General features: G+C 58.2%; 54 protein-coding genes and 4 pseudogenes (2 of these 58 running past the window's edge). 34 read left to right on the top strand and 24 right to left on the bottom strand.

From position 1 onward, the window contains the following. The 7 genes from CRP02_RS02000 to CRP02_RS01970 all read right to left on the bottom strand — a co-directional run. Window positions 1–533, bottom strand: the 5' portion of a protein-coding gene (locus tag CRP02_RS02000) for a CMD domain protein (RefSeq protein ID WP_097099025.1). 64 nt of this gene lie to the left of the window's left edge; 533 of the gene's 597 nt are visible here — the first part of the coding sequence; it begins with the start codon at window positions 531–533; the stop codon falls past the left edge of the window. A 25-nt stretch (window positions 534–558) separates the two neighbouring features. Further along, window positions 559–1,596, bottom strand: a complete 1,038-nt coding sequence (locus CRP02_RS01995; protein WP_097170047.1) for a putative FMN-dependent luciferase-like monooxygenase — start codon at window positions 1,594–1,596, stop codon at window positions 559–561. Beyond that, on the bottom strand, window positions 1,593–3,245 hold the full coding sequence (locus CRP02_RS01990; RefSeq protein WP_097170046.1) for a dipeptide ABC transporter ATP-binding protein: 1,653 nt from the start codon (window positions 3,243–3,245) through the stop codon (window positions 1,593–1,595). The genes CRP02_RS01995 and CRP02_RS01990 overlap by 4 nt, the downstream gene beginning before the upstream one ends. Beyond that, window positions 3,242–4,126, bottom strand: a complete 885-nt coding sequence (locus CRP02_RS01985; RefSeq protein WP_097170045.1) for an ABC transporter permease — start codon at window positions 4,124–4,126, stop codon at window positions 3,242–3,244. Before CRP02_RS01985 ends, CRP02_RS01990 begins: the two co-directional genes overlap by 4 nt. Next, a complete protein-coding gene (locus CRP02_RS01980) occupies window positions 4,123–5,067 on the bottom strand; it encodes an ABC transporter permease (RefSeq protein WP_097099021.1) in 945 nt (314 codons plus the stop codon). Before CRP02_RS01980 ends, CRP02_RS01985 begins: the two co-directional genes overlap by 4 nt. A 63-nt stretch (window positions 5,068–5,130) precedes the next feature. Beyond that, window positions 5,131–6,759 (bottom strand): TIGR04028 family ABC transporter substrate-binding protein, encoded by a 1,629-nt coding sequence (locus CRP02_RS01975; protein WP_097170044.1) that lies wholly within the window; start codon window positions 6,757–6,759, stop codon window positions 5,131–5,133. A 453-nt stretch (window positions 6,760–7,212) separates the two neighbouring features. Next, on the bottom strand, window positions 7,213–8,208 hold the full coding sequence (locus CRP02_RS01970) for a LacI family DNA-binding transcriptional regulator (RefSeq protein ID WP_097170043.1): 996 nt from the start codon (window positions 8,206–8,208) through the stop codon (window positions 7,213–7,215). Window positions 8,209–8,384: 176 nt separating this feature from the next. Here CRP02_RS01970 and CRP02_RS01965 point away from each other — a divergent pair, with 176 nt between their 5' ends. The 7 genes and pseudogenes from CRP02_RS01965 to CRP02_RS01935 form a co-directional block, all read left to right on the top strand. Continuing rightward, complete coding sequence (locus CRP02_RS01965) at window positions 8,385–9,338, top strand: sugar ABC transporter substrate-binding protein (protein ID WP_097170042.1); 954 nt, start codon at window positions 8,385–8,387, stop codon at window positions 9,336–9,338. A gap of 126 nt (window positions 9,339–9,464) precedes the next feature. Beyond that, window positions 9,465–10,586, top strand: coding sequence for an ABC transporter permease (locus tag CRP02_RS01960; RefSeq protein WP_097170041.1), 1,122 nt, complete (start codon window positions 9,465–9,467; stop codon window positions 10,584–10,586). After that, on the top strand, window positions 10,586–11,374 hold the full coding sequence (locus CRP02_RS01955; RefSeq protein WP_097170040.1) for an ATP-binding cassette domain-containing protein: 789 nt from the start codon (window positions 10,586–10,588) through the stop codon (window positions 11,372–11,374). The genes CRP02_RS01960 and CRP02_RS01955 overlap by 1 nt, the downstream gene beginning before the upstream one ends. Window positions 11,375–11,458: 84 nt before the next feature. After that, window positions 11,459–12,253, top strand: coding sequence for a TIM barrel protein (locus CRP02_RS01950; RefSeq protein WP_097170039.1), 795 nt, complete (start codon window positions 11,459–11,461; stop codon window positions 12,251–12,253). Window positions 12,254–12,276: 23 nt separating this feature from the next. Next, window positions 12,277–13,296, top strand: a complete 1,020-nt coding sequence (locus CRP02_RS01945) for a Gfo/Idh/MocA family oxidoreductase (protein WP_097170038.1) — start codon at window positions 12,277–12,279, stop codon at window positions 13,294–13,296. 108 nt (window positions 13,297–13,404) lie between these two features. Then, on the top strand, window positions 13,405–13,695 hold the full coding sequence (locus CRP02_RS28045) for a MurR/RpiR family transcriptional regulator (RefSeq protein WP_097170037.1): 291 nt from the start codon (window positions 13,405–13,407) through the stop codon (window positions 13,693–13,695). Between the two features lie 147 nt (window positions 13,696–13,842). Continuing rightward, window positions 13,843–13,980 (top strand): annotated as a pseudogene (locus CRP02_RS01935) (IS3 family transposase); the annotation flags it as partial. A 215-nt stretch (window positions 13,981–14,195) separates the two neighbouring features. Here CRP02_RS01935 and CRP02_RS01930 read toward each other — a convergent pair. Then, the gene (locus CRP02_RS01930) at window positions 14,196–14,336 is read right to left on the bottom strand and encodes a DUF1127 domain-containing protein (protein ID WP_102024263.1); all 141 of its coding nucleotides are present in this window, start codon (window positions 14,334–14,336) and stop codon (window positions 14,196–14,198) included. A gap of 299 nt (window positions 14,337–14,635) precedes the next feature. Between CRP02_RS01930 and CRP02_RS01925 the strand changes: the two genes are divergently transcribed. The 12 genes from CRP02_RS01925 (at window position 14,636) to CRP02_RS27435 (ending at window position 27,371) form a co-directional block, all read left to right on the top strand. Next, entirely contained in the window at window positions 14,636–15,826 is a 1,191-nt protein-coding gene (locus CRP02_RS01925) for an ABC transporter substrate-binding protein (protein WP_097099275.1), read from the top strand. Window positions 15,827–15,847: 21 nt separating this feature from the next. Then, complete coding sequence (locus CRP02_RS01920; RefSeq protein WP_097099013.1) at window positions 15,848–16,720, top strand: branched-chain amino acid ABC transporter permease; 873 nt, start codon at window positions 15,848–15,850, stop codon at window positions 16,718–16,720. Between the two features lie 42 nt (window positions 16,721–16,762). Further along, window positions 16,763–17,749, top strand: a complete 987-nt coding sequence (locus tag CRP02_RS01915; protein ID WP_097170036.1) for a branched-chain amino acid ABC transporter permease — start codon at window positions 16,763–16,765, stop codon at window positions 17,747–17,749. Beyond that, window positions 17,746–18,519, top strand: a complete 774-nt coding sequence (locus CRP02_RS01910) for an ABC transporter ATP-binding protein (RefSeq protein ID WP_097170035.1) — start codon at window positions 17,746–17,748, stop codon at window positions 18,517–18,519. The genes CRP02_RS01915 and CRP02_RS01910 overlap by 4 nt, the downstream gene beginning before the upstream one ends. Further along, window positions 18,509–19,252: an ABC transporter ATP-binding protein gene (locus CRP02_RS01905; RefSeq protein WP_097170034.1), complete on the top strand. Its 744-nt coding sequence runs from the start codon at window positions 18,509–18,511 to the stop codon at window positions 19,250–19,252. Before CRP02_RS01910 ends, CRP02_RS01905 begins: the two co-directional genes overlap by 11 nt. Window positions 19,253–19,288: 36 nt before the next feature. Continuing rightward, the gene (locus CRP02_RS01900) at window positions 19,289–20,497 is read left to right on the top strand and encodes an aspartate transaminase (protein ID WP_097170033.1); all 1,209 of its coding nucleotides are present in this window, start codon (window positions 19,289–19,291) and stop codon (window positions 20,495–20,497) included. 165 nt (window positions 20,498–20,662) lie between these two features. Further along, a complete protein-coding gene (gene nac, locus CRP02_RS01895) occupies window positions 20,663–21,601 on the top strand; it encodes a nitrogen assimilation transcriptional regulator NAC (RefSeq protein ID WP_097099008.1) in 939 nt (312 codons plus the stop codon). A 146-nt stretch (window positions 21,602–21,747) separates the two neighbouring features. Next, window positions 21,748–23,811 (top strand): hydantoinase/oxoprolinase family protein, encoded by a 2,064-nt coding sequence (locus CRP02_RS01890; RefSeq protein WP_097170032.1) that lies wholly within the window; start codon window positions 21,748–21,750, stop codon window positions 23,809–23,811. Between the two features lie 11 nt (window positions 23,812–23,822). Continuing rightward, window positions 23,823–25,499, top strand: coding sequence for a hydantoinase B/oxoprolinase family protein (locus CRP02_RS01885; protein WP_097099006.1), 1,677 nt, complete (start codon window positions 23,823–23,825; stop codon window positions 25,497–25,499). Between the two features lie 9 nt (window positions 25,500–25,508). After that, window positions 25,509–26,315, top strand: a complete 807-nt coding sequence (locus CRP02_RS01880) for an SDR family oxidoreductase (protein ID WP_097099005.1) — start codon at window positions 25,509–25,511, stop codon at window positions 26,313–26,315. A 13-nt stretch (window positions 26,316–26,328) separates the two neighbouring features. Then, window positions 26,329–27,027, top strand: a complete 699-nt coding sequence (locus CRP02_RS01875; RefSeq protein WP_097099004.1) for an HpcH/HpaI aldolase family protein — start codon at window positions 26,329–26,331, stop codon at window positions 27,025–27,027. Window positions 27,028–27,125: 98 nt separating this feature from the next. Continuing rightward, entirely contained in the window at window positions 27,126–27,371 is a 246-nt protein-coding gene (locus CRP02_RS27435; protein WP_179783908.1) for a hypothetical protein, read from the top strand. Here the strand turns inward: CRP02_RS27435 and CRP02_RS01860 are convergent. The 4 genes from CRP02_RS01860 to CRP02_RS01845 form a co-directional block, all read right to left on the bottom strand. After that, complete coding sequence (locus CRP02_RS01860) at window positions 27,368–28,279, bottom strand: zinc-binding dehydrogenase (RefSeq protein ID WP_323455302.1); 912 nt, start codon at window positions 28,277–28,279, stop codon at window positions 27,368–27,370. The two genes, CRP02_RS27435 and CRP02_RS01860, sit on opposite strands and share 4 nt — an antisense overlap. A 160-nt stretch (window positions 28,280–28,439) precedes the next feature. Further along, window positions 28,440–29,195, bottom strand: a complete 756-nt coding sequence (locus CRP02_RS01855) for an SDR family NAD(P)-dependent oxidoreductase (RefSeq protein WP_097170031.1) — start codon at window positions 29,193–29,195, stop codon at window positions 28,440–28,442. Between the two features lie 167 nt (window positions 29,196–29,362). Next, a complete protein-coding gene (locus CRP02_RS01850; RefSeq protein ID WP_097170030.1) occupies window positions 29,363–30,304 on the bottom strand; it encodes a LysR family transcriptional regulator in 942 nt (313 codons plus the stop codon). A 255-nt stretch (window positions 30,305–30,559) separates the two neighbouring features. Continuing rightward, window positions 30,560–31,540, bottom strand: coding sequence for a LysR family transcriptional regulator (locus tag CRP02_RS01845; protein ID WP_097098999.1), 981 nt, complete (start codon window positions 31,538–31,540; stop codon window positions 30,560–30,562). 232 nt (window positions 31,541–31,772) lie between these two features. Here CRP02_RS01845 and CRP02_RS01840 point away from each other — a divergent pair, with 232 nt between their 5' ends. The 8 genes from CRP02_RS01840 to CRP02_RS01805 all read left to right on the top strand — a co-directional run bounded on the left by CRP02_RS01840 (window position 31,773) and on the right by CRP02_RS01805 (window position 40,885). Beyond that, window positions 31,773–32,864: an ABC transporter ATP-binding protein gene (locus tag CRP02_RS01840; RefSeq protein ID WP_097170029.1), complete on the top strand. Its 1,092-nt coding sequence runs from the start codon at window positions 31,773–31,775 to the stop codon at window positions 32,862–32,864. A gap of 32 nt (window positions 32,865–32,896) precedes the next feature. Then, on the top strand, window positions 32,897–33,628 hold the full coding sequence (locus tag CRP02_RS01835; protein ID WP_097170028.1) for an HAD-IA family hydrolase: 732 nt from the start codon (window positions 32,897–32,899) through the stop codon (window positions 33,626–33,628). Window positions 33,629–33,647: 19 nt separating this feature from the next. Next, on the top strand, window positions 33,648–34,952 hold the full coding sequence (locus tag CRP02_RS01830) for an NAD(P)/FAD-dependent oxidoreductase (protein ID WP_097170027.1): 1,305 nt from the start codon (window positions 33,648–33,650) through the stop codon (window positions 34,950–34,952). A 61-nt stretch (window positions 34,953–35,013) separates the two neighbouring features. After that, window positions 35,014–36,054 carry an ABC transporter substrate-binding protein gene (locus CRP02_RS01825; RefSeq protein WP_097170026.1) on the top strand — a complete coding sequence of 347 codons (1,041 nt, stop codon included), beginning with the start codon at window positions 35,014–35,016 and terminating at the stop codon, window positions 36,052–36,054. A gap of 24 nt (window positions 36,055–36,078) precedes the next feature. Beyond that, the gene (locus tag CRP02_RS01820; protein WP_038496560.1) at window positions 36,079–36,951 is read left to right on the top strand and encodes an ABC transporter permease; all 873 of its coding nucleotides are present in this window, start codon (window positions 36,079–36,081) and stop codon (window positions 36,949–36,951) included. Window positions 36,952–36,954: 3 nt separating this feature from the next. Then, window positions 36,955–37,752 carry an ABC transporter permease gene (locus CRP02_RS01815; RefSeq protein ID WP_097098995.1) on the top strand — a complete coding sequence of 266 codons (798 nt, stop codon included), beginning with the start codon at window positions 36,955–36,957 and terminating at the stop codon, window positions 37,750–37,752. Then, window positions 37,749–39,443 carry a GMC family oxidoreductase gene (locus tag CRP02_RS01810; RefSeq protein ID WP_097170025.1) on the top strand — a complete coding sequence of 565 codons (1,695 nt, stop codon included), beginning with the start codon at window positions 37,749–37,751 and terminating at the stop codon, window positions 39,441–39,443. Before CRP02_RS01815 ends, CRP02_RS01810 begins: the two co-directional genes overlap by 4 nt. 17 nt (window positions 39,444–39,460) lie before the next feature. Further along, a complete protein-coding gene (locus CRP02_RS01805; protein ID WP_097170024.1) occupies window positions 39,461–40,885 on the top strand; it encodes an aldehyde dehydrogenase family protein in 1,425 nt (474 codons plus the stop codon). Between the two features lie 103 nt (window positions 40,886–40,988). Here the strand turns inward: CRP02_RS01805 and CRP02_RS01800 are convergent, their stop codons facing one another. Next, the gene (locus tag CRP02_RS01800; RefSeq protein WP_097170264.1) at window positions 40,989–41,735 is read right to left on the bottom strand and encodes an SDR family oxidoreductase; all 747 of its coding nucleotides are present in this window, start codon (window positions 41,733–41,735) and stop codon (window positions 40,989–40,991) included. 96 nt (window positions 41,736–41,831) lie between these two features. Here CRP02_RS01800 and CRP02_RS01795 point away from each other — a divergent pair, with 96 nt between their 5' ends. From CRP02_RS01795 to CRP02_RS27785, 3 genes and pseudogenes are all read left to right on the top strand, one after another. Next, window positions 41,832–42,764 carry an AraC family transcriptional regulator gene (locus tag CRP02_RS01795; protein WP_097170023.1) on the top strand — a complete coding sequence of 311 codons (933 nt, stop codon included), beginning with the start codon at window positions 41,832–41,834 and terminating at the stop codon, window positions 42,762–42,764. Window positions 42,765–43,466: 702 nt separating this feature from the next. Beyond that, window positions 43,467–43,721: pseudogene (locus CRP02_RS01790) on the top strand (OsmC family protein); the annotation flags it as partial. Between the two features lie 28 nt (window positions 43,722–43,749). Then, on the top strand, window positions 43,750–43,875 hold the full coding sequence (locus CRP02_RS27785; protein ID WP_323455301.1) for a hypothetical protein: 126 nt from the start codon (window positions 43,750–43,752) through the stop codon (window positions 43,873–43,875). A gap of 55 nt (window positions 43,876–43,930) precedes the next feature. On the opposite strand, the gene CRP02_RS01785 is transcribed toward CRP02_RS27785, so the two are convergent. The 4 genes and pseudogenes from CRP02_RS01785 to CRP02_RS01770 form a co-directional block, all read right to left on the bottom strand. Then, window positions 43,931–44,290, bottom strand: a complete 360-nt coding sequence (locus CRP02_RS01785; RefSeq protein ID WP_097170021.1) for an EF-hand domain-containing protein — start codon at window positions 44,288–44,290, stop codon at window positions 43,931–43,933. A gap of 89 nt (window positions 44,291–44,379) precedes the next feature. After that, on the bottom strand, window positions 44,380–45,363 hold the full coding sequence (locus tag CRP02_RS01780) for a quinone oxidoreductase family protein (protein WP_097170020.1): 984 nt from the start codon (window positions 45,361–45,363) through the stop codon (window positions 44,380–44,382). A gap of 52 nt (window positions 45,364–45,415) precedes the next feature. Beyond that, window positions 45,416–45,982 (bottom strand): TetR/AcrR family transcriptional regulator, encoded by a 567-nt coding sequence (locus CRP02_RS01775; protein ID WP_097170263.1) that lies wholly within the window; start codon window positions 45,980–45,982, stop codon window positions 45,416–45,418. A gap of 277 nt (window positions 45,983–46,259) precedes the next feature. Next, window positions 46,260–46,577, bottom strand: a pseudogene (locus CRP02_RS01770) (aldo/keto reductase); the annotation flags it as partial. On the opposite strand from CRP02_RS01770, the pseudogene CRP02_RS01765 reads away from it, so the two are divergent. After that, window positions 46,576–46,968, top strand: a pseudogene (locus tag CRP02_RS01765) (DDE-type integrase/transposase/recombinase); the annotation flags it as partial. The pseudogenes CRP02_RS01770 and CRP02_RS01765 sit on opposite strands and share 2 nt — an antisense overlap. Here CRP02_RS01765 and CRP02_RS01760 read toward each other — a convergent pair. Then, window positions 46,965–47,657 (bottom strand): aspartate/glutamate racemase family protein, encoded by a 693-nt coding sequence (locus CRP02_RS01760; protein ID WP_097170019.1) that lies wholly within the window; start codon window positions 47,655–47,657, stop codon window positions 46,965–46,967. The pseudogene CRP02_RS01765 and the gene CRP02_RS01760 overlap by 4 nt on opposite strands. Before the next feature lie 113 nt (window positions 47,658–47,770). Next, entirely contained in the window at window positions 47,771–48,508 is a 738-nt protein-coding gene (locus CRP02_RS01755; protein WP_097170018.1) for an SDR family oxidoreductase, read from the bottom strand. Between the two features lie 89 nt (window positions 48,509–48,597). Here CRP02_RS01755 and CRP02_RS01750 point away from each other — a divergent pair, with 89 nt between their 5' ends. Continuing rightward, window positions 48,598–49,416 carry a helix-turn-helix transcriptional regulator gene (locus CRP02_RS01750; protein ID WP_097170017.1) on the top strand — a complete coding sequence of 273 codons (819 nt, stop codon included), beginning with the start codon at window positions 48,598–48,600 and terminating at the stop codon, window positions 49,414–49,416. Window positions 49,417–49,695: 279 nt separating this feature from the next. Next, window positions 49,696–50,007 carry a hypothetical protein gene (locus CRP02_RS01745; RefSeq protein ID WP_414896227.1) on the top strand — a complete coding sequence of 104 codons (312 nt, stop codon included), beginning with the start codon at window positions 49,696–49,698 and terminating at the stop codon, window positions 50,005–50,007. Window positions 50,008–50,353: 346 nt separating this feature from the next. On the opposite strand, the gene CRP02_RS01740 is transcribed toward CRP02_RS01745, so the two are convergent. The 5 genes from CRP02_RS01740 to CRP02_RS01715 all read right to left on the bottom strand — a co-directional run bounded on the left by CRP02_RS01740 (window position 50,354) and on the right by CRP02_RS01715 (window position 55,991). After that, window positions 50,354–51,514, bottom strand: coding sequence for an IS110 family transposase (locus tag CRP02_RS01740; protein WP_143539308.1), 1,161 nt, complete (start codon window positions 51,512–51,514; stop codon window positions 50,354–50,356). Next, complete coding sequence (locus CRP02_RS27780) at window positions 51,399–52,136, bottom strand: HAD hydrolase-like protein (protein ID WP_323455300.1); 738 nt, start codon at window positions 52,134–52,136, stop codon at window positions 51,399–51,401. Before CRP02_RS27780 ends, CRP02_RS01740 begins: the two co-directional genes overlap by 116 nt. A gap of 322 nt (window positions 52,137–52,458) precedes the next feature. Continuing rightward, window positions 52,459–53,265, bottom strand: a complete 807-nt coding sequence (locus CRP02_RS01730; RefSeq protein ID WP_097170262.1) for a transglutaminase-like domain-containing protein — start codon at window positions 53,263–53,265, stop codon at window positions 52,459–52,461. 78 nt (window positions 53,266–53,343) lie between these two features. After that, window positions 53,344–54,240 carry a transglutaminase family protein gene (locus CRP02_RS01725; RefSeq protein WP_097170015.1) on the bottom strand — a complete coding sequence of 299 codons (897 nt, stop codon included), beginning with the start codon at window positions 54,238–54,240 and terminating at the stop codon, window positions 53,344–53,346. 629 nt (window positions 54,241–54,869) lie between these two features. Then, on the bottom strand, window positions 54,870–55,991 hold the full coding sequence (locus CRP02_RS01715) for an NADH:flavin oxidoreductase (RefSeq protein ID WP_097170013.1): 1,122 nt from the start codon (window positions 55,989–55,991) through the stop codon (window positions 54,870–54,872). Between the two features lie 100 nt (window positions 55,992–56,091). Here CRP02_RS01715 and CRP02_RS01710 point away from each other — a divergent pair, with 100 nt between their 5' ends. Continuing rightward, window positions 56,092–56,208 carry the 5' portion of a winged helix-turn-helix transcriptional regulator gene (locus tag CRP02_RS01710; RefSeq protein ID WP_097170012.1) on the top strand. It continues 300 nt past the right edge of the window, so only the first 117 of its 417 coding nucleotides appear in the window; the start codon lies at window positions 56,092–56,094; its stop codon lies beyond the right edge, outside the window.

Here is a 56,208-nt window from a genome sequence, read left to right as displayed (position 1 = left end):
AGCTGGGAGAGGGTTACGACGCCGGTCGTGCTCCAGCCCGCAGTCAGAAGTCTTTGAAGGGATGCCGGGTTGGCATCTCTCGGACGGAAGGTCAGAAGATGCGCATGTTCGAGAGCCGCCGAGAGCCGTTCGCCAAGAACTGTTCTGTCTGCCTCACCAATGGTCAGGATCGGCCCCTCAGTATTTTCTTTGCTCAAAGGTCCTTCAGGATAATGGCCATAAGGACCTTTCGAAGCATTCAGTTCAGCCAGAGACTTCACAGTGGACAGAAGTGCTGAACCATTTCCCAACGCGGCCAGTTTCTCTCCATAGAAGGCGGCGATCGTCTGTTCGCCATGTAGCGCCGCAACGAAGGCGGCAACTGCAAAGCGTTCGGCAAGCGAAGAATCTTTTGTATCCGCTGGCTCGAAAAGCGCACTCCAGCTCTTCTGGGCGTGTTCTTTCGTAACGGGTCGCCTGTTGCGCAAGGCTTCAATGGTCGAGCCGGATGCAGTGCCAATGAGATGGTCGATAATGTCGATTGTATCAGTCATGGATGTCTCTTTTTAATGGAAAAGGTTACTGCGCTGCGACGAGCCGTTGTGCAGTGGGTTGGCTCCAGCCCAGCGCTGGGGCCACGTCCGAGGCAATCAGTTCTATCGAGCGAAGGATTTCTGCATGCGGCGGATCGATCGAGTGAACCTGAAAGGTGATGTCGGTGGCACGTGCAAGTGCACTGTCCTGTTCGAGCGAAGCGATCACGTCGTCGGGTGTGCCGACATGGCTGTCTAGGGCCTTGATCAAATCCTCGAGACTGTTGCCCGGGATGCGATGACCGGCCGCGGCAAAACGGTCGGCAACGCGGCGCAAACCGATCTCGGCAAATGCAAGCGCGCGTTTTCGGTCATCAGCGACGAACAGGCTGCGGGAACCCAGAATGCGGGGTGTTCGGCCTTTGGGTAGGCCTGAAAGATAGGCATCGATAATCGGGTTCTGTATCTCATTCAGCGTCGCAGCAGGATTGTCGGCGGGGCGGGGCTGCGTTCTGGACAACATCAGCCCGTCACCACTCAGACCTGCCAGACGCGCACCATTTGCGGAAAAGGTGGCAAGCCAGACCCGATCGAGAAGTTGCGGGGCATTTGGGTAAAGAAGGTTGCCACCATGCAAGGACTTCCCAGCCCATGCATCGCGGATGGTCGAGAGGTTTTCGGCGTAGATTTCGCCACGCCGATCGGATTCGATCCCAAAGGCTTCGAAAGACTCCCGCGTTCCACCGGTGCCGAAGCCAACCTCCAGTCGTCCTCCTGAAAGGAGATCGAGAACGGCAGTGTCTTCGGCCACACGCAGCGCATTTTCCATCGGCAGCGTGATCACGCCGGTGCCCAGACGTATCCTCGATGTCCGGGCTGCCACATGAGAGAGGAAGACGGCGGGCGATGGAAGGCCGCCTTCATCCGCATGAAAATGGTGCTGGGCGATCCAGGCGCTGTCGAAACCATTTTCCTCGGCGTGGATGATCTGCTCTGCCGCAAGGCGATAACGTTCACCGGCAGGTACATCATCGAGAAGACGGGTGAAAAAACCCAGGCGTTTCCGGGTGATGGTTTTGGTCATGATAGAGGTCCTGCTGGCAGCGGCTGCCGAGACGGCTCGGCACGTGGGAACTTGGTTCCCGGTATGGCTTCGATCAGTTCGCGGGTATAGGTGCTGGATGTCGACGAGAAGACGTCTGTCACCGTGCCATAGTCGACCTGTCGGCCGCTATGGAGAACCGAGACGGTATCGGCGATCTGTCGGACGACGGCGAGATCGTGAGACACGAACACGTAGGTCAGGCCAAGATCGCGCTGCAATTGCGCAAGCAGTTCGAGGATTTGCGCCTGCACCGTGACATCGAGTGCGGATACCGCTTCATCCAACACAACTATTTCAGGGTCTAGCACGAGCGCGCGTGCTATAGCGACACGCTGACGCTGGCCGCCCGACAATGCGTGGGGCAGGCGCAAAAGGACCGCAGCGGGCAACCCAACCCGTTCTATGATGGCGCGCACGCGCGTCTCGCGCTGGTCGCGAGGAAGAGCATCGAAGTTGAGTAGCGGTTCCTCAACAATGGCCTGAACCGTCTGTCGCGGATCAAGCGATGCCCAAGGGTTCTGATAGACGAGCTGTACTTTGCGGCGGAACTGGCGAAGACCTTCCGAGCGAAGGCTTCCGACATCAATATCCCCGATGCGGATATTTCCGCCCGTTGGCTTTTGAAATCCGGCAATCGAACGGATGGTCGTCGTCTTGCCTGAGCCGGATTCGCCGACGATTGCATGGGTGGTGCCGCGCGCAACGGTAAACGAGATGTCGTCCACGGCCCGGAATTGGCTGCCGGTTGGAAGTTCGAAATCCTGTACCAGATTGGATATTGTGAGGGCGACGGGTCTGTCCGGCTCCACTGCCGGTCGTGGCTTGGCAACGGAAAGCGACGGGGCATCGGAAAGCAGCTTGCGCGTGTAGGCACTTTGCGGTGCCGCCAGCACGTCTGCGGTTTTGCCCTGTTCCTGGATATGCCCGCCTTGAAGCACAATAATCTTGTCGGAACGGTCGGCAGCGACGCCAAGGTCGTGGGTGACCAATAGCACCGCAGTTCCGTATCCCCGGCGCAGATCATCGATCAGGTCGAGAATGCGGCGCTGCACCGTGACGTCGAGGGCGGACGTCGGCTCGTCTGCAATGATGAGTGCTGGTCGCAAGGCGATAGCGATGGCGATCAGCACGCGTTGCTTCATGCCGCCCGAAAGTTCATGCGGATATTGGCGAACACGAAGTTCCGGTTCCGACAGGCCGACATTGGTGAGAAGTTCGATGACTTTACGATCGGCTTCACGACGGTTGAGGCGACCGTGAATTTCAAGGATTTCGCGCACCTGCGCGCCGATGGTCAGGACCGGATTGAGTGAACTTCCTGGGTCCTGCGGCACGAGACTGACCACGGCACCGCGAATGGCACGCAGACGTTTTGCGTTCCAGCAGCTGATATCCTCGCCGTTGAGCAGGATGGCACCACTGTCGATCCGGCCGTTTTCGGCCAGCAAGCCGATCACCGCTTGCGCGGTTGATGTCTTGCCGGAACCGCTTTCACCGACCAGTGCCACGACTTCACCCGGCTGTACGGTAAAGGAGGCGCCATGCACGATGACGGTGCGGCTGTCCCCTTGGCTATAGGAGACGTGAAGATCGCGGACGTCAAGAACAGGCCTATCGGATGTGCTCATCGTGTGCTCTTTCCGATCGATTGACTGACGCGATTGGCTGATAGCACCACGGCCACAACCACCAGACCGGGCGCTGCCGTCAGCCACCAAGCGGTGGCAAGATAGTTGCGACCTTCCGCAATCAGAAGGCCCCATTCTGGGGTTGGCGGTGGCGCGCCGTAGCCGAGAAAGCCGAGCGTTGAAATCTGTAGGATCGCCCAGCCGAACTGCACGGCAGTATAGGCAACGACCGAGATAAGTGAATTGGGCAGGATATGGCGCCAGAGCACTTTGCCGAATGTGCCGCCGCTACCGAACGCAGCCTCTACGAATTCCGCGTTCCTGACGCGCACCACTTCCGACCGCATCAGGCGCGCAAAACCTGCAATAGCCGTTGCGCCAACGGCAATCGCCGCATTGAACGTTCCGAAGCCGAGAAGGATAATGATGCTGAGGGACAAAAGCAGTGTTGGGATTGAGAGCAGCACATCGACGAGCCGCATCAGTGCTTCATCGATGCGTCCACGCACCGAACCGGCGACGAGGCCAAGCGCGCTACCGACGACAAGGCCGACACCAACAGCGGCGATGGCACCTGTCAGTGAATGGACTGCACCGTAAACGATGCGGGCAAAAAGATCGCGGCCAAGCGAATCCGTACCAAGCAGATGGACGGCAGATGGTGCCTTTAATTGCCCGCCCGGTATGCCTTGCAGCGGATCGTATGCAGTGAACAGCCAGGGCAGAAAGGCCCACGCCAGAACTGTTGCCAGCACCAGCCAGGCGAGTGCGAGGCCATAAGGGAAGCTTCGCACAGTTGCCCCGAAGCCACGGCGTTTGCTCACCCGTTTGTCAGGCTTGGAGGTGGTGGTGATTTGAACGAATGTGTCGATGCTGGTCATGCTGCGGCACCACTCCTGTGTCTGAGACGTGGATCGAGAAGAGGATACGCAAGGTCCACCGCCAGATTGATGGTGACGAAGGCTGCAGCCGAAATGACGACGACGGCTTGGAGGACAGAAATATCCTGATTGCTGACGGCTTTTTCAGTCAGCCCGCCAATTCCGTTCAGGCCAAAAACCGTTTCGGTGACGACAGCACCTGCGATCAGCTCACCGAACAACACGCCAGCAATCGTAAGTGTCGGAAGGATTGCGTTTCTAGCGACGTGCCGCCACAGAAGTCTTGTTTCGCTTGCCCCTTTGGCACGGGCCACGGCGACGAACGGACGGATGCGGATTTCGTCGATGTTACGAATAAGGATTTGCGCCAGCGGCGCGGCAATCGGCACCGCAAGCGTTGCCACCGGCAGAATAAGACTTTCCCATGGGCCGGGATTGATGACCGAGACCAGCCTGAGCCGGAAAGAGAAAATCTGGATTAGCATGATGGCCAGCCAGAAGACCGGGACCGAAATGAACAGAGAGGGCAGAGACTGTATGGCGTTTCGCAACCAGGCGAACGGTGCCATTGAGGACAGAAAGGCGATCAGCACCGCAAGCAACACGGCCGCAGCGAAACCGAGCCCCGCCAACCTCAGCGTCGGGGGAAGATTGGTGGCAAGCTGTGCCGAGACCGGAACGCCAGCCTGCAACGAATACCCGAAATCGCCTCGGAGGAAGTTGGCAAGCGTTTGTCCATACTGCACCACGATATTGGAATCGACGGCATAGGATTGCCGGATCTCTGCGACCTGATCGGCGCTCAAGCCAAATTCCGGATTGAGGAATTTGATCAGGACAGCATCGCCCGGCAAGGCCTGTAGCAATATGAAGGACAAGGTAAATGCCGCCCAGAGAACGAGCAGTGCCTGGCCGATGCGTCCGACAACATAGCGTTTCATATGATTGCTCCAAAAGGAGGACGGCAGTTTTGGGCTGCCGCCCTTTTCGGCTTGGGAGGCCTGTTATTTCTCGACCCATGTGCTGTAAAAGGATGGACGTCCGACCGCCTCAAACGCTACACCCTTGACATAGGGTGCTCCGGCAAAGGCCTGTGGCTCTTCGAAGATCGGCACTGCGTAAGCCTGATCGAGCAGATAGGCCTGCGCATCGGCAACCGCCTTCAAACGCTTTTCCCGATCCGGCTGAGACGCGATGTCATCGAGGATCGCATTGAGCTTGTCATCGGAGAAGTTTTTCACTTTGTCGCTGACGCCGCCCTTCTGCACCAGGGCATTGCGGTTTGTCGGGTAATACTGGCTCTTGATGACGTCAGGATCGGCGCGTCCGACCATGGCCACGGCCACAGGTGTCTTCAGCGGATCGAGTTCATCTACCACCTTGCTACCCGCGTCTCCTGCGAGCACGTTGAGCTTGACGCCAAGCTTAGACCATTGCTGGGCGATCAGTTGCAGCACCGCGCGGCTTTGTGGCTGCGGCAAGGATTCGTAGGAGGTGAGAACGAGCTTCTGGCCATCCTTCTCTCGAATGCCGTCCGCTCCCCGCTTGAAGCCTGCCTCATCGAGCAGCGATGCGGCCTTTTCCAGATCATACGTCAGTTTGTCGATCTGCGGGACGTAGCCGATTGCTGTCGAAGCGATAACGGATGTGGCCTTCGGATAGTTCTTGGAAAAGATCGTAGAAATGATCTCGTCGCGATTGACGGCAAGTGACAGCGCCTTTCGGACATTGATATCCGAGATCAGAGGATTGTCCGGGCGGAAGACGATGGAGTTGTTCACGCCGCGGGTGCTGGGTGCGTAGATGGTGAAGTTTTGCGCTTCCACCTGACCCTCGTCGTAGGCCTGAATCTGTCGGATGAAATCCGCCTGACCGGCCAGAAGCGCGCCAATGCGAACGCTATCTTCTGCGGCGATGATGTAGTTGATACCATCAAGATAAGCGCGGCCCTGATGCGCGAGCTTGGCTGGACCCCAATTGTAGTCCTCGCGGGCCTTCAGATCGAGCGACTTGCCAAGCGTTTCCGCCTCCACGACAAACGGCCCGGAACCAATGATCTTAGTCGCGTCACCGAGTTGCTCGAAAGGCAGCGCCAGCGTCGATAGGGAAACGATGCCCGAACCGATGACCGATGTGCCTTGCAGGAAGCCTGGGGAGGGTTTCTTGAAGTAGAATTTGACTGTCAGCGGATCAACGACCTCGCTGCGATCATAGTTGTTGACCACTTCCGAGACCGGTTGCTTAAGCGCCTTGTTGCCAAGGCCGAATGTATCGAAGTTCTTGGCAACGGCAGCTGCGTCGACTGGCGTGCCGTCGGAGAACGTCACGCCAGGACGAAGTTTGAAGGTGTATTCCGTCGCGTTGTCGTTGACGGTCCAAGATTGTGCCAGCCAAGGCTCTATGTCGAGCGTCTTCGGATTTTGGTAGGTCAGCTTGTCGGTGATCTGGTTGAGAATCCCGCCATTCGGATAAAAGCCGCCCGCCGGAGGATAGAGATTGGTATGTGCCTGCTGCTCGAGATAAACGAGCGTGCCACCCTTGACGGGTTCATCGGCGGAGAGGCCGACGGTTGCGAAAGTGGTGGTTGCCAACAGCCCTAGGCTGAGAGCGATGAGTTTCCGATAGGGCATCATGAAGAGGTCTCGTGTTTGATTGGTGACACGAGCCTATCCAGTTGTCTAAGAAATCTATGGATTTACTATTCTATTTTTACCGCGAATCCAAAATTTTATTTTCTGATGATGGGTCTGCTCAACAATTGCATTCCGCGACACTCTATATGTGGCTGACGCCGCCATTCTCAGACTGAGTTTCCCAAATCGCTACTCTATCAGGTGTGCTTCGTACCAAGTCAGTCGCTTCAGCATCTCGCGCCTCGCCCCGGCGACAATCAAGAAAATCAATGATGCGGACCTGTCCGACCGATTGCCGTCGGTTCTATTCCTCTCAAGGCGGTTGGTATGCACACTGCATGCCTGCCTCGTCGATGAAATCCAGTTCGGATGACACCCAAGCTTCCCCGCGACTTTCTGACGTTCCGATCGGATGGTCCTAAAGAATAGTCAACTCTGATCGGTGGACAGCGCTTATGTTGAGCTTCGAACGACAAGCTCTCCCTTGAGAGTTACTGTCTTCAAAGCCGAACTCCCCTTGATCATGCTCAGAATTGCATCAATCATTTCGTCGCGCGGTTGCTCATATGTGGTAATGCCGTATCCGAACGAACCGGATATCTCGTAGTTATCGAAACCCACTATCGCAATATCTTCGGGTACCTGAAGGCGAAAGTTTGCCCGGATCTCATCCATTGCGCCCATCGCCAGAATGTCGTTTTCGCACATTAGCACATCGACGCGATCTTGCGGTGAAGTCTCGCTTAAGTACTTCCTCACCGAGGCCGCACCAGCGTCCAGACTGTATTTTTCCGCGCACATCTGGACGATGTTTTGGATGCCTTTTTCCGCCCAGAACTCCGTGAAGTAATGGCTTCTTTTTAAAGCCGTGGACAAAGCGGCAGCACCGCTCATGAAGCCCGGGCGTTTGTATCCCTGCGCATGAAGGTGGTCGACGATCTCCCTGAGAGCAAGTTCCGCGTCGCAGACAACCGCTGGCACGCCGTCGATCTGACTGTCACGTGCAAGCACGAACATAGGCGGCATGCCGCGTCCGTGCTGCAGGTCTGTCAGGGTTTCGTCGCGAAACGCTGTACCAAACAGAATGATGGCATCGACCTGACGCTGGTCCGCATGGAGAAGTGCGTTCACATGGTTAAAGTGGCTGTTGATATTGATCAGCATCACGACCAGGCCTGCGGCCTGGAGCTTCTCGGTAAGCGCCTCAAGGAAAGGGAGTTTTTGCGGGTTGGAAAAGTCATCCACGAAGACAGCGATCTGCCCCGTCGAGTTGGTGGCAAGGCTTCGTGCAAGAAGGTTCGGCGTGTAGTTCAAAGCTGCAGCGGTCTCCAGTACCTTCCGCTTGCTTTCGTCGGTAATCGATGCCCCCGGTGTGAAAGCGCGTATCACGGTCCACTTGGAGACTCCCGCCGCATCTGCCACCTGTTTAGCCGTTGCTCTCTTCCGCATGAACTCTCCTGTAATGGAACATAAATTCCATTTTTTTGATACAGTGAAATGAATGCTTGCTTTTAACGCATTCTGACATAACATGCACCTGCTTGCACCCGGTAGCAAGCATGTTTGCACCCGGTAGCATTCGAATTCGTCACTCAGAGGAGTGGGTGACATTGAGGAGGAAAAAAATGAAATCCATTTGGAAGAATTTCGCTTCCGCGGCTATTGCCGTGTCCCTGATTGGCGCTTGGTCGGTTGGCGTCAAAGCCGATGAGCAGCCCAGCATCATCGCCGTCACTCATGGACAAGCTTCTGACCCCTTCTGGTCGATCGTGAAAAACGGAATGATGCAGGCCGGCAAGGACATCAATGCCAAGGTTGACTACCGGGCACCCGAGACCTTCGATATGGTCGCAATGGCTCAGCTCATTGAGGCCGCCGTCAATCAAAACCCGGCAGGCATTGTAATTTCCAATCCCGATCCGGATGCGCTGGGCCCGGCGATTGCCAAGGCCATCGCGGCCGGTATTCCCGTCATTTCCATGAACTCCGGCATTGCCGCAACGGAAAAGCTTGGCATCAAGCTTCATGTTGGCCAGGACGAACTTACCGCAGGGGTCAAGGTCGGCGAAAAACTCAAGTCTCTCGGCATGAAGCATGTGCTGTGCATAAACCAGGAGGTGGGAAATGCCGCCCTTGACCAGCGCTGCGCGGGTACCGCCAAGGGCTTCGAAGGTGGAAAGGTAACGGTTCTGCCGACTTCCGCCGACCCGGCGGAAATTGAATCAAAGATCCAGGCTGCTTTAACCTCGGATTCTTCTGTCGATGTCGTACTTGGCCTGTCGGCACCGCTCGTCGGTGAGCGAGCGGTTGCTGTTGTCGAGAAGATGGGCAATGGCGACAAGGTCAAGGTCGCTTCTTTCGATCTCTCGGCCAATTTCCTGAAGGCTGTTTCGGAAGGCAAGGCACTTTTTGCCGTGGATCAGCAACCCTATCTCCAGGGATATCTGCCAGTCACATTCCTCGCGCTGAATGCAAGATATGGCACGATTCCTGCTGGAAACGTTGCCTCGGGTCCGAGCTTTGTCGAGAAGGATACCGCCGCTTCGGTGATTGAGAAATCCTCCCAGGGTATCCGCTGAGCGGGACCCATCCGGCAGCTCCCGCACCTCCAGCGGGGGCTGCCCTCATCGCCCGACATCCGATCCGCGTGAAGCGTGAACGGCAGCCGACGGCGCACGTAAACAACTGACATCTGAGGTACGACCATGACGCTGGCCAACGAACAGAACGGGTCCCCGACTCGATCCGACGAGCGCCTGAAAAAGGTTTCGACTTTGACCGCGCTCGCGCGACGTCCGGAACTCGGCGCAGTCGCAGGACTGGTGCTCGTCACAACATTCTTCATGCTGACCGCAAACCCCGCCATGTTCACACTTGCAGGCGTTGTAAACTTCATGGCGCCAGCTGCTCAACTGGGGATTCTTGCGGTTGGCGCGGCACTCTTGATGATCGGCGGCGAGTTCGATCTGTCGATCGGCTCGATGGTCGCGTTCGCAGGGCTAGTTTTTGGCGCGGCCCTTGTGGTCCTTAACCTGCCGCTCAGCGTCGCGATCCTGATCGCGCTTGCTTTCGCCGTGGTTATCGGTGTCACCAACGCCCAGCTCACCATGCGCACCGGACTTCCATCGTTCATAGTAACGCTTGCGTTTCTCTTCATTCTTCGTGGCCTCACGCTCGTCGGACTGAAGTGGGCGAGCGGCGGTTCAACACAGCTTCGCGGCATGAGGGAAGCTGTGGCGGACAGTCCCCTTGCGCCGCTGTTCTCAGGCGATGCCTTCCCGGGTCTCTTCACATGGCTTGGCAGTGCAGGCGTCATCGAGACCTTCCCCAATGGAACGCCGAAAGTCCCCGGTATCCCCGTAGAAATCCTCTGGTTTGTGCTGATTGCACTCGTCGCGACCTGGGTTCTGCTGCGCACGAGGTTTGGAAACTGGATCTTTGCATCCGGAGGCGACCCGAAGGCTGCTCGCAAGTCGGGTGTTCCCGTCGCACGCGTAAAGACCACCCTTTTCATTGTTACCGCCATGTGCGCCACTCTTGTCGCGATCCTCACCGTGCTTGATGCGGGTTCAACGGACGCACGACGGGGATTTCAGAAGGAGTTCGAAGCCATCATTGCGGCCGTTATCGGCGGATGTCTCCTGACTGGAGGATATGGTTCGGCCATCGGTGCGTTCTTCGGGTCGATCGTCTTCGGCATGGTTTTGATCGGTCTCACCTACACGTCAATCGACCAGGATTGGTACCTCGTCTTCCTCGGCGGGATGCTGCTGATTGCGGTTATTTTCAACAACATCATTCGCAAGCGTGTGACGGGAGAACGCTGATGAGCACGAGCCAGACACCACTCGTCGAGGTCAAGAACCTCGTAAAGCACTTCGGCTCGATTATCGCACTCAACGGCGTTTCGCTGAGTGTTCACGCAGGAGAGGTTCTGTGCCTCCTCGGAGATAACGGAGCCGGAAAATCAACTCTGATCAATACTCTTTCCGGCGTTCACAGACCGACATCCGGCGACTTCCTTGTCGAGGGGAAACAACATCTCTTTACCGGGCCAAGAGATGCGCTCGATGCGGGGATTGCTACCGTCTACCAGGATCTGGCGATGATCCCGCTGATGTCTGTCACAAGAAACTTCTTCATGGGTCGCGAGCCGTTGAAGGGCTTCGGTCCGTTCAAATACATGGACATGGAATTCGCGGATCGCGTGACCAGCGAAGAAATGAAGAGAATCTGCATCGATGTTCGTGAACCCGGGCAGGCCGTCGGCACGCTCTCCGGTGGCGAACGTCAATGCGTAGCGATTGCACGCGCCGTGTATTTCGGGGCGAAAGTCCTCATTCTCGATGAACCGACATCTGCACTCGGTGTTGCGCAAACCTCGATGGTCCTGAAGTACATCGATCAGGTTCGTCGCAAAGGTCTGGGCGTGATTTTCATTACCCACAACGTCAGACACGCTTTTGCCGTCGGCAACCGTTTTACAGCTTTGAACAGGGGGAAGACGCTTGGCACATTTGCCAAACATGAAATCGACCTCGATGGCCTGCAGAACCTGATGGCCGGCGGCAAAGAACTCCAGTCGATCTCCGCGGAGCTGGGCGGCACCATCTGAAGACACTTGGAAACATGAATTTTGGCCCGGTGCATTCGCCGGGCCTTGGGACAGCCATATCCAAAATCCAGGGAACCACCCCAAATGAGCAATACGAATAACACCCCGTTTCCGTTAGCCGCCTGCGCGGAGATGCTGTGGCGGGACAGGCCGATCGAATGGCGCGCTTCCCGATTGAAGGAGCAGGGATTTGGCGTTGGCCTCTGGAATTGGCCAGACCACGACATCGCCAAGCTCGAAGCCACCGGTGCAACCTTCACAATTATGAACGGTTACCTGACCGGCCGCCTCACCGATGATGCGGGCGCCGCCGAACTTTTGAGAACCGCGCGCGAAACGGTTCAGATCGGCAAACGTCTTGGCGTGCAGCGGCTCAACCTTCACGGCACAGGCCTCGGGGATCGTGGACTACCGGTTCAGCCTGTCGAGGTCGTCATGGGAGCCATGTGGCTGAAGGCTCAGGATACGCTACGCCGAATCGTCGACCTCGCGGAAGAAGAAAACGTGGTTTTCACGCTGGAAAACCTCAACCTTCCCGTGGATCACCCCGGCGTGCCGTTCGGGCGCGCCGAAGACACGTGGGCACTCGTATCGAGCATCGACCACCCGCGCCTGCGTTTGAACCTGGACCTCTACCACGCGCAGATCGGTGAAGGGAACCTGATCGAACTTTGCCGCAGGAGCCTGCCGTGGATCGGTGAGATTCAGGTGGCCGATGTACCTGGGCGATTTGAGCCGGGCACCGGCGAAGTGAACTGGAAGGGGATCGCAAGAGCCCTGAGCCACATGGGCTACTCCGGCCCGATCGGAATGGAAGCATGGGCATCCGGAGATGCCGACACCGCGCTTGCTGCCTTCCGCGAAGCCTTCACTCTCTGATTTCAAGAACAGGACTAAAAATCATGACCAAGATCAAAACAGTCAACGTCGGACTTATTGGGGCAGGGCGCATCGGTTCGTTTCATGGTGAGAGTGTCGCAAAAAGGCTTGTGGACGCGGAGCTGATAGCCATCGCCGACCCCGCCCCCGGAGCCGCTGCAAAGCTTGCGGAGAGGCTGGGCGCCGACGCTTCTTACACCGACGTCGCAGAAATGCTTTCTCACCCCGGTCTGGATGCGGTCATCATTGCGACACCCGCACGCTTTCACACCAATATCCTCGTGCAGGCTGCAGAGGCCGGCAAAGCGATCTTCTGCGAGAAGCCAATGGCACTCACGCTTGAAGATGCGGACCGCGGTATTGCGGCCGCCAAGGCCGCAGGCGTTCCGCTGCAGGTCGGTTTTAATCGTCGCTGGGACCAGGCATTTGCCGAAGGCCGCGAAGCGATCGATGCCGGAAAGGTCGGCGCGGTTCAACTCATCCGGTCGCTAACGCGTGATCCTGGTCCGTTCGGCGGCGACCCAGACAGGATTCCTTTGTGGACCATCTTTTATGAAACGTTGATCCACGACTTCGACACCCTGCTTTGGTTGAACCCCGGCGCAAAGCCTGTCGAAGTGTTTGCAATGGCAGATGCGCTGGTTCGCTCGGACGCACGCGATAAAGGCTTCCTCGATACCGCCGTCGTCAATATTCGTTTTGACAACGGCTCGATCGCGGTTGCGGAAGCAAACTTCTCTGCAATGTACGGCTACGATATTCGCGGCGAAGTATTCGGTTCGGGCGGAATGGTCACGATGGGCGATGTGAGACGTTCAAGCATGACACTGTTCGATGCAACTGGTGTATCCAACGACACATGGCGGCGCGATACGGACCACTTCATCCAGGGCTATACGGCGCAGCTTGCCTCGTTTGTCGCAGCAGCCCGAAACGGCATCGTGGAGGGTGCGCCAACCGGAACTGACGCTCGTAACGCCCTGGCGATCGCGCTTGCTGCCATTCAATCCGTGTCGAAAAAACAGCCGGTTCCGGTGAGCTGAAAGCGTTACAGACAGGGGCGGATGCGGCCGTGTCCTCATCTTCCCCGTCCTCTCCAGCTTCGGCACCAACGCGTCGCTATGTGAAACTTTGATTGAGGGGAACTGGCAATGTGCAGAATTCTTGTCATCGAGGAACCGACGACATTTGACGAACTTGTCGACATCGTTTGTGCGTCTGACCAAAAGCTATCCAGCGATCAGGCATTGGTTGCCAAGACAATTATTTCTACTCCAGAAATCATGGCGTTTGGCACGGCGAGGTCCGTGGCAGATCGTTGCGGCACCTCGCCGTCCACCGTTATGAGGCTGGCGACCTCGCTAGGATTTGCAAGTTTCAGAGAGCTCCGGAAACTTTTTCGTCAGCACGTTCGGATGACCTCGTCTCGTTCTTCAAAGTGAAATCAGCGAACAACACTGTTCGATTATCTCAATCCATATGCACGGCATCCGAGAACCGAACTCAGCTTGCCGGAATCCCTGAGTGGTTGCGGAACGACAGGAACGGACTCGGCATATTCTCCCGGCTCGGTCCAAGTTCCTGAACTTCGTAGGGTCTACCGTTCGCGCGATGAAGCAAGTCGGGCTGTATTCGATTACATCGAGATGTTCTACAACCCGAAACGGAAACATGCCAGGAACGGAATGCTGTCGCCCGTCGAGTTCGAGAAGCAGCGGAAAATCTAACCCCAGGGTGTCTACGAAACTCGGGGCTATTCAACCGCCCGGTCCATGAAGTCGACTTTTACATCACCACTCCGGCTTCTGAACCGTAACGTGCAATGCCGGGAACCGGCATCACCCCTTAAACGCGCAGTTCAGGCAGAGAACTGGCAGACGTCAGGCACGCCGTTACGTCATGGGCGAAGACCGACTGGGGACTAGAGTTACCATCCTGTTTTTTAGCGGCGGCCTTCAACGGCAGAACGGATATGCGAGCGGCTAACGCCGATGTCGGAAAGGCTTCTGTCGTCGAGTGCGCTAAGTTCGGCCATGGCGCGGCGATTGCGGAAGTAGTTGCGAACGGTGTCGTGGAGTTTCATTTTCATATGTTCCTTCAATGGTGTTGCACAAGATATGTCCATTCGGACGCAAAAAATACAGGCATTTGCCTGCATGGAAGCCATGCAAAAAACGAAGCACCGCGTCTGGAATGAGAGAAACGCCCCCCGGCATAAGGAAACGCTATAGCGGCAGAAAGGACTTGTGTTGGCAAAACGTCCGGAGATGAACCTACTCTGCCTTGAAGATTAGCGTGACGTTGATCGACAAGAACCGCAAAAGCGGCAAAAGCTCGCCCGGTATAGCGCCGGAACAGATAAATCCGAAAAGGAGTGGGAACATGAAACACGGCATTACTCGCAGACTTCTACTGGTTTCCGCAGCAGTCGCTCCGATCCTGAGCCTGTCGCCGGCCATGTCCGTATCCGCTTATGCGGCCGACACGATCAGGCTTGGCCTCGTGGCGCCGATGAGCGGCCCGAATGCGCGCTATGGCGCCTTCTCGATGCATGGCGCTGAACTGGCGGTGAAGGACATCAATGCGGCTGGCGGCATCAACGGCCAGCAGATCGAACTCTTCAACGCCGACAGCCAGGGAACGCCGGTCGAAGGTGTTTCGGCGACCCGCCGCCTGATCGATCAGGACGAGGTCGATTTCGTCATTGGCGATGTCTCCAGTTCCGTCACACTAGCTATGCAGCCCGTCGCTGAAGATGCGGAGGTTCTGCTTCTGAACGCCGCTTCTTCCAACCCGAAGATCACCTATCAGGCGGGTGTCGGCGGTTTCAAATGGACCTTCCGCAATTATCCGACGGACGAGAATCGCGCGCTTGTGGTGGCGAAATACGCCGCCGAACAGCGTGGTTTTACCAAGTTCGCGGTGCTGTCGGTCGACAGCGATTATGGCCGTTCCGCCATCACCTTCACCAAGAAGTACCTACCCGACTTCAAGGGCGAGATCCTCAGCGAGGACTACTACAAGGAAGGCGAGGTCGACTTCCGCAGCGTGCTGGCGAAGATCCGCGACAACGGCGCGCAGGCGATCATCATGTATGGGCTGGCCGACACCACCCCCATCGTTGCCCGTCAGATGCTGGAACTCGGACTTGCCGGCAAGGTCGTGCTGATCGGTAATGGCGAATTCAACACGCAAAAGACGATCACCGCCGCGCCGAAGGCCATGGAAGGCGCCGTGGAGGCTGCAGCCTGGCTGCCGCAATTCGACTCTGCCGCCAGTAAGGCTTTCGTCGAGAAATTCACAGCCACGTACAAGGAAGCGCCCAACAATCACGCCTATGTGCATTGGGATACCGTCAACCTGCTCGCACAGGCGATCAAGGAGGCCGGAAGCGCCGACCGCAATGCGGTCCGCGAGGCTCTCTCCAAGATCAAGTACAAGAGCCCGGTCGGCGAGGTCACCTTCGATGACCACAACCAGGCGCGCCTTCCGATGATCCTGCTTCAGATCGAGAACGGTAAGCCCAGCATCAAGGGCGCCTACACGGCGGAAATCCAGTACCCTGCGAACTGACAGACCGGAAGGGGTACAGCCATGTTCTCGACAATTCTCGAGCAAGTCGTAAACGGGATCGTCACGGGTTCCGTCTACGCGATCGTCGCCGTCGGCATGACCATGATTTTCGGAGTGCTGAGAGCCATCAATTTCGCTCACGGCGAATATTACATGCTCGGAACCTTCGGCGCGTGGTTCGCCATCGATTATCTCGGCCTTTCTTATGAGGCGTCCATCGTCGTCGGTGTTCTTTCCACCGTGGTGGTGGCCTATGTGGTCGGCCAGCTTGTGATGCGCAGGATGGTGGGGGCGCCGGCGGAGTCCGGCGTGCTCGCCACCCTTGGCATCGCGCTGATCCTCCAGAACACGGTGATTTTCGTCTTCGGCGGCGGCTACAAGTTTTTCGCCGGCGGCTATATCGAGCCGATTTCCATCTTCGGTTTCACGCTGGCACAGCAGCGCATCATCATTCTCGCCGTGTGTCTCATCGTGTTTGTGGGACTTGAACTAATGGTGACCTACAGCCGCCTCGGCATGGCCATGCGGGCGGTCTCGCAGAACGTCGAATGCTGTGGCGTTGTCGGCATCGATGTCTCCCAGGTCGTGTTGCGGACCTTCGTTCTCGGAGCCGCGCTCGCTGCACTTTCGGGCGTTCTGACCGCTCCGGTCAATGTCAGCGTCTATGGCGGCATGGGGGAACTCATCACCTTCAAGACCCTGCCGATCATCATCATGGGCGGTCTCGGGAACGTTCGCGGAACCTTCTTCGCGGCCATGATCCTCGGCATCGCCGAAAGTCTCGTGGCCACCTATGTCGGGTTGCAGTTCCGCGACACTGTGGGGTTCGCGACGCTGATCCTGATGCTGATGTGGCGCCCACACGGCCTGTTTTCGACGCAGGCGCGCTTTTAGAAGTCGCGCCAGCCGAGTTTTCTCGAATTTTGAGGACTAGACATGTCTCTCACAGACACCGTTCCCCAGGCACGCCGCCGCGATCTGCGCATTCCGCTTGCCACCGCCCTGATCGTCGTCGCACTTGCCGCGCCCTTCATCGGCACGCGCTACGTCACACACTCGCTCATCATTGCGCTTATCTTCATGTTGCCAGCGCACGGGCTCAACCTGCTCGTCGGTTACACCGGTCTGCTGTCGCTGGCGCAGGCGGCGTTCTTTGGCATAGGAGCCTATACGGCAGGCCTTCTGGCGGTCCATTACGATACGCCGTTTTACGTGAACCTCATCGCTTCCGGCCTCGTTACCGGTGCAATCGCCCTGCCGCTCGGCATTCCGGCGCTGCGTCTTCGTTCAACGTCCTTCGTCATGTGTACACTTGGTTTCGTCATCATCGGCCAGGCGATTGCCAAGAATTGGATTTCGCTGACCCGTGGCGACATGGGCCTTTCCGGCATCCCCAAACCCTATTTCGAACTTGGCCCGCTTTCCTTCACCGTCAGCGGAACCACCAATTTCTATTATCTTGCGCTTGCCATCTGCGTACTCGGAACGCTTGCAGCATGGGCAATCGTCCGCTCGCCGGCGGGCCGCAACATGGTCGCCATCCGTGAAAACGAGACACTGGCGGAATCCCTCGGCGTCCCGACCTGGCGCTACAAGCTGATCGTCTTCATGCTGAGCGCCGTTTTTGCCGGAGTAGGGGGCTGCCTTTACGCCCACTATCTGACGGTGGTCAGCCCGCTGACCTTCCAGATGTATTATTCGACGACGATGCTGATCATCGTGCTCGGCGGCGGTGCAGGCATGATTTCGGGAACCGTCTTCGGCAGCCTGCTCTTCGTGGGACTGACCGAGGCCCTTCGCGTCGCTCCTGAAGTGCGGATGATTGCCTACGGGTTCTGCCTTCTTGTTCTCGTCTTCTGGTTCAGACAAGGTTTCGCGCCCTTGATCAATCGCTTCTGGAACGCGATCGGAGGTTCGAAATGACGGCGCATCTTCCCATTCTCGAGATCAAGAACCTCAGCAAGTCCTATGGCGCAGTCAAGGCTGTCAATGATGTCAGCATGCACATCAATCGCGGCGAGATTGCGGGGCTGATCGGCCCCAACGGTTCCGGCAAGTCGACCTTCTTCGATTGCAGCACCGGGCTTGCGCGGCCGGACACCGGCAAAGTCATACTGGACGGGCAGGACATCACCGGCTGGTCACTCAACCGCATTGCCCGCGAAGGCCGAATGCTGCGCTCATTCCAAAAAACGGTAACTTTCAAGGCGCTCGATGTGGAGGAAAACCTCATCATCGCTGGCCAGATGTTCACCTTTCCCTCGCTTCTGTCGACATTCGGTCTCGGCGGAATGTCGCGCCGTCGCGTGGCAGGGCTCAGGGAGCGGGCACGCGAACTGATCAAGATGGCGGGGCTGTGGGACGTTCGCCATCAGCCGGCCGGCAATCTTTCCGGTGGCCAGCAGAAACTCATTCAGTTCGCATCGATGCTGATGCCGGAACCGAAAATTATCCTCTTGGACGAGCCGATGGCGGGCATCAATCCGAAGATCATCGAGCGCGTGGTGGAGACGATCCAGTATGCGAACAAATCGCTGGGCGTCAGCTTCCTCGTCATCGAACACAATATCGATGTCGTCACCAGCATCTGCCAGCGTGTGGTCGTGCTCGATCAGGGAACGAAACTGGTCGAGGGGCTGCCGCATGACATCATCAAGGACCAGCGTGTGAGGGAGGCCTATCTTGGAGGCTAATACCAATCTTTCCATCAAGAGCCTGCGCGCGGGATACGGCAATCTCGATATCCTGAACGGCGTCGATCTGGAGGTGCCGGGCGGGCAGTTCGTAGCCCTCATGGGGCCGAACGGCGCGGGTAAATCCACTCTGCTCAAGACGCTCTACGGCATGACGACCATCAAGGAAGGCGGCATCGACTGGCGCGGCAAGAACATTGCCGGATCTACCTCGCGGGCCATTCTGGGCGAGGGGATATCTTTCGTGCCGCAGGGCCGTTGCAACTTCCCGGTCATGACTGTCGACGAAAACCTGCAGATGGCCGCCTATACCATCCGTGACGCCAAGGTGAAGGCGGATCGGGACTATGTCTACGACCTTTTTCCGATCCTGAAGACGCGGCGCTCGACGCTTGCAGGCAACATGTCCGGCGGCGAGCAGCAATTGCTCGAAGTGGCGATGGCGGTTCTGCAGCGACCGAAGGTGCTTCTGGTCGACGAGCCCTCGGTCGGTCTGTCACCGGCCGCTATCGGCATCGTGTTCGACGAGCTCCTGCGTCTGCATGCCAACGGCATGACCATCCTGCTGGTCGAGCAGAACACCAAAAAGGCAATGGAGGTGGCGCAACGCGCGGTTATCCTCCGTCTTGGCAAGGTGATCTGGGACGGCACGCCGGCGGAGATCACCCATGACGAACTCGGCGAACTGTTCCTGACCGGAAAGATGCGCGGCGAACTCGAAGCCGCGCACTGATAAGCCCATAGCCATCAATCCAGACGAGGAAATCCCATGAGCACTTTTGTGCCTGCATCACGCGTGTCGAGAATTAAGGTATCGCCGAGCACGGCGGCTGCGGCCCGCGCCCGGGAGCTGAAGGCCGCCGGTCGCGACATCGCCGACCTGACGGTTGGCGAGCCGGACTTCGATACGCCCGAGGCCGTCAAGGCAGCGGCGCATGCGGCCATAGACCGGGGCGAAACCAAATATACTTCGGTCAACGGCACGCCCGCGCTTCGCAAGGCGATCATCGGTGACTTCCAGAAACGTCTCGGCATTACCTATGGCGATAGTGAAATCTGCGTGGGCGGCGGCGCCAAGCAGATCCTGTTTCTGGCGCTGATGGCAAGTGTGGAAAACGGCGCCGAAGTTATCATCCCGGCTCCTTACTGGGTGTCTTATCCTGACATGGTCATCGCCAATGACGGCACGCCCGTCATCGTCGCCTGCCCGGAGCAGACGGGATTCAAGCTGACAGCTAAGGCGCTGGAAGCGGCGATCACGCCGAAGACGATGTGGCTAATCCTCAACGCTCCCTCGAACCCGACGGGTGCGGCCTATAGCGAGGCGGAGCTGAAAGCGCTGGGTGAGGTGCTGCTGCGCCATCCCAATGTCATGGTGCTTTCCGACGATATTTACGATCAGGTCTGGTTCAAGGACGAGCCGATGAAGACCCTTGTTGCCGTCGTTCCGCAACTGAAGGATCGGGTGCTACTGACCAATGGCGTTTCCAAGTCCTATGCGATGACAGGATGGCGGATCGGTTATGGGGCAGGGCCTGCCGCACTCATTGCCGCCATCAACAAGTTGCAATCGCAGATGTCATCCTGCCCGTCCTCCGTTAGCCAGGCCGCTGCCGCCCACGCGCTTTCGGGTGACCAGGCATTCGTGACGGAAAGCGTTGCGGTCTACAAAAAGCGGCGCGACTACGCTTGCGAGCGCCTGAACGCCATCCCCGGCCTCTCCTGCATGGTTCCGGATGGGGCATTCTATCTCTTCCCAAGCTGCGCCGGCGTGATCGGCAAGACCACGGCGGACGGCAAAGTGATCGAAAACGATCTCGACTTTGTCCTCTATCTCCTCGACAGCGTCGGAGTGGCGGCTCTTCAGGGCGCCGCCTACGGGCTCTCGCCCTATTTCCGCATCTCCTTCGCCACCTCAATGGACGTGCTTGAGGATGCCTGCAACCGCATCGAACGTGCTGTGGCGGCGCTGCGTTAAAAACAGATCGGGCGCGCGGAAGGATTCTTTTGCGCGTCCCACAGAGTTTGGCCTTCGGATGAAGGAAAAAGCACTCTATCCCATTGAAATTACGTACTCTCGCTGCAGAAATCGATTTCTGTTTCTGCGCCGATGCGCTAGGGTTTCCGCATAAAGTGGGGACCGATGAGCGTCGACTTCAAAAAACTCAAGAGCTTCGTCAAGATCGTCGATACCGGCAGCGTTTCGCGTGCCGCCAGCATCCTTCGCGTAGCCCAGCCAGCGCTGTCTCAGCAGATCGCCTCCCTGGAGCAACACTTCAAGCACCAGCTTCTTCTGCGCAGCAATGTCGGCATCACGCCAACCGAAGCCGGCTTGATCCTTTACCGCCATGCACAGATCATGCTGAAGCAGATCGAGCAGGCGCAGACTGACATTGACCGCTCGACGCGCTCGCTTTCCGGCCGCGTCTCCATCGGACTTGCGACCTATTCCTCGTCGAGTGCGCTATCGTTGCCGCTCATCAAGGAGATGCGGGCGCGATTTCCTGCCATCACGGTTCATATCAACGACAGCTTCGGCCATATCCTCAGCGAGTTGATCATGACCGGCAAGATGGACATGGCACTCATCTACACGTCCGATCCGATCAAGGGCGTGACGCTGGAACCGCTGTTTCGCGAAGAGATGTTCCTTGTCTCGCCCGCCGACATGGTGCTGCCCGCCGAGCCGGGTCAGCCGCTTCCCCTCTCAGTGCTCGATGGCCGACCGATGCTGCTGCCAAGCAAGGCGCATTTCCTTCGTCGGCTCATCGATGAGGGCCTGGCACGGGCGCGCGCGAAGCCGGAGGTGATTTCAGAACTGGAATCGGTGCCTGCGCTGGGGGCCGCGGTACTGGATGGCCTCGGCTCGACCATCCTTCCGGCCTCGGTTGTACTGGAAACCGCGAGCTTCAGCGGCGCGCAGCTGCATCCCCTCACAACCCCAGTCATCGATGCCACGGTGTCGCTTTGCGTCTCCGATCACATGCCGCTCTCCGAACCGGCGCTGGCGGCGCGTTCCGTGCTTCTCGAAATCGTGACGAAGCTGAAGAGTGGGCACCATCCGGGCATTCGTGCCGTGTGAATTCGCTATAAGCAAACCCTATGGCGGCAGACCGAGGTTGTGTTGGCAAAGGCCGACCGAACGTTTCAATTTCCCATCAGTGAACGGGCCCGACCTGTGGGTCCAAAAGGCAGCAAAAAACGCTGCATGGTCGCTCGAGGGAAACAATGGCAAAACTGGCTTTCGATACTGGCGGTACATTTACCGATTTCGCGCTTTTGGACGACAGCGGCGAACTTCACCTCCATAAAGTCCTGAGCACGCCGAAAAATCCGGCCGAAGCCGTTGTGCAGGGCGTGTCGGAACTGCTCGAAAATCATGCGGACGCGATCGCGATTGACAAGCTGCAGGTGCTTGGTGCGACGACCGTCGTTACCAATGCGGTGCTTGAGCGCAAGGGCGTGGAAACCGGTTTCGTCACCACGGATGGCTTTCAGGACATGCTGCGCATCCGCAACGAGGGACGCTACGATCTGTACGACCTGAACATCAAATATCCCGATCCGCTCGTCACCCGCGCCAACAGCTTTGGCGCCGAGGAACGCATTGCTGCCGATGGCGAAGTGATAACGGAACTGAAGGAAGAGACCGTCCGCGAGATTGCCGGGCGGCTGAAGGAAAAGGGTATCCGCTCGGTAGCGGTCTGCCTACTGCATGCATATAAATATCCGCAGCACGAGCAGCGTGTCGCCGCACTCCTGCGCGAAGAAGACCCAGATATCTTCGTTTCCTTGTCTTCCGAGGTCTGCCCGGAAATGCGCGAATTCGACCGCGCCTCAACGACGGTGGTCAATGCCTATACTCGCCCGCAAATGTCCGGACACGTTGCCCATCTACAGAAAGAATTTGCCAACAGGGGCATCGACCGGCAGGTGCTCTGGATGACGTCTTCGGGCGGGCTTGTCCCGAGCAGCCGTGCGGCAGAACTTCCCGTCCGCCTGATCGAATCCGGCCCCGCAGCGGGTGCGGTCGCTGCCGCCGAATTCGGCCGAACGGCGGGTGAAGCGAGCGTTCTCTCCTTCGACATGGGCGGCACCACCGCCAAGCTCTGCCTCATACCCGATGGCGAGCCGAACGTTGGCACCGATCTCGAAGTCGCGCACTACCAGCGTTTCCGCAAGGGATCCGGTTTTCCGCTGAAGATCCAGTCGATCCAGATGATCGAGATCGGCGCCGGCGGCGGTTCCATCGCGGCGAAGAACCCCCTCGGTCTCCTCGACGTCGGTCCCCATTCCGCAGGTGCAATGCCGGGACCGGCCGCCTATCAGCGCGGTGGAACCGAGCCGACGGTGACCGATGCCGATATCCTTCTCGGCTATATGGGAACGGAATCCTTTGTCGGTGGCTCTTTCAAGGTTTCAAAAGACGCCGCACATCAGGCAATGTCGAAACTGGCCGCCTCGCTGGATGTATCGGTCGAACGTTGCGCCTGGGGCATCCACGATCTCGTCAATGAATCCATGAGCAAGGCCGCCGCCATGCATGCGACAGACCTTGGCGTTGATCCACGTTCGTTGCCGATGGTGGCCTTTGGCGGCGCAGGTCCGGTGCATGCCTATGGTATTGCCCGCAAGCTCGGTATCTCGCGCATCATCTGCCCGACCGGTGCCGGCGTCAGCTCTGCCATCGGTCTGCTGATCGCACCGGTCGCCGTCGATCTCTCTGCAAGCCATCCGATGGCAATCGAGGCTTGGGATATCGATGCGATGAACCGTCTGCTCGACGATCTCTCCGCCCAGGGCGCGGAAGTCGTCTCGGCCGCTGGTGTTCCCAAGAAGACGATCAGCAATCGTTATACCGTGGATATGCGCCATGTGGGGCAGGGACACGAGATTACCGTGTTGCTTCCTGACCGCTCACTGCCGAAAGAGGCTTTCCTCGAAGAGTTGCGCAACAGCTTCTTCAAGCTCTACCGCGAATTGTTCGGCCGTACCGTCGCCGCACCACTGGAAGTCATCACCTGGCGTCTACGCGCCAGCGGCGAAAAGGATCAGGTCACCCGGCCGCACGAAACCATCGTTGCCGAAGCGAAAAAAGGCAGCCGCGCAGTCTATTTCCAGGAGGCGAGCGGCTATGTCGAGACCTCGGTCTACGACCACTACAAGCTGCCGGTCGGCCACGAAGTCAAGGGACCTGCCATCGTCGAGCAGCGTGAATCGACGGCTGTCGTCGGACCGAGCGGCACCTTCCACGTCGATGCCCACGGCAATCTCGTGATCAACATTCTCTAAGGGGCAATCAGATGTCGAAACCCGCTACCGATTTCAACGATCCGATCAACCTTCAGGTCATGTGGAACCGCCTTATCTTCATCGCGGATCAGGCCGATAACGTGCTCGGCAAGACGGCATTTTCGCCAATCGTGCGTGAGAACCATGACTATGTCACCGTTCTTCTCGACAGCAAGGGCAGGGCGCTTGCGCAATGCACCTGGTCTATCCCGGTCTTCATCACCTCGCTTCCCGCGGCAGCGCAGAAATATTTCCTGCCGAAGTTTCCTGTCGAAACGCTCGAAGAGGGTGATGTTCTCGCCACCAACGACCCGGAAATCGGAACCGGCCACCTGCCTGATGTGACGATGATCACGCCGATCTTCAAGAACGGCAAGGTTGTTGCCTATGCGGGATCGATCGCCCACCTTCCCGATATTGGCGGTGCGCCGCTGCATTCGGAAGCAAGCGACATTTTCGCGGAAGGCATCCGTTTCCCCATCGTCAAGCTGCTCAAGGCGGGCGTTCCGAACCAGGACGTGTTCGACATCATCGCAGCCTCCGTCCGCCTTCCCACGGAAGTGCGCGGCGATCTGGAATCGATGATCGCTGCCAATAACGTCATGGGCCGCGAACTGGTGAAATTCCTCGACGAATACGGGCTGGACGATGTCGACGGACTTGCAGACGCCATCCATACCCGCTCCGAGGCGCAGACCCGCAAGGCAATCCGCGAATGGCCGAACGGTACCTATTCCGCTGAGGTTCTGCTCGACGGCTACGATGTCGACGTCAAACTCAAAGCCTCGGTCATAGTCAGGGACGATTCCATCCATGTGGACTATACGGGAACCTCGGATCAGGTGCTGCACTCGATCAACTGCCGCACGAACTATCGTTACGCCCATTCGGTCTACGCGTTAAAATGCCTGCTCGATGCAGAAACCCCCAATAATGAGGGCTGCATCGTTCCGATCACCGACGAGGCGCCGCTCGGCTGCATTCTCAATCCGCAGGAATGGACGGCGGGCAATTCGCGCAACCTCATCGGTCACGTCATTCCCTCGCTGATCTTCAAGGCGCTTGAAGGCATCGTGCCGGAAAAGGTGCTGGGCGACAGTGGCGGTGCGCCGATCTGGGCTGCCAATTGCGTCGGCCAGCGCAACGACGGAACGCAATATGCCTCCGTGCAGAATTTCCATGGCGGGCAGGGGGCCCGCGCCGAATTCGACGGGCTGGATACGCTGAGCTTCCCGTCCAACTGCAAGGTCACGGCCATTGAAATGTTCGAGGTCGCCGTTCCGGTCCTGACGGAACGCAAGGAGCTTATCGCCGACTCCGGCGGTGCCGGCAAACATCGCGGCGGCCTTGGCCAGCGTGTCGTCCTGCGTAATCTCGGCAGGAACCCGATGAACATCTATCTGGCATCGGAACGCGTTCGCCATCCCTGCTTTGGCGTGGTGGAAGGGCAGAGCGGCTCCGCCGGAAAGGTGATGAAGGAAGGAAAGTCGCATTTCCCGAAGGGCAAGGTGGTTCTTCAGACGGGCGAACGTCTCGAAGTCCAGACGCCTGGTGGCGGCGGCTGGGGCCGTGCTGCAGAACGCTCGCACGGATTGATCGAGCAGGATATTGCCGAAGGCCTGGTAACCTCGAAGGCGGCAAAGGAAATCTTCGGCTATTCTGGTGCCATTGCTGCCGCAGCCGAATAGGAGACGACGATGGGACTGCTGAACGGAAAGATCGCTCTGGTAACCGGGGCCGGCTCGGGCATCGGCCGTGAAACTGCAATCCTGCTTGCGAAGGAAGGAGCGACGGTTGTGCTGACCGGCCGCCGCCTCGATCCGCTGCGGGAAGTCGCGGAGTTGATCGAAAAGAAGAAGGGCAAAGCTATCGCCCGTACGCTGGACATTGCCTCGCGTGACGCGATCTTCGACACGATCAAGTCGATCCGGGAAGCGGTCGGCCCCATCGATATCCTCGTGAACAATGCCGGTTCTGCCAGTAAGGTTCTCAACGCCCGCTTTATCAGCGAGGACGAGTGGAACGCCACCGTCAACATCAATCTGACGGCGGTGTTCAACCTGACACAGGCCGTGCTGCCGGAGATGATCGAAAAGGGTGAGGGGACCATCATTACGGTCTCTTCGCTCGCGGCCCTCAATCCCAATCTTCTGGGCGGCGTTGCCTATGGCGCTGCGAAGGCGGGCGTGAAGAATTTCATGACCTTCCTTCACAATACCTATCGCAACCAGGGGATCCGGGCGACGACCATCCTGCCAGGTGAGACAGACACGCCGATCATGAACAACCGCGCGCGTCCGCCTCTCAAGGAAGAACGCGCCGTGATGATGGATCCGCACGACGTGGCCCGCGCCATCACGCTTTGCGCCAGCCTGAGCGGAAGTGCGGTCATTCCGGAACTGCACATTTGCCCGACCCATATGCGCGATACCTCAAAGGATATCGACGTTGCGCGCTGGGTAGGGGCACCGGACGAAACGCCGGATATGCCGAAAAACAAGTAAGGGAGAAACGTTCATGAATGGAGCAAAGCTGCGCGTCCGTCTTGCCGCGGGTGAAGCGATCAGTATGTTCACGCCACACCATACACATTCAGGTCTTTCTGCCCGGCTGGTGGAGCTTGGCGCGGATGCGGTCTTCATCGATTGCGAGCATGGCACCTGGAGCTTCGAGGATGTGCGGGCAACCGGGCAGGTGGTGCGCTCGGTGGGTGGTTCTGTAATCGTGCGGCCGCATTCGCATGAACGGCCGATCATCATCCGCTACCTGAATGCAGGCGCAGACGGGATCATGGTGCCCATGGTCGCAAATGCCAACGAAGCTCGCGCGATTGTCGATGCGGTACGTTACGCCCTGCCGTCCGACTATGAAAAACGGCTGGTGATCGCCATGATAGAGACGGTCGATGCAATCGACGCGCTTGAAGAGATGTTGGCGGTAGAGGGCATCGATGTATTCTTCATCGGCCCCGGCGATCTTTCACAGGATATGGGATACCCGCCCGCGCCGCCATTCGGCGAACCGCGCCCGGAGGTGGTGATGGAGAAGGTCGCCGTTGCCGTCGACAAGATACGCGCAGCTGGAAAGATCGCGGGAACGCTCGCGACGCTGGATGAAATGCCGCACTGGCGGGAGCGTGGCGTGCAATTCTTCTACGTCCATTCCGATCCGTTCCTGCGCCGGGGTCTGGCCGCGGTGAAGAAGGCGCTTGCCTGAGGCGGAGCGAGCCTGAAGCTGTCTGCAGGCCTTGATCGACCTTTCCGCATTTCGCCAGAATATCATCGACGACGCTGACAAGTGGTGCCCTGGCGTCGATGACGGTTGCGTTGTCGGGCATGTCTTCTTTAGTTTCATGCAATCGCATGATCAGCTTCCGTTCGGCCTTTTTTGCAAATTTCAACCTGAGCACGAAGTTGTCAGCGATATTGGACCACGGCAGCAAGGTGAACGCGATAAGAGGCGCTATCGAGCATATTCGTCGGCAGGGTTTTGTCGTGGTCGGTCTTGGCCGTTTTCTCCTTTGGGTGGCTGATGATGTGTTTCGGTTGCGCGGTGCCTAGCGTGACGCGATCAGAACCGTGCCGGATTTACCGGGCTTTTCGACAAGTGCGGCAGCCTTGCCGACGTCCGCGAGATCGAACGTCTGCTCCACCTGAAATAGCTCCACCTGAAATAGCTCCGGCTTGCTGGCTGCGAGCTCAAGCGCCAGCTTCAGGTCCGCCTTGCGGACTTCGACGGGTAAGCCCGCCCACCGCCCGACCGTCACTCCTGACATCCGGATGTCGCGTGTCGAAAAATAAAGCGCGGGCACCGAGATCGGATGCCCGGAAAGATCGCCGTAGGAAACCAGGCTGCCGCCTTGGGCAAGCAGCCCGACCGCAGTACTTGCGGTCTCGCCGCCAACAGGGTCGAACACGACGCCGATCGGATGGCCGTCTGCTGCTGAAATCACTTTGTCCTGCCAGCAGGGTTTATCGGTGGAAACCACCGGCAGATCCGGAAACACGACGTTGAGCTCGTTCACGCCGGCTTCCCGCCGGACGACGCCGACGACATCGAAGCCGCGATCGAGAAGCAGTCCGATCACCAGTCTGGCAACGGCGGAGCCTGCGGCGGTGAAGACGACGACGTCGCGGCCCGGTTTCGCGCCGGATGTCTCAACGGCCCGCAAAAGAAGTGCGGTCGTCAGCGGGTTGACGTGAAGTTGTGCCGCGGCTTCATCCGATACGTTATCGGGGATTTCGGTGACGTATTCCGCCGGGACGGTGGCCTTTTCGCTCCAAGCGCCTCGGCCGGGGAAGAAGGCGACACGTGTGCCGGGTTTCAGATCGACGCCACCGCCCGCTTCCTCGACGATTCCGTAGCCTTCAAAACCGACGCGCACGCCCTCTTTCGGAAGCGCTGCTCGCGGCTGGTAGCGTCCTGCTATACCGAGAAGGTCGCCATGGTGGACCGGCCGGAGAAGCACCGGATCAGCACTTCGTTGTGTTCAGGATGCTTGGGATTTTCGACTTTGACTGTCTGAAGAACGTCCTCAGGCTTCCCATGCTTGAAATAGACTGCGGCACGCATCGCGGGCTCTCCTTGAGATTAAAGTGGAGCGGCTGTCAGCCGCTCCCGTTATGACGTTAGACCTGGGCTTGGCCGCCGTCGGCAAAGAGCTCGGCGCCGTTGACGAAGCTCGCATCGTCGGAAGCGAGGAACAGGGTTGCCTTGGCGATTTCCTCGGGCTCGCCGACGCGACCAAGCGGGATGCGCGAGGCGAGATAGTCGAGCAGGCCCTGCTGCTGTTGCTTGTCGTCACCGGCAAGTTCGACGAGGCCGGGGGTGCGTGTGGCGCCGGGCGAGACGACGTTGACGCGGATACCGGTGCCCTTGAGATCAAGCGCCCAGGAGCGGGCGAGGTTGCGGACGGCGGCCTTGGAGGCGGAGTAGACGGAGAAGGCAGCCGTGCCCTCGGTGCCTGCGGTCGAGCCGGTCAGCACAACCGATGAACCCTTGCCCAAAAGCGGAAGCGCTTTCTGCACCGTGAAGATGACGGCCTTCACGTTGCGGCCGAAGGTCTCATCTATCTGTTCCTCGGTGACCTGACCGAGCGCAAGCATGCTGCCGCCACCGGCGTTGACGACGAGGGCGTCAAGACGACCCTGTTCAGCTTTAACCTGAGCAAACAGCTTGTCGAGGTCGTCGTTGCTCGAGGAGTCGGCTTGTACGCCCACCGCGCCATGGCCGATCTCAGCCACTGCCTTGTCGAGCGCATCCTTGCGGCGGCCGGTGATGTAAACGCGTGCGCCTTCGGCGGCGAAAAGCTTGGCAGTTGCTAGGCCGATGCCGCTTGTTGCACCGGTGACAACGGCGATCTTGTTTTCAAGTCTGTTGGTCATTTTACTCTCCTGATGCCGGGCGCGCGAAAGGGTTCAGCCCGAATGCGCGGCCTGTTGAAATCTTGAAACTGTTCGGGAAGTGGCGTTGGCTGTTGGCCTTGTCGCCGTCCGATGAGGAGAAGTTAGTTCATCAGTTTGTCGGCCAGAAGCCGCTCAGGGTGGAGACATTATCCATGGGGATGGATGGTCTCCGCAGGCACATTGCGTCTGACATCGACGGCTTCGAATATCTTCGCTGCCCATTCCGTAAAGGCCCGCAGCCGCGGGTTTGGAAATCGGTCGGCCGGGTAGACGAGGTGCAGTGGATGATTGTCCGGCTTCCACTCAGGCAACAGTTCGACCAGCGCTCCGCTATTGAAATGGGGCCGCGCGAGAAATCCGAAGCTTTGGCCAATTCCCAGCCCCGACAGCAGCGCGTTCAGATGCGCGGTACTCTCGTTGACGGAAACGCCGCCAGAGGCAGGGAGATACTCGCTTCGCTCTTCGCCGCGCTGAAAGCGCAATGGAAATCTCTTGCCAGATGATGCGGAGAAGTAACTAACGATCCGGTGTGCCTCGATATCCTCCGGTCGCTCCGGCAACTCCAGGCCATTCAGATAAGCGGGTGATGCACAAATCACGTAGTCCAACTCGCACAGCTTGCGCGCCTTCATCGAGGAGTCACTCAGCGCCCCGCCGCGAATGACGCAATCGATCCCTTCACTGATGAGGTCGGCGGGGCGATCGCTGACGCCAAGCATGAGGTCGATATCGGGATACAGGTGCTGAAAATCCGAGAGCGCGGGGATGAGGATCTGATTTGCCAGCACTGACCCGATGTCCACGCGCAGCTTTCCTTTGGGCGCGCTGCGGGAGCCGGCGACAGTGCCGTCCATGTCATCGAGATCGGCGAGGAGCTTGAGCGCACGCTCGTGATAGGCGACGCCTTCGGTGGTCATTGTGACGGACCGCGTGGTGCGCTCCACCAGCTTTGTCCCGAGATGCGCCTCAAGATCCTGCACGAGCTTGCTTACGGAGGACCGGGGCAGGTTCATCGTATCCGCCGCCTTGGCGAAAGAGCCGGCTTCGGCGACGCGGACAAACGTTCGAATGGCGAGTATCTGATCCACGGTAAGCCTGCATGATTGGGTTCGTTGAGATGAAATCTATACCCGACGGATGACACCGGCCATGCAAGTTATTGCTCCAGCTGGATGATTTTGCGACATTTATAGCTAAGCGCCAAGCCTGCGAGGCAATATGTCTGGGTTTGAGATCGTATACTGCTTTCGGCTCGGCATGACCGATCCGACGCTTTGCTTATGGGGCAAACCTCAATTTTTAAGACGCTTAGGTTTATGTCGGTGTCGTCGGTTAGGATCCCTTTAAGAGCCTTGTTTTTGATTGATGGTTACGTCGGAACCCACTGAATCGATATTCAAATTCGGATAAAGCGCGCTCACCGCTTCGACGTCTGCCTTTAATTCACCGATCATCCATTCCTTGACCTGCGTGACGATCGGTCGGGCGGGCTTGGTACGCAGCCGGATAAGATGGCAGCGCCGGCCGGTGACCATCAATTGTTCTCTCGCTGGAACCAGTGTCCGTGTCCGCAGCCAATGGGCGACGACGTTAAGCCAGCCAAGCGCCACGCCCTGGCCCAGAAGAGCAGCTTGCACGACGATGGCGTAATCGGAGAAGATCATCGAATTCTGCGGGTCGCTGCCGCTGGCCGGTGTGAACAGCGTCGACCAGTTGGGTTGCGCATCGCTTAAGTTGATCGTCGTATCCGGCACGCGATCAATATCGTTGCCGGAAATGGCATGGCTTTCCCTGTAGCCCGGACTGCATATCGGCAGCAGGATTTCGGGCATGACGAAAGCTGCCTCGTGATGCCTGTCCGGTCCGTCTACGAAGCGCATCCCAAGATCGACGTCGTTGACCGGCCCCGCCAGGGCGCCCATCATGAGCTGAAAACGAAGATCGACATTGGGAAATTCCCTTTTGAATTCGGCCATTCTCGGCATCATCCAGTGCGTGGTGAAGCCGGTCGAGACGGAAAGGGAAACGGTTTCGATACCGGTTCGGCGATCCTCGATTTCCCGCAAGGCGCTTTCTATTCCGGCGAAGCCTCTGGCAATCGCATCGAAAAGCAGCTGGCCGGGTTCCGTCAGCATCACGCCACCGGGCTGCCGAAGAAACAATGTCGTATCAAGATGTTCCTCCAGTCGGGACATCATGCGGCTAACAGCCGCCGGCGTTACGTTCAATTCGTCTGCTGCCCTTGAAAAACTGCCGCAGCGCGCAGCGGCCTCGAAAGTGAAGAGGCCGTTCATGGAGGGCAGGGAGCGACGGAGGAATGTCATTACACTATGTAACATCGTATAGATTTTTTTTCAATTGCCTATCCGCCTTTTGTTTGGTCTCTTTAATGTCAACGAAGGCGAGAGACCTTCCGTGAATTGAGGGGAACGCGACAGATTGGTTTCAGGTCGACGCCGGGCGTCACAGGCTGCAAATCTGCTCTTCGTTCTGTAAAAACGCGCTGCCATACGTCGGATTACCACCGGATGTACTGGGGTTTTTTAGTGGAATCATATGATTGAGCAGCCAAATACAGAGCGGGTAGGCGTTTCCATCAAAGAGGCGGTCAAGTGCTACGGAACGTTTCGTGCGCTGGACAATGTCAATCTCGATGTCTCTCCCGGCGAATTCGTTTCCATTCTCGGGCCTTCGGGGTCAGGCAAGACCACGTTGTTGGGAATTCTCGGTGGCTTTGTCCAGCCGACATCGGGGTCAATTTGGTTAGGTGATCGGGATATTACATTTGAGCCACCGCATAAGCGGGATATCGGTATTGTCTTTCAGAACTACGCGCTCTTTCCGCATATGAGCGTCGGCGAAAACATCACCTTTCCGCTAAGGGCTCGGCGGCTGCCGAAGGCGAGTTGGCCGGTGAAACTCAAGGCCGCGCTCGAAATGGTCGAACTCACCGGTTATGATAGCAGGCGTATCCACGAATTGTCGGGGGGCCAACGTCAGCGCGTGGCGCTGGCGCGCGCCATGATCTTCGAGCCGGGCCTCATTCTCATGGACGAGCCGCTTTCGGCGCTCGACAAGCAGCTGCGCGAGACCATGCAGATCGAACTTAAACGCCTGCATAAGCGGCTCGGCGCCACGATCGTCTATGTCACGCATGATCAGCGCGAGGCGCTGACGATGAGCGACCGCGTGGCGATCATGCACAGGGGACGTCTGGTGCAGGTCGATACGCCGGAGCGCCTGCATGATCGTCCCGTCAACGCCTTCGTCGCCCGTTTCATTGGCGAGGCGACCCTGCTTGCGGTTCGGCGCGAAAGCGAAACGGCGGTGCGGCTGGGAGACCGGCTGCTGCGCACGGCGCATCGCGTGCCGGAAGGCGAAAACCTGCATCTCGTGGTTCATTCGGAAAAACTCGTGGTGGCGGATGGCGCTCAAGCCGATGGCGGCAACAGGCTGACAGGTACCGTCACGGATACGCTTTATCAGGGCGAAAGCATTCGGGTTTTCGTGCGGCTGGACAGTGGCGACGATCTGAGTTTTCGACTTCCCAGCAACCACACAGGCCGCGCGCTCATGAAATCGCCGGGCGAAGTGATCGTGCTTTCACTCCACCCCGAAGACACGGTGATCGTTCCCGAAGCGGGTTGAGACATTCCATGCAGTAAACAAGGATGAAGACTATGCAGCTTACGCAATTCAAGGTCATGACCTTCGATGTGGTCGGCACTTTGATCGATTTCGAAACGGGTGTGCTTAATGCGGTGCGTGCGCTCGGCGGCGAAAAGGCGGCCAGGGCCACCGACGACGATATTTTCGAACCCTACAAGCGCGGCCGCGACAAGTTCTATGGACGGTCTTCCTTCGCCATGAAAGACGTCTATCTTTCTCTCGCCAACGAACTCGGTTTCAACAATGATGACGCCACGGCGGAAGCCTTCCAGCTTGCCGTGCTGCGCTGGCCTGCTTTCGCGGATTCCGTGGAAGCGCTCGCTCGCCTGCGCAAGAACTTTCGTCTTGTCGCCATGACGAATGCCGACCGGACGGCGTTTTCCGCCTATTCCGATACGCTTGGTAATCCGTTTCACGACAGCGTCACCTGTGATGAGGCCGGATGCGCCAAGCCCAATCCGCAGTTTTTTGCCTTTAACAAGGGGCGTCAGTCGGTTTTCGGTTTCAAGCAGTCAGAAATCCTGCATGTCGCCCAGAGCCAGCATCACGATATCGGCGTGGCCCGCGAACTTGGCTACACGACCTGCTGGATCGAGCGTCGCCAGGGCCAGCAGGGGTTCGGTGGAACCCCGGCTCCGAAGGTGGTGACTAGGCCCGATTTCCACTTCTCCTCGCTCAAGCAGCTGGCCGATGCGGTGGACGCGGAGCTTGCTGCCGGCGTCAAGACGGCAACGGCAGCCTGAACGCGAGAGAGCCGTACCGATGGCCGCACGCCCCCCTTTTCCTGATATCAACTCCCTCTGGCAGGAGACGGCTTCAAGCCGTCCTGCCTTAGACCGGCTCTCCGGCGATCGTCGGTTCGATGTCGCCATCATCGGCGGTGGCTACACGGGCCTTTCCGCGGCGCGCTATCTGGCCCGCCGCGGCCTGTCTCCGGTGGTGCTGGAGGCAAGCCGGATCGGCTGGGGCGCGAGCGGCCGCAATGGTGGCGTGGTGTCGGGCAAGTTCCGGCTTTCCTTCTCCGACATCGCCGCCCGCTATGGGATAGAGACGGCGCGGCGCATGCACGATCTCGGTATCGAGGCCATCGATCATGTTGGCGATCTGGTAGACGATTATGCAATCGCCGCTGCCGATTATCGCCCAACCGGTTCGCTGCGCTGTGCCCACAATCAGCTGTCGCTCGATGGCCTGAAAAAAGAAGTCGAGTGGCTACGTGGATCGCTTGGCGACCACTCCTGCACCATTCTCTCACCGGAGGAAATGGAGGCGGAGACAGGCTCACGCGATTTCGTCGGCGGCATGCTCAATACCCATGGCGGCGTCATTCACCCCTTGAATTTCGTTTTGGGCATGGCGGCCGGATTGAGTGCCGCAGGCATCGCGATCCACGAGAACACGCCGGTGGCGGCATTCAGGCGAGATGGCGCCGGCATCGTTCTTGAAACGCCTGACGGTGTCGTTTCGGCCCGACAGGTGGTGATCGCCAGCAATTCCTATTCCGATCTGACGCCGGCCACGTCGGCGGTCCGCAAATCCATCATTCCCTTCCGCTCCGCAATGATTGCGACCGAGCCGCTGACCGGCAGACCGGATGCTTCCCTCCTGTCGCAGGGACGCAGCTATACCGAGACGCGGCGCATGATGCGCTGGTTCCGCAAGGCCGGAGACCGTGTGATTTATGGCGGGCGCGGCGCCTTCGGCAAGGCGGATTCCCAAAGCGCGTTTGCGGCGCTGCACAAAGCCATGGCGCGGCAGTTTCCAGAACTCGCAGCGGTATCGGTCACCCATCGCTGGTCCGGCCTCGTGGCGATGACGATGGACAGCATTCCGCATCTGGGCCGGCTGGACGACCGGGTCGTCTATGCAGTCGGTTATAATGGAACCGGGGTGGCCATGGCCTCCAACATGGGCCGCTACGTTGCGGCCATGGTTGCCGGGCAAAGTCCCGATCTCGGACTCTTGACCGCGGAGCCGCTCAAACCAGTGCCTTTTTATCCCATCAGGGAGCCAGCCGTCCGGCTCGTCGCCGGCTGGTATCAGTTCCTCGATGCAATCGGGCGCTAAGACCCGACAGTCGCATGCCAACAGGGGCGACAGCGCCTCGCCATAAAGAGGAGAACGACAAATGAAATACAGATTTTCCATGCTCGTGCTTTCCGCATCCGCCGCCGTCTTTTCGGCTGGCTTGGCCTCGGCGGAACAGGTCACCTTCGTCTCGCAGGGCGGCGCCTACCAGGAGGCGCAGACCAAGGCGATCCTCGATCCCGTCGCCAAGCTGCTTGGCATCACTGTCAATCAGGACAGCGCGCCGGATGCCTGGCCTGTGATCAAGACGCAGTCCGCATCCGGCAAGATCGTCTGGGACGTCATCGACACGCCGGCGAAGGATTGCATACGCGGCGGGGAACAGGGAATGATCGAGAAACTCGATTTTTCCAAGATACCCAATGCGGAAAAGATGCCTGCCGAATACAAGAGCCCCTATTCGGTCGCCTATGAATTCTACTCGAGCGTGCTTGCCTACAACAAGGACAAGTTCGGCGGCAACCCGCCCAAGAGCTGGTCGGATTTCTGGGATGTCAAGAAATTTCCGGGTACGCGGGCGCTGCGTAACCATCCCCTGGCGACACTTGAGGCCGCTTTGCTCGCCGATGGCATGCCAGTGGACAAGCTTTATCCGCTCGATGTCGACCGGGCTTTCAAGAAGCTCGAGGAGATCAAACCCTATGTCACGGTGTGGTGGACCTCCGGCGCCCAGTCAGCGCAGCTTCTAGCCGATGGTGAAGTCGACATGGAGATGGCGTGGAACGGCCGCGTTGCTGCGGTGGTGAAGGAAGGCGCGCCGATCGGTTATTCGTTCAACGAAGGTTTCCTTCAGTATACGTCGCTCTGCATTCTCAAGGGCGCGCCGAACCTCGAAACGGCGGTCAAGTTCGTCAACGCGGCGCTGACCCCTGAAATCCAGGCGAATTTCCCGGCCTATATCGATTACGGTCCAGGCAATCCTGAAGCGTACAAGACCGGCAAGATTTCGCCGGAACGCGCTGCCGAAATGCCGAGTTCGCCGAACAATGCCGCACTTCAGGTTCTGGTGTCGGATGAGTGGTGGAGTTCACCAGCCGGTGAGGAGGCGCAAAAACGCTGGGCGCAGTTCATCCAGAAATGATGTTCGGCCTGTGGAGGGTCACTGATGGCACAGTCGAAACGAAATCCGTCGGCGCTGCATGAGCAGCGTGAGCAAAGGCTCATGCTGATGCTACTGGCGCCAGCGCTTGCGGTCGTCGTCGTTCTGCTGGTCCTGCCGCTTCTGTGGCTGGGCTGGCAGTCGATCCGCCAGGATGGCGGCTTTACGCTCGTTCACTATCAGCGGTTCCTGACGGATTCCGTCTACTGGATGACCTTCCTTCAGACCTTCCGCATTGCGGCGGTCGTAACGTTGATGACCGTGCTCCTCGGCTATCCCGTCGCCTATGTGGCGGCGGGCCTGCCTCAGCGCCGGAGCGTGCTCGTTCTCGCCATGGTGCTGCTGCCTTTCTGGACATCCGTTCTGGTGCGCGCCTATGCTTGGCTCATCCTGCTGCAGCGCAACGGCATCATCAATTCAGCGTTGACGGGATCTGGCCTGATCGATGCGCCGCTCCGGCTGGTCAACAACGAATTCGGCACGGTCATGGCAACGATCCACATCCTGCTGCCCTTCATGGTGCTGCCGCTTTATGCAACGATGAAGAAAATACCCGCGGAACTGACCATGGCCGGTGCCAGCCTCGGCGGCTCACCCATGCATGTCTTTTGGCGGGTTTTCCTGCCGCTGTCGCTGCCGGGCATGATCGCCGGCATGGTGCTGGTCTTCGTGCTCACCCTTGGTTTTTATATCACGCCGGAACTGCTGGGCGGCGGGCGCACCTACATGGTCTCCATGCTCGTTTCACGCAACATCGAGGTGTATAACGAATGGGGCGCGGCTTCGTCGATCAGCGTCGTCCTGCTTGTCTGCGTTTTTCTGGTTTTCCGGCTGGCGAGCCTCATCATTCCGTTCGAACGCATCATGGGAACGAGGTGACACATGAGCCTGTCGAAAATCCTTCTCTACGGCTTTGTAGCGCTCGTTCTCGCCTGGCTGATGATCCCCATCCTGATCATCCTGCCAATGTCCTTTTCCGGCGCGCGCTTCCTCGCTTTTCCGCCGCCGTCCTGGTCGCTGCGCTGGTACGAGGCCTATCTCGGCAGCGCCGCCTGGATGCAGGCAACGCGTGTAAGCTTGATCGTCGCTGTCTTCAGCGCCGTCATTGCTACCATTTTAGGGACTGCAGCGGCCTATGCTCTCAACCTCACGCAATCGCGGCTGGTACGCAGCCTGCAGGCGCTGCTGCTTCTGCCGCTGATCGTGCCGATCGTCATCACCGCTGTCGGTGTCTTTCTGGTTTACGCGCAGATCGGGCTTCTCGCCTCGCTGACCGGGCTGGTCCTCGCCAACGTCATGCTTGGTCTGCCCTATGTCGTTACCTCCGTCCTCGTTGGGCTGCGTAAGTTCGACCACACGCAGGAGATGGTGTCGCGAAGTCTCGGCATGAACCGCTGGCGGACCTTCTTCATCGTCACCCTGCCGCAAATCCGCCCGAGCGTCATTTCCGGCCTGCTCTTTGCATTCATCTCTGCCATCGATGAAACGGTGGTTTCGCTTTTCATTTCCGGCGGCGAATACCAGACGCTCACCAAGCGCATGTTCACCGCGCTGCGCGACGAGATCGATCCGACCATTGCCTCGATCAGCTCCCTGCTGACGGCGATCTCGTTCATCCTGCTGATGCTGGCAGCGATCAATGCCCGCAACACCGAATATTCGCAGGGGCGAGCGACATGATCGTCGATCACCTGATCCTCGGCGGCGGATCGGCGGGCTGTGTGCTGGCCGCCCGCCTTTCCGCAGATCCGCGGCGGACGGTCGTTCTGGTTGAGGCCGGGCGTAATATTTCGGCGGACGATATCCCGGATGAGGTGCGTGGCCGTTATCCCGGTCGGGCCTATCTCGATGCGCGCAATATCTGGTCGCACCTCACGGCATTGATGGGCCATACCCGTTCCAACACGGCGCCCCGTCCACCGCGTCGCTACGAGCAGGCGCGGCTTCTGGGCGGAGGCTCGGCGATCAATGCGCTGATGGCCAATCGCGGCGCACCTGCCGATTACGCCGAATGGCAGGCGCTTGGCGCGGACGGCTGGGGCTGGTGCGATTGCCTGCCCTATTTCCTGAAGATCGAAGCCGACAGGGATTTCGACGGGCCGCTTCATGGTACGGACGGACCGCTGACGATCCGGCGCATATCCGACGACAGGATTTCCCCTTTCGTCGACCGAGTCATGAAAACGCTCGACCGCCGCGGCCATCCGATAAAACCTGATCAGAACGGAGCATGGGAAGACGGCGTCTTTCGCGGTGCGATTGCCGTCAGCGATAGTGGGGAGCGCTTGCCGACTTCGGTTGCCTATCTGACGGCGGATGTGCGCAAACGCCCGAATCTAAGGATCATCACCGAAAGCGTCGCGGACCGCATCCTGTTCGATGGCCGTCGAGCCACGGGCGCGAGATTGACAGGTGCGACGGCGGAAACGATCCAAGCGTCGGAAGTGATTGTCTCTGCCGGCGCCATCAACACACCCGCGTTGCTGATGCGCTCCGGTATCGGCCCCGTCGGTGACATTGCCGCCTTGGGGGGCGATGTCGTGGCCGGCCGCAACGGTGTCGGGCGCAATCTGATGGAGCATCCCTCGATCGCCGTCGCTGCCTATCTGCCGCCGCAGATGCGGGTGCGTGACAGGAGCGAACACCACGAACAGGCGATCTGGCGTTTCTCGTCGGGTCCCGACGGCGCGCCGCAGGGTGACATGCATGCCGCCATCCTGTCGCGATCCGGCTGGCATTCCATCGGTTTGCGGCTGGGCAGCCTGTTCTTCTGGGTCAACAAGTCCTATTCGCGCGGCTTCGTGAAGCTTGTTTCGCTTGATCCCCATGTCGAGCCCGAGGTCGACTTCAGAATGCTGAGCGACGAGCGTGATCTGAGGCGGCTCAAGCTTGCGCTGCGTCTGGGAGCGGAGGCCCTGTCCGATCCTTTCATGGCGGGGCACTGCGGCACTGTTTTTCCATCGAGTTATTCGCCCCGGGTGGCGAAGGTCGCTGTACCCGGGACATGGAACGCGTTACGGCGGGGTGTTTTCTCGGGCCTTCTGGATGTTGCGGGTCCGCTGCGCCCCCCATTGGTACATTCGGCGATAACACTCGGAACGACCATGCGGGGGCTGCTTGAAGACGACGATGCGTTGACGGAATTCGTCCGCCGCCATGTGGGCGGCACATGGCATCCTTCGGGAACGTGCCGCATGGGATCGGCTGACGATCCCATGGCGGTGACGTCGTCTACGGGCCGCGTGCACGGCGTGGAAGGATTGAGGGTCTGCGACGCATCGTTGATGCCGTCGATCCCTTGCGCCAATACCAACATTCCCACAATCATGATCGCGGAGCGGGTCGCCGACTTCATCCTGGCCGGCCGCTGAGATCATTGGAGACGGATATGGACAATTATCTCAAATTCTACATCGACGGCGACTGGGTCGATCCGCTTGGCGGCCAGCGTCTACCCGTTGTGGACCCCGCCACCGAAGAGCCTTTCGCGGAGATAGCCATGGGATCGGCGGCGGATGCCGAGCGCGCCATCGCCGCCGCGCGCCGCGCCTTTGCGGCCTTTTCGCAGACCACGCGGGAAGAGCGCCTCGGCCTGCTTGAGCGCATTCTTGAGATACTGAAACGTCGGCAGGACGAGATCGGCGACGTGATCTCGCGCGAGATGGGCGCACCAAGAAAAATGGCGCGGGATGAGCAGGCGGGTATCGGTGTGGCGCATTTCGAGCAGACAATCCGCGCCATGAGCGATTTTCCGTTCGAATACATGCAGGGCACGACCCGCATCGTCCATGAGCCGATCGGTGTTGTCGGCATGATCACGCCGTGGAACTGGCCGATTAACCAGATCGCCTGCAAGGTGGCTCCGGCGCTCGCCACCGGCTGCACCATGGTGCTGAAACCCTCGGAAATCGCGCCGCTCAACGCCATACTTTTCGCCGAAATCCTGCACGAGGCCGGTGTTCCCAAGGGCGCGTTCAACCTTGTCAATGGTGACGGCCCGACCGTGGGTGCGGTACTGGCGAGCCATTCCGATGTCGACATGGTTTCCTTCACCGGCTCGACACGCGCCGGCATTTCGGTAGCGCAGGCGGCGGCCCCGACGGTGAAGCGCGTGCATCAGGAACTGGGCGGCAAATCGCCCAATATCGTGCTCCGCAGTGCTGATCTCGACGCCGTCGTGCCCGCCGGGGTGATCAGGTGCTTTGCCAATTCCGGCCAGTCCTGCAATGCGCCGACCCGTCTTCTCGTCCCGGCGGAGCATATGGATCGGGTGATCGGCATCGCCCGTGCGGCGGCGGAATCGGTCCGTGTCGGTGCACCCGGCGATACCCAGACGGATATCGGGCCAGTGGCCAGCAAACTGCAATTCGACAAGATCCAGAGCCTTATCCGAAAGGGGGTGGAGGAAGGGGCGGAGCTCGTCGCCGGCGGGCTCGACCGACCAGCGCATCTGAACAGCGGCTATTATGTGCGGCCGACAGTTTTTGCGCGCGTTACGAACGATATGACGATCGCCCGTGAAGAGATTTTCGGTCCTGTGCTTGCCATCCTTGGTTATGGCAGCGAGGACGAGGCGGTGAATATCGCGAACGACACGCCTTATGGGCTGGCATCCTATATTCAGGGTTCAGCGGAAGAGGCGCGTGCCTTCGCACGGCGGCTAAGGACCGGCATAGTACGCCTCAACAGCTCTGCCTGGGATGGTGCTGCCCCCTTCGGCGGCTACAAGCAATCGGGCAACGGTCGGGAATACGGTAAGTTCGGTCTGCACGAGTTCACCGAAATCAAAGGCATGGTCGGCTTCGGAGACTGAGCGTTATGCCCATGCGGCCCAAGCCAACCACTGGGCGGGAGGAGACAGAGAGCAGCAGAAAGCGTGGCAAAACCAGCCACTGCCGCCCTTGCCGCCATCCTCGTCAGCGCGCCTGAGCAAGCGCGACAGCATCCGCTCCAGCAGGGAAGCGGAGCTGATTCCCGGTACCGTGAACGGCCTGCCAGACTGCTTCTGCAACATCGCTTGCCGTGCTGGTCAGGGGCGGATTCGCGAACGCCTCGAGAATTGGCTGTGCGAAGTCTGCATATCCGCCAGGAAGGAGCTCCGAGACAGGAACAATGGCATTTGCCCCGAACCGGGTGGTTGGTGCATAACCGGGCTCGATGAGCTTCACGCGGACCCCAAAATAGCCGAGCTCATGCGCGAGCGAAGCCGAGAAGCCTTCAATGGCCTGTTTGGTGGCGGTATAGGCTGCCGCGAGTGGGAATTCTCCCAAAGTAACGCTCGACGTGACATTGATGATGGTACCGGACCGGCGCTCGCGCATCTGCGGGATGACAGCCTGGCACATCGCCATGACGCCAATCGTGTTGGTCTCGACAAGCTGGCGGATGAGGGACATCGGCATCGCCTCGAACGCACCGACACCGCCAATCCCAGCATTATTCACCAGTAAGTCAATCGAACCGGCAGAACCGATCAGTTCCGCGATGCTCTCTGGACTGGTGACATCGAGCGGCAGCACGCGCAGCCGGTCGGTTTCGGCAAACAGCGACGGGTCCGGGCGCCGCATGGTCGCGACAACATTCCACCCCCGAGAAAGGAAGTGTTCCGCGGTGGCCTTGCCGTAGCCCGATGATGTCCCGGTAATGAGGATGGTCTTGGTCATGTCACGCTCCTTGGATTCGGTCCGGTACCAATAGACAGCCATTCCAATACGATCTATAATTTGCAATCCATAAAACATTACGGATCGTACAATTTCATGGATCCTCTCAGCGATATCATCACCCTCTTGCGGCCGAGCGCCGCGATAGCGAAGCCCATCTCTGGGCGCGGTCAATGGGGGGTTCGCTATAGATCGTATGACGCACCCGGCTTCACAGTCGTCCTGACCGGAGAAGCATGGGTCACATTAGGTGGTCGGGAGCCGCTTCGGATTGCCGAAGGCGATTTCCTCCTTTTGCCGACTACGCCGGCGTTCTCGCTATACAGCAAACCAGGCACACCCTGCATTCCCGCTGAGCCTCTGGCTAAAGCTGTCCGCCACGGCGAGCAGGAAGGAGAGCCCGATTTCGCGGCACTGGGCGGAAGCTTCTCGATTGAGAGTGTCAACGCGCCGCTACTGCTCGCGCTGCTTCCTGATCATATCCATATTTCCGCCTCAGCGGGGCGCACGACGCGATTTGGCCGTCTGATCGAACTACTGTCTGAGGAGTGCGTTACCAACCATCCTGGCAAGGAACTGATCATCCAGCGATTGCTGGAGACGCTGCTGGTAGAGGCATTGCGGTGGGACATTATCGGCAACAACGCAGTGTCGGCAGGCTTATTGAGCGGGCTACGCGATCCCGCCATTGCCCGTGTCCTTCGTGCCATACACGAGGACGTGCGGACGAGGTGGACGGTCGCCAATCTTGCAGGAATAGCGGGCATGTCGCGATCGGCCTTCGCCGCGCGGTTCCATGGAGTTCTTGGTTGTGCGCCAATCGAATATCTGGCGCGCTGGCGCATTGCACTTGCCAAGGATGCACTCCTGAGCGGCGGGAAGTCGCTCGACCGAATCGCGGAAGAGATTGGTTATGAATCCGCCAGTGCCTTCAGCACAGCGTTTAGCAAAAGGCTCGGCTGCTCCCCGGGCAGGTTTGCCAGAGGGTACGTCACCGGTGTCAGTCTTGGCCTGCTTGCCGTCACATGACGCTATCTGCCGCTGACCGGTCACGCGCGAGCGGCAAATTTCTGGCTGCGCCCTCGGCGCCGCGAACAACCCGCCTTGGGACCGGAGCTGTCGAACGGTTTGTTGCCGCTTGTGGTAACTGAGATCAAGATCCCGTCAGACTGGAATGGCCCAAAACTGGCCTCTCCAGCAGTAATATAAGTTGTTGGCATGCCATAGGGTCCAGGATGCACGAAGTCTCGAATGACTGGGTAGTCGGTTCAAAATTCTTTCAAGGCAATGAATATAGCCCGTGCTTACGCGAGACCGCATGGCGGGCAAGACGACTACTACTGATCCGTGATCACCGGTATGTTGCTGCCGTTGAGGATTATGCCCATCAAGTTCGATTGCCGCTCGTAGACCGGAAGATTCATCAACCCCAGAAAATATCACGATAGACGCATTGGTTGAGGCGCGGCAGCTCAAGAATCTGAATGAGCACTACGAATAATCGCGGCCCGAACTTAGGGCCGCGATTAACGTGTGTTAGCCGTTGTTATCGGACAGACTTGAACGCTGCTCGCGAAGCGCGTTAAGAGCGATACGGCTTGGCTGAGGCCAATCTTGTCCTGTCGATCCAGACGTAATTTTTGGCGAAATGTGTTCCGGCCATGCTAGGCGGCGAGAGTTGTCATGTCCCGGACAGTGCCGGCAGGCTCAGGCAGCAACACCGCTGTCTGCGCCTGCTGCCGGCTCGGGGCCTTGGGCCTGGCTGCAGCCAAGCGCAAGATCCGGTTGCCGGCCGAGACCGCCATCGACGCGGAAGTTGATCTCGGCATGACCGGAGACGCCTATCACCTGCAGGCGTGCTTGAACATCAGCCTGCCGGGCCTTGATGCCGATGTTGCGCGCGGGCTGATCGACGAAGCCCACCAGACGTGTCCCTATTCGAAGGCCACGCGTGGCAATATCGCGGTCGAGCTGAAGCTTGCCTGAGCAGTCTGAGAAGTCCATGGAGTGTACGATGAAACGCCTGATCGTTGGCATGCTGGCGCTTGCCGTCTTTGCAGCGCCTTGCATCTATGACGTGTTTTCGCCGGAACCATCCCCTGTGGCGGCGCTCGCCACAGCCGTTGGTCTTCGAGGGTAGATAGACCGGAAATCGGAAAGGGAGCGACTGCGAAAACGGTCGCTCCCATTTACCATCAGGACTCGTCGGCGTTGTCCTTGAGTAGCGCCGCAGCCTCCAGAGCCGGGGGATCGGCGCTGAGAAGAAGGTATTCGAGCATTGATTTCAAGGTCGGATCGCAAAGGGCCGCCGGCATCAGCAGGCCCGTCGTGTTCATCTCATCCTGGCTGACCATTCCATCGCCGTCGTGGTCCATGCGTTCGCTGTAATCGACGGTTGGTTTACCCTGTTCATCAAGGGCGATGCCTGGTTTCAGGATCTCGTTGAATGTCTTGAATTCATCAGAATTGAGTTTTCCGTCTCCGTCCTTGTCGAATTTCGCAAACTCATTGTTGAGCATCTGCGACAGGGGGCTGGCATTGTTGATCGTCGTCACGATTTCGTATCTCCGGTCAGTGGGACTTGGGTGTCGTGGCAGTTTGAAAGAAGACCCGTCCGCGATCGAACAAGCGACGGTAATTGGCTTCATCCGACTGTCGGACAGGCATTCAGCAGCAGCTTGCCGGTCGTGCGGCGGCTTGCCATGTCAGCATGCGCCCTTGCCGCGTCTGCCAGGGGATAGCTCCCGCCGATGTTGACCTTGAGCGACCCGTCTAGGATCCAATCGAAAAGCTGCTGGGTACGAGCGCGAAGGAGTTCGGGAGTTTGGATGTGGTCTGAAAAGACCGCGTAGCCGATCTTGATGCTTTTCGGCAGGCTCATGATATCCAGAGATCCGGGCCCTCCGAGCACTGGGCCATACCAGCAGAACGTACCTGACCGGCGAAGAGCGTCGAGCGAACCCTTGAAGGTCTTTGGGCCGGAGCCGTCATAGACCACATCCACGCCTTTGCCCTCAGTCAGGCGCAGCACTTCGTCAGCGAAGTGTCCCTCCGTGTCCACGACAACGGCCTCGGCCCCTGCCTGCTTGGCAATTTCGACCTTGTCGCGGGATGAAACGCGACCAATAACGCGCCCGCCTCTTAACTTGATGATCTGTGTCAGCAACAGGCCGACACCGCCAGCCGCTGCATGGACAAGTGCTGTATCCCCGGCGCGCACGGGATAGAAATCGGTCGCGAAATGGCTGGCGGTCAATCCCTGCATCATGAGCGATGCCGCTGTTTGGTCGTCGATATAATCGGGGATATTCACCAGCGTCGCCGCCGGGATCGATATACGTTCGGCATAGCTTCCCGGAGCGTAGACCCAGGCGACGCGATCCCCAATTGCAAACTCGGTCACGCCTTCACCAAGAGCAAGCACGCGTCCTGCACCTTCGACACCAAGTATTTTCGGGTTTGCGGTTTCCGTCCAAGCCATGCCCTGGCGAACACCAATGTCCATGAAGTTCACGCCCGCCACAGCGACTTCGACGAGGACATGTCCAGGCGTTGCGACTGGCTCAGGATGGTTCACGACCTCGATGACATCGGTATCCCCGATGCCGTTCATGACAACAGCTTTCATTTGCAGTCCTTTCTTGACTGATTGTTCCAGAATTGGATAAAATTTTTTGCCGCTACACGATCGCGCGGAGTACCAACTGCCCGAGCGATGCGAGTTGGTCACGGCCGGCTCCCCCCCGCGCAGCGACACGAATTCCGGTGATACTGGCGAAGAGGAAATCAATGACGGCATCTGCCGCCAATGAGCTATCCACGTCGCCGGTCTCCTGCGCCAACCTGACCCGTTCGCTTGCTGCTCGTCTTAAGCGATGATCGGCGGCGCGATGGACCTCTGCGAGGTCTGGCCGACTCTGGCCAAATTCGCAGATTGAATTGACGCCGAGGCAAGCCTGGTTCGCCGTTCCGACGACCCGATCGATCATTGCTGCAATACCGTCAACTGCTCGCGGCTTGCTACGCAGCATCGCGATATGCGCGTCGGTTTCTTCCGATGCGTAACGTTCGACCGCGAGGCGATACAGCGCCCACTTGTCCCCGAAGGTGTCATAAAGGCTCTGTCTGCCGATTTTCATCGCCTGTACCAGCATCTCGGTAGACGTGCCTTCGAAGCCGTGCTCTCGAAATACAGCGATTGCTGCATCCAGTGCCTTCTCGCTGTCGAACTCTTTTATCCTTGCCATGCAAGCCAAATAGGAATTCTGGAATGATCTGTCAAGAATGAATTTTCAACGGCAAAGTGTCTGCCTCCGGCGCGGACTAGGTCGGTGGTTCGCATCCTGTCAAGGCGATGATGTCTTGGGCATTGTAGTCGATGCCCACGGAGGCCCGTGCTCGATGACGGCTCCGCGCCCGCAATTTCGGTCGTTCCTGCCAATAGCCTTGGCTTCAACAAGCGGACGTTGCTCGGTTAAATCGAGGGGTCTTCTGAGCGCGGCCCGAGATTAAACAACCTGCATTTTAGAGCGTTGGAGCCTCCCAGTCTGGAGCAAAAGGCGGATCGACGTAGCGTAGATCCTTCGGCAGAGCGGCGATAGCCGCGCGGTCCTCGTCGTCGAGGTCAATGTTGAGCGCATCGAGATTGGCTCGCTGGCTCGAGGGGCGAGCGGCTTTGGGAATAGCGATGACGTTTTCCTGATCCAGAAGCCAGGCTACGGCGATCTAGGCGGCGGTGGCGCTGTGCTTTTCACCGATCCTGGCGAGAACGGAATCCTTTGCCGCCCGGCCTTGCGCAAGCGGCGCATAGGCGGTCATCGCAATACCCCGGCGCCGAAGATACGTTCTCGATGCTCTGCTGCAAAGCCGCAGGAACAAGCGTGCAGCTCGTCGGCGGATGCGTAAGCTGCTCAAAGGCCAGGGTGTTACCCCGCGGATCGTGGTGACCGACAAGCTGCGCTCGTACTCCGCCGCAAAGGCCGAGTTGATGCCGGGCGTCGAGCATCGCTCGCATAAGGGATCGAACAACCGGACTGAGAACTCTCATCTTTCTCTACGGCGGCGTGAGAGACGGATGATCCGCGTCAAGACAGCGCGGCAATGGCACCGCTTCGTCTCAACCCAAAGCCAGATCGCAAATCTATTCCACCTTCATCGCTGCCTGAAACTCGGCACACAAACTCTCGCTGCGAATTCTGCCAAGTTAAGGCGATGCTACCGTCTGACATGCTAAGCCAGTGCCATATCGACAGCGGCGAGGGCGTGGAGTTCGGTGGTGTCAAACAAAGGGACAGAACTGTCGCCCGGGCCGACCAGGAGCATGATTTCGGTGCAGCCAAGAATGATGGCCTCGGCTCCCCGTTCCACCAAGCGCGCCATAACCTCCCTGTAAATTGTCCGGGAATCGTCATTGATAACCCCTGCGACGAGCTCCGTGTAGATTACCTTGTGTACCGCGGCACGGTCATCTGCATCGGGGATGAGGACGTCCAGCCCGAATTTATCGTTCAGGCGTCCCTTGTAGAATTCCTGCTCCATCGTGAATGCCGTCCCGAGGAGGCCGACGCGCGTTAGTCCGGCATGGCGGATTTTTTCCGCCGTGGGGTCTGCGATATGTAAAAGCGGGATGCTGACGGCACGTTCAACACCGACAGCGAGTTTGTGCATGGTATTGGTACAAATCACCAGAAAATCTGCGCCACCCCGCTCGAGGTTTTGCGCCGCAGATACCATTTCGCGCTCCAGAGCGATCCAGTCTCCGTCGTGCTGCAGCTTTTCGATTTCACCGAAATCCATGGACCACATGAGACTTTTGGCGGAATGCACACCCCCCCGCCGCTGTCGCACCTGCTCGTTTGCGATGCGATAATATTCTGCCGAGCTCTCCCAGCTCATGCCTCCGATGAAGCCTATCGTTTTCATGTTCCCGCACTTCTAATGTGTAATTTCCGGTCAGTTGTGTTTGCTCGCCGCGGAAACGTCAAGAACTGAAATAGACAGGCGTTTCAGCCGTCCGTACAGGAGGAGCCTCTTCGCTAGGCTTGAGCAGTCGGTCGGACAACGATTTCGCCGACGTCGACATTACTGGGTTGCTCGATCGCGAATGCGATAGCGCGGGCGATGGCTGAGGGCTCGATTGCGATGTCGTCTCGCAGACCAATATATCGTGCTCGGACCTCCGCGTTGGCTATACCTTCAACAAACGGTGTTTTGATTGCACCTGGCGAAACGACCGTCACACGCAAGTCAGGGCCAGCTTCCTGCCGCAGACCTTCGCAAATCGCCCGTACGGCAAACTTCGTTCCGGAATACACAGTTTGCGTTGGGACAGTTTTCATGCCCGCCGTTGAAGCGACGGCGATGAAATGCCCAAAGCGCTGCGCACGAAAAACCGGAAGTGAGGCGGCGATGCCGAACAGAAGACCCTTGATATTCACATCAACCATCTGCTCCCATTCGTCGACACGCAGGTCGTCCAGCGGAGATATGGGGCCTATACCCGCATTGTTTACGAAAACATCAACTTGCCCGTAATAGGCGATGGCGTGTTCGACGAGGCTTACCACATCGCCGCGGAGAGTAACGTCGGCTACGAAGCTGATCACCTGCCCACCATTGATGGTGATATCGTGCACCAGCGAATCCAAATGTACCTTTCTTCTGGCTGCCAAAACGACCCGTGCCCCCTTCTCCGCCAAGTGACGTGCGGTCGCAGCGCCGATGCCACTGCTTGCTCCGGTGATCACCACAACCTTGTCTGCAATCCTGCCCATACCGGCTCCTTTTCTTATCGATTTGGGCAGGATAAGGTTTCGAAATAACAGGTCCAGATTACATTTTATCCTATTACCAAAGGTGACCAATGGGGAAACTCGATCGTGCTGAACATCGTGCGGCGCTGGCAGTGTTCGTTCGAAGCCTTCGTTCGAGAAGCATGCCTGCGGATGTGGGCCTGCCGGCTTCGTCGCGCAGACGCACGCCCGGATTGCGTCGCGAAGAGGTCGCGCACCTCGCAGGCGTGGGCATCACCTGGTACACATGGTTCGAACAGGGGAGGGACATCAACGTCTCGTCGGATTTCTTAGAAAGGCTCTCGCGCGCCTTCCGGCTGTCACCCACGGAGCGCAGCCATCTCTTCATGCTGGCACACTACCGACTTCCCCCAGTAGTCAACCGGATGCATGACATTCCTGAAACCGTACTGACGCTTCTGACATCGCTCCCCAATCCCGCCTATATTAAAAACAGTTGTTGGGACGTCCTGACTTGGAATGCTCCAGCTGGGGAGTTGTTTTCCGACTTTGCCCGTTTGGACCTACCTGAACGGAATCTCCTCCGGCTCGTCTTCACATCACCGGATATGCGGCAGATCATGCTCGATTGGGAAGGCGACGCACATCGTACGGTCGCAAAGTTCCGCCTCGACTACGCTCGAGCAAAGGACGATCCTTCATTTGAAGCAGTTGTGACGGATCTTCTCTCACAAAGCCTGGAATTTCGGCTGATGTGGGAGCGGCAAGATGTGATGGCGATCGGAGAGGGATTGAAAACGATCCGTCACCCATCCTACGGTCCCCAAACGTACAGACACGCTGCATTGACCATCGAGGGCTCCAACGATCTAAGGTTAATTGTGTATTTGCCGTTTGATATCAAAAGCTCGGGCGGGTTTGAGAGTTAGGCCCACGCAGTCATCTGATGCACTGGTACAGCGGAGCACCCCTACTATGGCTCTGCGAAGTATGGGCTGTAGGCTAGAAATTATCTTGGCCCTCGCCAATGTGTACGTGACCTGCGATGACCGGGATCTGCCTTTGTGGGCTGAGAGTGAGGCGTCAGACGATCGCCGGTCCAAGGGAGGGTCAGCATTGGGCTTTAAATCGGCGTGGCGCCACCACTCTCAACCAACTCCCAAAGCGCTCGCGAAATCTCGGTTGCAAGGCTCTTCGAAATCGTCGTCATGATGCCGACCTTCGCAGGAAAGTTTGCACTATGGGTGCCCCGCCGCCGATTGCCCGAAGAAGGACTGTCCCACTGGCATTCAATGCTGATGGCGGGAAACCAATATATTGAAACGGTTGGTGCTTACCGCACGCATGAAGACGCCATGCAGATCGTGCCAGGTCGATTGGACAAGCCCACCATCCACTTCGAGGCTCCCCCGTCTCGCCGGGTTGCCTCTGAGATGGAGACCTTCATCACATGGTTCTCAATCAGGGCCAGATGGCCAATGCTCGCTTCAAGCTTTGACGCGCGCCTGTCAATCCAATGAACTCGACCAAAGTCATTATCCAGTGAACCGCTGTTCGATTCCACTCACATCAGGTTTTTTGTCAACGGTTCATTTTGTTGTCATCACAAAGCGTCCTTTTTTAGCGGATCCATGGTCCGAGCCCATCGCTTTACCGGCTCGCTATCGAGCCTGTACAACCTCACATACGGTCGCCGCTCCAAACGGCAGCACCAATTTCCCGCTTTCGCGGGCGCGGGCTCAGGAGAACGGGACCAATCTCAAGACCGGCTCTTAGCCAAACGGAATCCCGGTCCGTTCACCTGGATCCGTCAGGGCTGATCACACCCTGAGGATTTGAATTCTCGTATCACAGGCACTTCCCGCCTCAGGGAGTTTTCATGATTGCACCTTCGATCACGACTCCGGAGCTCACGCATTTCCACAGCGCAACGAGCAGCTTGCGAGCCAGTGCCACAATCATCGGCTTTTTCAAACGGCCGCCGTTTTGTGCGATACGCTTCTTAAACCAGCAAGATAGCGTTGACGTCGGTTGGTGCCGTAACCACAACCATGCGAGCTCGACCATGGTTGCTCTTAGACGTGGATTTCCGGCTTTTGACACGCCCTGCTCGCGATTGACGTTACCGCTTTGCCAGGGGGAGGGGGCAAGGCCTGCATACGATGCGATTTGGCGCCGGTTGTCGAAGTGGCGGAACAGGCCTTCCGTGTACAGTATTGTAGCGAATTCAGGCCCAATTCCTCGGATGCCCAAGAGAGCGGCCGCTTCTTTCGGCGTTTCCGGCGTCTCCTGAACGATCAAGGCATCTCGCTCGGCTTCGACAGCTTTGATCTGTGTGAGTATCAGTTCGAGGCGGTCAAGCTCTCTACAGACTTCGGCCTTCAGGTGTTTTGATAGCGGACGTCCATCGCCTGTCCGAAGCTCTTCCAGACGCTGCCGTCGATCCCGATTGACGGGCTCATACTCCCGTATTCCTTGTGTGAACAGCAGACCCTTTATCCGATTGACGTGGAAGACACGCTCCGCAATCAGCGTTTTCCGCTCCCGTCCAATCCGTCGGTTGTCTTCTTCCTCGGGCGAGAGAAGCTTCACCATTGAGCAGGCCCGCGGCTCGCCACGTTTCCATGCAATCAACGCGCGGATTAGAGTTTCTCCATCAAGACGATCAGTCTTCGCTCGACGATGTCGACGCGGCATGGCGATCGATCCGGCCTCGACAATGTGGCTTTCTATCCAGGCTTCCTTGTCGAGTACCCGGCCTAGCCAGAAGCCATCCAGTCCGGCTTCCTGAATTACGACCAACGGGTACAGTCTGTCCTTCCGCCGTTTTGCTTTCTGGCGAAGCGAAGTGAAGCATTCGAACAGGCCAATTAAATCACCTCCCGCCACGGTGTGGCGAGACATCTTCTCGCTACAAGGCGACAGAGCTGTCACCAGCCAGGTCGACTTGCTTAATTCCAAGGAGATGAAAATTGCGCCAAGATCGACGAGAGTGGCGGTCGGCGCTTGAGATTGATCTGCTGTCATCGGCATGGTTGGCCTCCAGAGAGTTTTCTAGCGACCTCACTCTGCCACGGTGCAGGCCGCTACTCACCCCTGATGGGATCTCAAGAGCGTTAGATCTCCAGAAACCGCGCGAGTGCGGGTTCTTGTTCCAGGCGGGCACTTTTGTCCGACGATGGCTTATTATATGTGCACGCGCCTGCTTTGAGACGTGATCGAGAAGATCCGCAACCGAATCAATCACCAGCTTCGACCGGAACGGATAGCATATAATCTCTGCTCCGTCGGCGAGTACTAGCACTGTGTGCAATCCGGCCGCCATACCTGCAACGATGTTCGTATCCATGCGATCGCCGATCATGCCGGTTCCTTCCGAATGAACACCGAGTTTGTTTAGTGCGGAACGGAACATCATAGGATTTGGCTTACCCACTATGTAAGGTTCGCGGCTCGTCGCACGCGTGATCAGTGCGGCGACGGCGCCCGTTGCAGGAAGCGCGCCCTCGGCACTGGGTCCCGTCGCATCCGGGTTGGTTGCAATAAACTGCGCACCCGCATTAATTAAACGAATGGCTTTCGTGATTGCCTCGAACGAGTAGAAACGGGTTTCTCCAAGCACGACATAATCAGGATCGATGTCGGTCATGATGAAACCCGCCTCATGGATGACGGTGGTCAGCCCGGCCTCTCTAATGACAAATGCTTCTCCGGCAGGGGTCTGATCTTTTAGAAAGCAGCCGTTGCCAGCGCTGACGTCTAGATGCGCTCCTCCGGCACGTCCAATCCACTATTATGTAGCCGCGCACTGAGATCGCGAGGTGTGTAGATTGAATTGTTGGTCAAGACCAGAAAAGGTGTATCGCCCGCCAGTGCTGGATAAGTTCTACTGCGCCTGGAATCGCCTTGTTTTCATGCACCAGTGCGCCGTCCATATCGGTCAACCAGGATCTGATATTATGTTAGCTCTTTTAGAGAGCGTCCTCGGTTATAACTTCGAAACGGGACAATTTCGCTAATCCGAACGCGGTGGTAAGTGCCACGTCGGTTGCGTCACGACCGGTCGCCATCAGAATTCGGCCAATGCGCGGCATGTTATGCCGAGCATCGACTGTATGCCAATGTCCTCCCAGATAAACTTCAAACCAGGCACTGAAATCCATCGGATTTGGATCCTTTGGCACGCCGATATCGCCAAGATAGCCGGTGCAGTAACGGGCTGGTATGTTCATGCAGCGGCAGAGCGTTATGGCGAGGTGCGCGAAGTCACGGCATACGCCTACGCGGTCTGTGTATCCACCAAACGCTGTCCGAAGCGGATCCGCCTTTTTATAATCAAACTTGATGTGGTTGTGCGCGAAGTCGAGAATTGCTTTTATCCGTGGCCAGCCAAGCGGGGTAGAGGAAAATTGTTTCCAGGCGAAGTCAGCCATGTGATCGGTATCGCAATAGCGACTGCCGAGTAAGTAAACGAGCACGTCGTCGGGCAGATCCTTGATCTCATGCTGAAAAGCGTTTTGCGGAATGGGATCCGGCAGACCGCCGTCATAAATTTCGAACTCGGTCGAAATCGTTGTTAGCCCTGCTGGCGCGACAATTCTACTACAGGCATTGCCAAAGCCGTCGATATATCCCCATGCCTCGATCGGTCGGTCGAAACTCAGGGTCTGCTCTGTCAAAAGATCCATGCGGCGGGACGGATGAATATTGAGAACAAGCAACATCGGAGTTGGTTGTTCGCATTCGTATCCGAGATGAAAGCCGGCACGTATCTTCATCATAAAATTCCTTTGCGCCGGCGAATTGCCGTGAGACTAGCTTGGGCGGCAAACGCCGGGATAGGCAATGCGTTCCGATCAGTTGAGCACAGTTTCGATGCGATCATCCGTTGTGACGTTGACCTGGACTGACATGCCCTCGTAGTCAGCGGCTGTTCCGTCGTAACTTCCCCACAAAGGAACTGCCTGCTTCGGATCCCGTGCCACCCCAACACGGATAAGATCACGGTTGCCCACGATACCGTTGGTTGGGTCGAACTCAGCCCAACCGGCGCCCGGCAAATAGATCTGGCACCACGCATGGGTGGAACCGCCGCCGAGGGTGGTGGATCCGTCTCGGTCTGGAACGTAGATATAGCCGGTGACGAACCTGGCCGCGAACCCAAGTGATCGAGCGGCCTCCATCATAAGTAGCGCGAAGTCGCGGCAGGTTCCCTTGCGAAGCTGCAGCGTCTCGGTCGGCGCTTGCGTTCCATGCTCTTGTCGTCGGGCATAGATGAAACTTTCATGGATGGCGTAGCACAACGTCATCAGCAGGTGCCCGGTTTCAGTGGGTTGCCCGATTCGCACGAATTGTCGCGCCCATTTACCGACCTGATCATGTGGATCAGCGTAATGGCGCTGGATGGTTCGTTCCAGATCCAGCGCTTCGTCTGGATCATATGAAAAGGGGTAATTCAAAGCTTCCTGATCGATTTGCAGATCAATTGCGACATAGGGTGTATGGTCAAGGCGAATGACGGTTTCGAAGCGGAGCTCACGTGCGGCTTGAGCAAAGCCGATCACTGCGACGCAGTTTCCGAACACATCATGGATCCAACGAAGATAGTCCGGTTCCGGGTCGATGAGGAGGTGGGAGCTCAGCAGCGTCTGATCGAAACTGTCTCTCGGTCTGAACAAAAGTCTGTGCTCTCCGAACTCAACCGGCCGTTTATAACGATAGGACGTGACGTGTCGGACGGTAAATATTGTCATCGATCACCGGGGGGTACGAGGTCCAAGACGGCTATCACCGTATCACTCTAAAGAAGCACATGCATTGTTACATCGTTCCAGCTGGCAAGAGATAATCCGCGCGGGGCGATGGTCCGCAACCTATTGGCGACAACCCGGGTGAGGTTGGAAACCGTGATGCAGCCTATCAAATGTCCCGAAGAAGCCCACGCCTAATCCACCTAGGGCCCGCCCGATGCGTTCGCGCAATTGAGCTATATGCCTGTCACCCGTCTCAACGACAGCAGATCTCCCAGGACAAACGAACTTTCGCTCATCTCGGCCAGAAAGCTGACATCGGCCACCGTCCGTTGCCGTTCAAGGCATGGCCAAACGCTGAACCGGCGAGCCGCCCCCTAGCCACTTGAGGGCTGTCCAGATGAGCCAATGGGAAAGCCTTTTCGACCAGGCTGTGTCAATTATCAATCAGGCGAACTCTTCTACAATCCGAAAGTCTTTCCACGTTAGAAACGACATCCAGCGATACCGTGCATTGATACCTGCGGTGAGCGAAATAATGCTTTTCGATGGCGCTACCGCTGTTGCGGCGGCATCGCCTGAGCGAGAATGAGTGACGGAATGAGAATAACCTGCATCCGTCACTCCAACGGTCAGGCCAACTCTGATAGGGACGCGGGGTCAAATCCCTTCAGTGCAACAAAATCACCGTCCTCGACTTTTGCGACCCAATCTGGATCCGTGAGCAGCACACGCCCGACAGCAATCAGATCGAACTCATCGCGTTCCATGCGGTCGATCAAACGATCGAGGCTGGCCTTGGCTGATTTCTTGCCAACAAAAGCGCTCGCAGTCACATCGTTGTCGAGGCCTACGGAACCGACAGCAATCGTAGCAGCGCCCGTCAATTTTTTGGCCCAACCTGCGTTGTTGAGACCGTTCTCGCCGTCAATCTCGGGAAAGCCTGGCTCCCAGAAGCGACGCTCGGATACGTGAAGCACGTCTACCCCAGCCTCCACCAACGGCACCAACCAGCTTTCCATCTCTTTTGGTGTTTCTGCGAGACGCACAGTCAAATCCTGCTGCTTCCATTGGCTGACGCGCATGATGATCGGGAAATCTGGTCCTACGGCTTCTCGTACGGCGCCGACGATTTCAGCGGCAAATCGCGAGCGCTCTTTGATCGTCAGACCACCATATCTGTCCGTCCGGAGGTTTGTGCCAGCCCAGAAGAACTGATCAATCAGGTAGCCGTGCGCGCCGTGGATTTCGACAGTATCAAACCCAAGCCGCTTGGCATCGCCCGCGGCCTTGGCGAAGGCTGCAACGGTATCGGCAATATCTTCCTCAGTCATCGTGACGCCGCGTGCCTCCCCAGGCGCGTTGAGGCCAGACGGGCTTTCTACCGGGACGTCAGGCTCCCAGTTGTTGATATAGCGCGTTGCACCCGTATGCCAGATCTGTGGACCCATCCGACCTCCAGCGCCGTGGACTGCGTCAATCACATTCTTCCAACCGCGCAGCGCTTCGTCACCATGAAAGAAGGGAATCCCGGCATCATTGCGGGATGCAGGGCGGTCGACGACCGTGCCTTCAGACAGTATTAGTCCTGCACGGCCTTCTGCACGGCGGCGATAGTAGTCCGCACTTGCCGATCCCGGCACACCTTCGGGCGCGAACAGGCGGGTCATTGGTGCCATGACAATACGATTTTTGAGTTCCAGCGACCGGATGGTAATGGGTCGAAACAGGCTGCTTGTGTCGAGACTAGGCATTTGGAGTACTCCGTTGTGTGAACGGATCTCTAGGTATATGATGGAAACCTAGCGTCAATCAGGCACTTGAAGTCGCCTAGGTATCTTGAAGGAAACTGCTATGCTCCAACTTCAACCCCTCTGTTTCTCTTCCGGATGCCCGAGCCGAGCCCTGTTCGACCAGATTGCCGACAAGTGGTCGATGATGGTCATTGCGGTACTCAACGAGGGCCCCCAG

This window comes from Rhizobium sp. AN5, from assembly GCF_900215255.1.
In the GTDB taxonomy this organism is placed as follows: domain Bacteria; phylum Pseudomonadota; class Alphaproteobacteria; order Rhizobiales; family Rhizobiaceae; genus Agrobacterium; species Agrobacterium tumefaciens.
The sequence above is the reverse complement of the archived record's forward strand: the minus strand, read 5'-3'. Positions and strand labels throughout refer to the sequence as shown.

What these genes read in the sequence shown, in the direction of transcription:
- CRP02_RS01915 (WP_097170036.1), top strand. Translation starts at nt 16,763, where the DNA reads ATGTCTCTCACAGACACCGTTCCCCAGGCACGCCGCCGCGATCTGCGC.
- CRP02_RS01750 (WP_097170017.1), top strand. Translation starts at nt 48,598, where the DNA reads ATGGGGAAACTCGATCGTGCTGAACATCGTGCGGCGCTGGCAGTGTTC.
- CRP02_RS01950 (WP_097170039.1), top strand. Translation starts at nt 11,459, where the DNA reads ATGAGCAATACGAATAACACCCCGTTTCCGTTAGCCGCCTGCGCGGAG.
- CRP02_RS01745 (WP_414896227.1), top strand. Translation starts at nt 49,696, where the DNA reads ATGATGCCGACCTTCGCAGGAAAGTTTGCACTATGGGTGCCCCGCCGC.
- CRP02_RS01805 (WP_097170024.1), top strand. Translation starts at nt 39,461, where the DNA reads ATGGACAATTATCTCAAATTCTACATCGACGGCGACTGGGTCGATCCG.
- CRP02_RS01725 (WP_097170015.1), bottom strand. Translation starts at nt 54,240, where the DNA reads ATGACAATATTTACCGTCCGACACGTCACGTCCTATCGTTATAAACGG.
- CRP02_RS01855 (WP_097170031.1), bottom strand. Translation starts at nt 29,195, where the DNA reads ATGACCAACAGACTTGAAAACAAGATCGCCGTTGTCACCGGTGCAACA.
- CRP02_RS01755 (WP_097170018.1), bottom strand. Translation starts at nt 48,508, where the DNA reads ATGGGCAGGATTGCAGACAAGGTTGTGGTGATCACCGGAGCAAGCAGT.
- CRP02_RS01825 (WP_097170026.1), top strand. Translation starts at nt 35,014, where the DNA reads ATGAAATACAGATTTTCCATGCTCGTGCTTTCCGCATCCGCCGCCGTC.
- CRP02_RS01780 (WP_097170020.1), bottom strand. Translation starts at nt 45,363, where the DNA reads ATGAAAGCTGTTGTCATGAACGGCATCGGGGATACCGATGTCATCGAG.
- CRP02_RS01985 (WP_097170045.1), bottom strand. Translation starts at nt 4,126, where the DNA reads ATGACCAGCATCGACACATTCGTTCAAATCACCACCACCTCCAAGCCT.
- CRP02_RS01955 (WP_097170040.1), top strand. Translation starts at nt 10,586, where the DNA reads ATGAGCACGAGCCAGACACCACTCGTCGAGGTCAAGAACCTCGTAAAG.
- CRP02_RS01990 (WP_097170046.1), bottom strand. Translation starts at nt 3,245, where the DNA reads ATGAGCACATCCGATAGGCCTGTTCTTGACGTCCGCGATCTTCACGTC.
- CRP02_RS01925 (WP_097099275.1), top strand. Translation starts at nt 14,636, where the DNA reads ATGAAACACGGCATTACTCGCAGACTTCTACTGGTTTCCGCAGCAGTC.
- CRP02_RS28045 (WP_097170037.1), top strand. Translation starts at nt 13,405, where the DNA reads ATGTGCAGAATTCTTGTCATCGAGGAACCGACGACATTTGACGAACTT.
- CRP02_RS01980 (WP_097099021.1), bottom strand. Translation starts at nt 5,067, where the DNA reads ATGAAACGCTATGTTGTCGGACGCATCGGCCAGGCACTGCTCGTTCTC.
- CRP02_RS01795 (WP_097170023.1), top strand. Translation starts at nt 41,832, where the DNA reads ATGGATCCTCTCAGCGATATCATCACCCTCTTGCGGCCGAGCGCCGCG.
- CRP02_RS01810 (WP_097170025.1), top strand. Translation starts at nt 37,749, where the DNA reads ATGATCGTCGATCACCTGATCCTCGGCGGCGGATCGGCGGGCTGTGTG.
- CRP02_RS01875 (WP_097099004.1), top strand. Translation starts at nt 26,329, where the DNA reads ATGAATGGAGCAAAGCTGCGCGTCCGTCTTGCCGCGGGTGAAGCGATC.
- CRP02_RS01975 (WP_097170044.1), bottom strand. Translation starts at nt 6,759, where the DNA reads ATGATGCCCTATCGGAAACTCATCGCTCTCAGCCTAGGGCTGTTGGCA.
- CRP02_RS01800 (WP_097170264.1), bottom strand. Translation starts at nt 41,735, where the DNA reads ATGACCAAGACCATCCTCATTACCGGGACATCATCGGGCTACGGCAAG.
- CRP02_RS01845 (WP_097098999.1), bottom strand. Translation starts at nt 31,540, where the DNA reads ATGACATTCCTCCGTCGCTCCCTGCCCTCCATGAACGGCCTCTTCACT.
- nac (WP_097099008.1), top strand. Translation starts at nt 20,663, where the DNA reads ATGAGCGTCGACTTCAAAAAACTCAAGAGCTTCGTCAAGATCGTCGAT.
- CRP02_RS01890 (WP_097170032.1), top strand. Translation starts at nt 21,748, where the DNA reads ATGGCAAAACTGGCTTTCGATACTGGCGGTACATTTACCGATTTCGCG.
- CRP02_RS01910 (WP_097170035.1), top strand. Translation starts at nt 17,746, where the DNA reads ATGACGGCGCATCTTCCCATTCTCGAGATCAAGAACCTCAGCAAGTCC.
- CRP02_RS01775 (WP_097170263.1), bottom strand. Translation starts at nt 45,982, where the DNA reads ATGGCAAGGATAAAAGAGTTCGACAGCGAGAAGGCACTGGATGCAGCA.
- CRP02_RS27780 (WP_323455300.1), bottom strand. Translation starts at nt 52,136, where the DNA reads ATGACCGACATCGATCCTGATTATGTCGTGCTTGGAGAAACCCGTTTC.
- CRP02_RS01830 (WP_097170027.1), top strand. Translation starts at nt 33,648, where the DNA reads ATGGCCGCACGCCCCCCTTTTCCTGATATCAACTCCCTCTGGCAGGAG.
- CRP02_RS01820 (WP_038496560.1), top strand. Translation starts at nt 36,079, where the DNA reads ATGGCACAGTCGAAACGAAATCCGTCGGCGCTGCATGAGCAGCGTGAG.
- CRP02_RS01965 (WP_097170042.1), top strand. Translation starts at nt 8,385, where the DNA reads ATGAAATCCATTTGGAAGAATTTCGCTTCCGCGGCTATTGCCGTGTCC.
- CRP02_RS01715 (WP_097170013.1), bottom strand. Translation starts at nt 55,991, where the DNA reads ATGCCTAGTCTCGACACAAGCAGCCTGTTTCGACCCATTACCATCCGG.
- CRP02_RS01730 (WP_097170262.1), bottom strand. Translation starts at nt 53,265, where the DNA reads ATGAAGATACGTGCCGGCTTTCATCTCGGATACGAATGCGAACAACCA.
- CRP02_RS01835 (WP_097170028.1), top strand. Translation starts at nt 32,897, where the DNA reads ATGCAGCTTACGCAATTCAAGGTCATGACCTTCGATGTGGTCGGCACT.
- CRP02_RS01920 (WP_097099013.1), top strand. Translation starts at nt 15,848, where the DNA reads ATGTTCTCGACAATTCTCGAGCAAGTCGTAAACGGGATCGTCACGGGT.
- CRP02_RS01760 (WP_097170019.1), bottom strand. Translation starts at nt 47,657, where the DNA reads ATGAAAACGATAGGCTTCATCGGAGGCATGAGCTGGGAGAGCTCGGCA.
- CRP02_RS01900 (WP_097170033.1), top strand. Translation starts at nt 19,289, where the DNA reads ATGAGCACTTTTGTGCCTGCATCACGCGTGTCGAGAATTAAGGTATCG.
- CRP02_RS27785 (WP_323455301.1), top strand. Translation starts at nt 43,750, where the DNA reads ATGAAACGCCTGATCGTTGGCATGCTGGCGCTTGCCGTCTTTGCAGCG.
- CRP02_RS01815 (WP_097098995.1), top strand. Translation starts at nt 36,955, where the DNA reads ATGAGCCTGTCGAAAATCCTTCTCTACGGCTTTGTAGCGCTCGTTCTC.
- CRP02_RS01885 (WP_097099006.1), top strand. Translation starts at nt 23,823, where the DNA reads ATGTCGAAACCCGCTACCGATTTCAACGATCCGATCAACCTTCAGGTC.
- CRP02_RS01740 (WP_143539308.1), bottom strand. Translation starts at nt 51,514, where the DNA reads ATGACAGCAGATCAATCTCAAGCGCCGACCGCCACTCTCGTCGATCTT.
- CRP02_RS01960 (WP_097170041.1), top strand. Translation starts at nt 9,465, where the DNA reads ATGACGCTGGCCAACGAACAGAACGGGTCCCCGACTCGATCCGACGAG.
- CRP02_RS01970 (WP_097170043.1), bottom strand. Translation starts at nt 8,208, where the DNA reads ATGCGGAAGAGAGCAACGGCTAAACAGGTGGCAGATGCGGCGGGAGTC.
- CRP02_RS01880 (WP_097099005.1), top strand. Translation starts at nt 25,509, where the DNA reads ATGGGACTGCTGAACGGAAAGATCGCTCTGGTAACCGGGGCCGGCTCG.
- CRP02_RS01945 (WP_097170038.1), top strand. Translation starts at nt 12,277, where the DNA reads ATGACCAAGATCAAAACAGTCAACGTCGGACTTATTGGGGCAGGGCGC.
- CRP02_RS01995 (WP_097170047.1), bottom strand. Translation starts at nt 1,596, where the DNA reads ATGACCAAAACCATCACCCGGAAACGCCTGGGTTTTTTCACCCGTCTT.
- CRP02_RS01930 (WP_102024263.1), bottom strand. Translation starts at nt 14,336, where the DNA reads ATGAAACTCCACGACACCGTTCGCAACTACTTCCGCAATCGCCGCGCC.
- CRP02_RS27435 (WP_179783908.1), top strand. Translation starts at nt 27,126, where the DNA reads ATGACGGTTGCGTTGTCGGGCATGTCTTCTTTAGTTTCATGCAATCGC.
- CRP02_RS01840 (WP_097170029.1), top strand. Translation starts at nt 31,773, where the DNA reads ATGATTGAGCAGCCAAATACAGAGCGGGTAGGCGTTTCCATCAAAGAG.